General features: G+C 72.0%; 54 protein-coding genes, 1 tRNA gene, 1 pseudogene and 1 riboswitch (2 of these 57 only partly in view). Of the genes and pseudogenes, 21 read left to right on the top strand and 35 right to left on the bottom strand.

What is annotated here, in order from left to right; translation table 11 throughout:
* The 3 genes in view from ACFXGN_RS05730 to ACFXGN_RS05740 are tightly spaced (at most 14 nt apart) and all read right to left on the bottom strand, a layout consistent with a single transcriptional unit that may run on beyond the window.
* A protein-coding gene (locus ACFXGN_RS05730) for a precorrin-2 C(20)-methyltransferase (RefSeq protein WP_384853896.1) crosses the window boundary here: on the bottom strand, nt 1–638 show its start. Its footprint begins 865 nt before the window's first position; 638 of the gene's 1,503 nt are visible here — the first part of the coding sequence; it begins with the start codon at nt 636–638; its stop codon lies off the left edge, out of view.
* The gene (locus ACFXGN_RS05735) at nt 635–1,270 is read right to left on the bottom strand and encodes a precorrin-8X methylmutase (protein ID WP_384854527.1); all 636 of its coding nucleotides are present in this window, start codon (nt 1,268–1,270) and stop codon (nt 635–637) included. Before ACFXGN_RS05735 ends, ACFXGN_RS05730 begins: the two co-directional genes overlap by 4 nt.
* 14 nt (nt 1,271–1,284) lie before the next feature.
* Entirely contained in the window at nt 1,285–2,523 is a 1,239-nt protein-coding gene (locus ACFXGN_RS05740) for a cobalamin biosynthesis protein CobG (RefSeq protein ID WP_384853899.1), read from the bottom strand.
* A 72-nt stretch (nt 2,524–2,595) separates the two neighbouring features.
* Nucleotides 2,596–2,740, top strand: a riboswitch (cobalamin riboswitch).
* 34 nt (nt 2,741–2,774) lie between these two features.
* Between ACFXGN_RS05740 and cobN the strand changes: the two genes are divergently transcribed.
* The gene (gene cobN / locus ACFXGN_RS05745) at nt 2,775–6,383 is read left to right on the top strand and encodes a cobaltochelatase subunit CobN (protein ID WP_384853901.1); all 3,609 of its coding nucleotides are present in this window, start codon (nt 2,775–2,777) and stop codon (nt 6,381–6,383) included.
* Here the strand turns inward: cobN and ACFXGN_RS05750 are convergent.
* From ACFXGN_RS05750 to ACFXGN_RS05760, 3 genes are all read right to left on the bottom strand, one after another.
* Nucleotides 6,380–8,005, bottom strand: coding sequence for an ABC-F family ATP-binding cassette domain-containing protein (locus tag ACFXGN_RS05750; RefSeq protein WP_384854530.1), 1,626 nt, complete (start codon nt 8,003–8,005; stop codon nt 6,380–6,382). The genes cobN and ACFXGN_RS05750 overlap by 4 nt on opposite strands.
* 165 nt (nt 8,006–8,170) lie before the next feature.
* Nucleotides 8,171–8,377 (bottom strand): hypothetical protein, encoded by a 207-nt coding sequence (locus ACFXGN_RS05755; protein WP_384853904.1) that lies wholly within the window; start codon nt 8,375–8,377, stop codon nt 8,171–8,173.
* A complete protein-coding gene (locus ACFXGN_RS05760; protein ID WP_384853906.1) occupies nt 8,374–8,544 on the bottom strand; it encodes a hypothetical protein in 171 nt (56 codons plus the stop codon). Before ACFXGN_RS05760 ends, ACFXGN_RS05755 begins: the two co-directional genes overlap by 4 nt.
* Nucleotides 8,545–8,748: 204 nt before the next feature.
* Between ACFXGN_RS05760 and ACFXGN_RS05765 the strand changes: the two genes are divergently transcribed.
* On the top strand, nt 8,749–9,996 hold the full coding sequence (locus ACFXGN_RS05765; RefSeq protein WP_384853909.1) for an XRE family transcriptional regulator: 1,248 nt from the start codon (nt 8,749–8,751) through the stop codon (nt 9,994–9,996).
* A complete protein-coding gene (locus tag ACFXGN_RS05770; RefSeq protein WP_384854532.1) occupies nt 9,996–10,508 on the top strand; it encodes an NUDIX domain-containing protein in 513 nt (170 codons plus the stop codon). The genes ACFXGN_RS05765 and ACFXGN_RS05770 overlap by 1 nt, the downstream gene beginning before the upstream one ends.
* A 24-nt stretch (nt 10,509–10,532) precedes the next feature.
* Here ACFXGN_RS05770 and ACFXGN_RS05775 read toward each other — a convergent pair whose 3' ends face one another.
* Entirely contained in the window at nt 10,533–10,835 is a 303-nt protein-coding gene (locus ACFXGN_RS05775; RefSeq protein WP_384853912.1) for a hypothetical protein, read from the bottom strand.
* An 885-nt stretch (nt 10,836–11,720) separates the two neighbouring features.
* Between ACFXGN_RS05775 and ACFXGN_RS05780 the strand changes: the two genes are divergently transcribed.
* From ACFXGN_RS05780 to ACFXGN_RS05795, 4 genes are all read left to right on the top strand, one after another.
* Nucleotides 11,721–12,590 (top strand): alpha/beta fold hydrolase, encoded by an 870-nt coding sequence (locus tag ACFXGN_RS05780; RefSeq protein ID WP_384853915.1) that lies wholly within the window; start codon nt 11,721–11,723, stop codon nt 12,588–12,590.
* 299 nt (nt 12,591–12,889) lie between these two features.
* Complete coding sequence (locus ACFXGN_RS05785; protein WP_384853916.1) at nt 12,890–13,045, top strand: hypothetical protein; 156 nt, start codon at nt 12,890–12,892, stop codon at nt 13,043–13,045.
* Nucleotides 13,046–13,093: 48 nt separating this feature from the next.
* Nucleotides 13,094–14,053 (top strand): DUF1648 domain-containing protein, encoded by a 960-nt coding sequence (locus tag ACFXGN_RS05790; RefSeq protein WP_384853919.1) that lies wholly within the window; start codon nt 13,094–13,096, stop codon nt 14,051–14,053.
* A 2-nt stretch (nt 14,054–14,055) separates the two neighbouring features.
* Nucleotides 14,056–14,412 (top strand): GntR family transcriptional regulator, encoded by a 357-nt coding sequence (locus tag ACFXGN_RS05795; protein WP_351783554.1) that lies wholly within the window; start codon nt 14,056–14,058, stop codon nt 14,410–14,412.
* A gap of 289 nt (nt 14,413–14,701) precedes the next feature.
* Here the strand turns inward: ACFXGN_RS05795 and ACFXGN_RS05800 are convergent, their stop codons facing one another.
* Nucleotides 14,702–15,661, bottom strand: coding sequence for a D-2-hydroxyacid dehydrogenase family protein (locus ACFXGN_RS05800; RefSeq protein WP_384853922.1), 960 nt, complete (start codon nt 15,659–15,661; stop codon nt 14,702–14,704).
* 142 nt (nt 15,662–15,803) lie between these two features.
* Here ACFXGN_RS05800 and ACFXGN_RS05805 point away from each other — a divergent pair, with 142 nt between their 5' ends.
* Nucleotides 15,804–17,159, top strand: coding sequence for a hypothetical protein (locus ACFXGN_RS05805; protein ID WP_384853924.1), 1,356 nt, complete (start codon nt 15,804–15,806; stop codon nt 17,157–17,159).
* Between the two features lie 318 nt (nt 17,160–17,477).
* Here ACFXGN_RS05805 and ACFXGN_RS05810 read toward each other — a convergent pair whose 3' ends face one another.
* The 4 genes from ACFXGN_RS05810 to ACFXGN_RS05825 form a co-directional block, all read right to left on the bottom strand.
* The gene (locus ACFXGN_RS05810) at nt 17,478–18,662 is read right to left on the bottom strand and encodes a methyltransferase domain-containing protein (RefSeq protein ID WP_384853927.1); all 1,185 of its coding nucleotides are present in this window, start codon (nt 18,660–18,662) and stop codon (nt 17,478–17,480) included.
* A 996-nt stretch (nt 18,663–19,658) separates the two neighbouring features.
* Entirely contained in the window at nt 19,659–20,072 is a 414-nt protein-coding gene (locus tag ACFXGN_RS05815) for a hypothetical protein (RefSeq protein ID WP_384853929.1), read from the bottom strand.
* 214 nt (nt 20,073–20,286) lie between these two features.
* Nucleotides 20,287–20,475 (bottom strand): hypothetical protein, encoded by a 189-nt coding sequence (locus tag ACFXGN_RS05820; RefSeq protein WP_384853932.1) that lies wholly within the window; start codon nt 20,473–20,475, stop codon nt 20,287–20,289.
* A gap of 279 nt (nt 20,476–20,754) precedes the next feature.
* Nucleotides 20,755–21,927 carry a helix-turn-helix domain-containing protein gene (locus ACFXGN_RS05825; protein WP_384853934.1) on the bottom strand — a complete coding sequence of 391 codons (1,173 nt, stop codon included), beginning with the start codon at nt 21,925–21,927 and terminating at the stop codon, nt 20,755–20,757.
* Nucleotides 21,928–22,553: 626 nt separating this feature from the next.
* On the opposite strand from ACFXGN_RS05825, the gene ACFXGN_RS05830 reads away from it, so the two are divergent.
* On the top strand, nt 22,554–22,913 hold the full coding sequence (locus tag ACFXGN_RS05830) for a hypothetical protein (protein ID WP_384853936.1): 360 nt from the start codon (nt 22,554–22,556) through the stop codon (nt 22,911–22,913).
* A 457-nt stretch (nt 22,914–23,370) separates the two neighbouring features.
* Here the strand turns inward: ACFXGN_RS05830 and ACFXGN_RS05835 are convergent, their stop codons facing one another.
* Nucleotides 23,371–23,976 carry a TetR/AcrR family transcriptional regulator gene (locus ACFXGN_RS05835; protein ID WP_384853939.1) on the bottom strand — a complete coding sequence of 202 codons (606 nt, stop codon included), beginning with the start codon at nt 23,974–23,976 and terminating at the stop codon, nt 23,371–23,373.
* Between the two features lie 155 nt (nt 23,977–24,131).
* On the opposite strand from ACFXGN_RS05835, the gene ACFXGN_RS05840 reads away from it, so the two are divergent.
* From ACFXGN_RS05840 to ACFXGN_RS05855, 4 genes are all read left to right on the top strand, one after another.
* The gene (locus tag ACFXGN_RS05840) at nt 24,132–24,896 is read left to right on the top strand and encodes a hypothetical protein (RefSeq protein ID WP_384853942.1); all 765 of its coding nucleotides are present in this window, start codon (nt 24,132–24,134) and stop codon (nt 24,894–24,896) included.
* 268 nt (nt 24,897–25,164) lie between these two features.
* A complete protein-coding gene (locus tag ACFXGN_RS05845) occupies nt 25,165–26,091 on the top strand; it encodes a zinc-binding dehydrogenase (protein ID WP_384853944.1) in 927 nt (308 codons plus the stop codon).
* Nucleotides 26,092–26,308: 217 nt separating this feature from the next.
* Entirely contained in the window at nt 26,309–27,355 is a 1,047-nt protein-coding gene (locus ACFXGN_RS05850; RefSeq protein WP_384853946.1) for an LLM class flavin-dependent oxidoreductase, read from the top strand.
* Between the two features lies 1 nt (nt 27,356).
* Entirely contained in the window at nt 27,357–28,475 is a 1,119-nt protein-coding gene (locus tag ACFXGN_RS05855) for an alkene reductase (protein WP_384853948.1), read from the top strand.
* A gap of 143 nt (nt 28,476–28,618) precedes the next feature.
* Here ACFXGN_RS05855 and ACFXGN_RS05860 read toward each other — a convergent pair.
* The 10 genes and pseudogenes from ACFXGN_RS05860 to ACFXGN_RS05905 all read right to left on the bottom strand — a co-directional run.
* Nucleotides 28,619–28,942: pseudogene (locus ACFXGN_RS05860) on the bottom strand (MerR family transcriptional regulator); the annotation flags it as partial.
* Between the two features lie 290 nt (nt 28,943–29,232).
* On the bottom strand, nt 29,233–29,544 hold the full coding sequence (locus ACFXGN_RS05865; RefSeq protein ID WP_384853951.1) for an SCO5918 family protein: 312 nt from the start codon (nt 29,542–29,544) through the stop codon (nt 29,233–29,235).
* Nucleotides 29,545–29,593: 49 nt separating this feature from the next.
* Entirely contained in the window at nt 29,594–29,893 is a 300-nt protein-coding gene (locus ACFXGN_RS05870) for a hypothetical protein (RefSeq protein WP_384853952.1), read from the bottom strand.
* A gap of 151 nt (nt 29,894–30,044) precedes the next feature.
* Nucleotides 30,045–31,505, bottom strand: a complete 1,461-nt coding sequence (locus ACFXGN_RS05875; protein WP_384853955.1) for a DEAD/DEAH box helicase — start codon at nt 31,503–31,505, stop codon at nt 30,045–30,047.
* A 266-nt stretch (nt 31,506–31,771) separates the two neighbouring features.
* Nucleotides 31,772–31,975, bottom strand: coding sequence for a cold-shock protein (locus ACFXGN_RS05880; RefSeq protein ID WP_030939356.1), 204 nt, complete (start codon nt 31,973–31,975; stop codon nt 31,772–31,774).
* Between the two features lie 513 nt (nt 31,976–32,488).
* Nucleotides 32,489–33,868: an erythromycin esterase family protein gene (locus tag ACFXGN_RS05885; protein ID WP_384853958.1), complete on the bottom strand. Its 1,380-nt coding sequence runs from the start codon at nt 33,866–33,868 to the stop codon at nt 32,489–32,491.
* A 352-nt stretch (nt 33,869–34,220) separates the two neighbouring features.
* Nucleotides 34,221–34,757, bottom strand: a complete 537-nt coding sequence (locus ACFXGN_RS05890) for a hypothetical protein (RefSeq protein WP_384853960.1) — start codon at nt 34,755–34,757, stop codon at nt 34,221–34,223.
* Nucleotides 34,754–35,194: a hypothetical protein gene (locus ACFXGN_RS05895; protein WP_384853962.1), complete on the bottom strand. Its 441-nt coding sequence runs from the start codon at nt 35,192–35,194 to the stop codon at nt 34,754–34,756. Before ACFXGN_RS05895 ends, ACFXGN_RS05890 begins: the two co-directional genes overlap by 4 nt.
* Nucleotides 35,195–35,267: 73 nt before the next feature.
* Entirely contained in the window at nt 35,268–36,551 is a 1,284-nt protein-coding gene (locus ACFXGN_RS05900; protein WP_384853965.1) for a sensor histidine kinase, read from the bottom strand.
* Complete coding sequence (locus ACFXGN_RS05905) at nt 36,548–37,204, bottom strand: response regulator transcription factor (protein ID WP_384853968.1); 657 nt, start codon at nt 37,202–37,204, stop codon at nt 36,548–36,550. Before ACFXGN_RS05905 ends, ACFXGN_RS05900 begins: the two co-directional genes overlap by 4 nt.
* A gap of 183 nt (nt 37,205–37,387) precedes the next feature.
* Here ACFXGN_RS05905 and ACFXGN_RS05910 point away from each other — a divergent pair, with 183 nt between their 5' ends.
* The 6 genes from ACFXGN_RS05910 (at nt 37,388) to ACFXGN_RS05935 (ending at nt 41,938) form a co-directional block, all read left to right on the top strand.
* Complete coding sequence (locus ACFXGN_RS05910; protein ID WP_384853971.1) at nt 37,388–37,513, top strand: hypothetical protein; 126 nt, start codon at nt 37,388–37,390, stop codon at nt 37,511–37,513.
* 10 nt (nt 37,514–37,523) lie between these two features.
* Nucleotides 37,524–38,051 carry a hypothetical protein gene (locus ACFXGN_RS05915; protein WP_384853974.1) on the top strand — a complete coding sequence of 176 codons (528 nt, stop codon included), beginning with the start codon at nt 37,524–37,526 and terminating at the stop codon, nt 38,049–38,051.
* Between the two features lie 2 nt (nt 38,052–38,053).
* The gene (locus ACFXGN_RS05920) at nt 38,054–39,214 is read left to right on the top strand and encodes a peptidoglycan-binding protein (protein WP_384854534.1); all 1,161 of its coding nucleotides are present in this window, start codon (nt 38,054–38,056) and stop codon (nt 39,212–39,214) included.
* A complete protein-coding gene (locus tag ACFXGN_RS05925; RefSeq protein WP_384853977.1) occupies nt 39,211–39,915 on the top strand; it encodes an ABC transporter ATP-binding protein in 705 nt (234 codons plus the stop codon). The genes ACFXGN_RS05920 and ACFXGN_RS05925 overlap by 4 nt, the downstream gene beginning before the upstream one ends.
* Nucleotides 39,912–41,105: an ABC transporter permease gene (locus ACFXGN_RS05930; RefSeq protein ID WP_384853980.1), complete on the top strand. Its 1,194-nt coding sequence runs from the start codon at nt 39,912–39,914 to the stop codon at nt 41,103–41,105. The genes ACFXGN_RS05925 and ACFXGN_RS05930 overlap by 4 nt, the downstream gene beginning before the upstream one ends.
* 413 nt (nt 41,106–41,518) lie before the next feature.
* Nucleotides 41,519–41,938 carry a transposase gene (locus ACFXGN_RS05935; protein ID WP_384854537.1) on the top strand — a complete coding sequence of 140 codons (420 nt, stop codon included), beginning with the start codon at nt 41,519–41,521 and terminating at the stop codon, nt 41,936–41,938.
* A 437-nt stretch (nt 41,939–42,375) separates the two neighbouring features.
* Here the strand turns inward: ACFXGN_RS05935 and ACFXGN_RS05940 are convergent, their stop codons facing one another.
* The 9 genes from ACFXGN_RS05940 to ACFXGN_RS05980 form a co-directional block, all read right to left on the bottom strand.
* Complete coding sequence (locus ACFXGN_RS05940; protein WP_384853983.1) at nt 42,376–43,236, bottom strand: hypothetical protein; 861 nt, start codon at nt 43,234–43,236, stop codon at nt 42,376–42,378.
* Nucleotides 43,237–44,488: 1,252 nt separating this feature from the next.
* Nucleotides 44,489–45,277 carry a polymorphic toxin-type HINT domain-containing protein gene (locus ACFXGN_RS05945; protein ID WP_384853984.1) on the bottom strand — a complete coding sequence of 263 codons (789 nt, stop codon included), beginning with the start codon at nt 45,275–45,277 and terminating at the stop codon, nt 44,489–44,491.
* A 644-nt stretch (nt 45,278–45,921) separates the two neighbouring features.
* Nucleotides 45,922–46,578 carry a contact-dependent growth inhibition system immunity protein gene (locus ACFXGN_RS05950; RefSeq protein WP_384853986.1) on the bottom strand — a complete coding sequence of 219 codons (657 nt, stop codon included), beginning with the start codon at nt 46,576–46,578 and terminating at the stop codon, nt 45,922–45,924.
* Nucleotides 46,579–46,591: 13 nt separating this feature from the next.
* On the bottom strand, nt 46,592–46,891 hold the full coding sequence (locus tag ACFXGN_RS05955; RefSeq protein WP_384853988.1) for an RNase A-like domain-containing protein: 300 nt from the start codon (nt 46,889–46,891) through the stop codon (nt 46,592–46,594).
* 46 nt (nt 46,892–46,937) lie between these two features.
* Nucleotides 46,938–47,498: a hypothetical protein gene (locus ACFXGN_RS05960; protein ID WP_384853990.1), complete on the bottom strand. Its 561-nt coding sequence runs from the start codon at nt 47,496–47,498 to the stop codon at nt 46,938–46,940.
* 27 nt (nt 47,499–47,525) lie between these two features.
* A complete protein-coding gene (locus tag ACFXGN_RS05965; RefSeq protein WP_384853992.1) occupies nt 47,526–49,295 on the bottom strand; it encodes an RNase A-like domain-containing protein in 1,770 nt (589 codons plus the stop codon).
* Complete coding sequence (locus ACFXGN_RS05970) at nt 49,295–49,600, bottom strand: WXG100 family type VII secretion target (protein WP_384853995.1); 306 nt, start codon at nt 49,598–49,600, stop codon at nt 49,295–49,297. The genes ACFXGN_RS05965 and ACFXGN_RS05970 overlap by 1 nt, the downstream gene beginning before the upstream one ends.
* Before the next feature lie 23 nt (nt 49,601–49,623).
* Nucleotides 49,624–50,037 (bottom strand): WXG100 family type VII secretion target, encoded by a 414-nt coding sequence (locus ACFXGN_RS05975; protein ID WP_384853997.1) that lies wholly within the window; start codon nt 50,035–50,037, stop codon nt 49,624–49,626.
* A gap of 150 nt (nt 50,038–50,187) precedes the next feature.
* Nucleotides 50,188–50,258, bottom strand: a tRNA-Gly gene (locus ACFXGN_RS05980).
* A 402-nt stretch (nt 50,259–50,660) separates the two neighbouring features.
* Between ACFXGN_RS05980 and dcd the strand changes: the two genes are divergently transcribed.
* Nucleotides 50,661–51,236, top strand: a complete 576-nt coding sequence (gene dcd / locus ACFXGN_RS05985) for a dCTP deaminase (RefSeq protein ID WP_384854000.1) — start codon at nt 50,661–50,663, stop codon at nt 51,234–51,236.
* Nucleotides 51,237–51,249: 13 nt separating this feature from the next.
* On the top strand, nt 51,250–51,747 hold the full coding sequence (locus tag ACFXGN_RS05990) for a phosphoribosyltransferase (RefSeq protein ID WP_366441932.1): 498 nt from the start codon (nt 51,250–51,252) through the stop codon (nt 51,745–51,747).
* A gap of 82 nt (nt 51,748–51,829) precedes the next feature.
* Here ACFXGN_RS05990 and ACFXGN_RS05995 read toward each other — a convergent pair whose 3' ends face one another.
* The 3 genes from ACFXGN_RS05995 to ACFXGN_RS06005 all read right to left on the bottom strand — a co-directional run.
* Nucleotides 51,830–52,891, bottom strand: a complete 1,062-nt coding sequence (locus ACFXGN_RS05995; RefSeq protein ID WP_384854003.1) for a Yip1 family protein — start codon at nt 52,889–52,891, stop codon at nt 51,830–51,832.
* A gap of 263 nt (nt 52,892–53,154) precedes the next feature.
* Nucleotides 53,155–55,431: a (Fe-S)-binding protein gene (locus ACFXGN_RS06000; protein ID WP_384854005.1), complete on the bottom strand. Its 2,277-nt coding sequence runs from the start codon at nt 55,429–55,431 to the stop codon at nt 53,155–53,157.
* A 107-nt stretch (nt 55,432–55,538) separates the two neighbouring features.
* Nucleotides 55,539–55,998, bottom strand: partial view of a sugar transferase gene (locus tag ACFXGN_RS06005; RefSeq protein WP_384854008.1) — the 3' portion only. The gene runs 29 nt beyond the window's last position; only the last 460 of its 489 coding nucleotides appear in the window; its start codon lies beyond the right edge, outside the window; the stop codon is at nt 55,539–55,541.

Below are 55,998 nucleotides of genomic sequence, written 5' to 3' on the forward strand. Positions count from 1 at the left end.
CGCTCCACGTACCGGGCGTCGTCGAGCCGTCCGGCCCGCTCCAGGGCCCGCCGGACGGTGGGGAAGGTGCGGCCGAGCTTCATCACGACCGCCGAGTCGGTGCCCGCGAGCCGGGCCGTCAGCTCGTCCTCGGGGAGGGTGCCGGGGATGATCGTGAGGACTTCCTCGGCCTCGCACAGCGGCTCGCCGAGCCGGGCGGCGGCGGCGCTGACGGAGGTGACGCCGGGGATGACGGTGGTGTCGTAGCGGTCCGCGAGCCGCTTGTGCATGTGCTGGTAGGAGCCGTAGAAGAGGGGGTCGCCCTCGGCGAGCACGGCGACGGTGCGGCCCGCGTCGAGGTGGGCGGCGAGCCGGGCGGCGGCCTCCTCGTAGAAGTCGTCCAGGGCGCCCCGGTAGCCGCCGGGGTGGTCGGTGGTCTCCACGGTGAGCGGGTACATCAGCCGCTCCTCGACGTGGTCCTCGCGCAGGTGCGCGGCGGCGATGGAGCGGGCGATGGACCGGCCGTGGCGGGCCGAGTGGTAGGCGACGACGTCGGCCTCCCCGATGGCCCGCACGGCGGCCAGCGTCATCAGCTCCGGGTCGCCGGGCCCGAGCCCGACCCCGTACAGCCTGCCCGGGGTGCGCGGTGCGGTGCTCATGCCTGGATCTCCGCTTCGTGGGCGAGGGCGTTGAGGGCGGCGGCCGTCATGGCGCTGCCGCCGCGCCTGCCCCGGACGACGAGGTAGTCGAGGCCCAGGTCCTGGGCGGCGAGGGCGTCCTTGGACTCGGCGGCGCCGATGAACCCGACGGGTATGCCGAGGACGGCGGCCGGGCGGGGCCCGCCCTTCGCGACCATCTCCAGGAGGTGGAAGAGGGCGGTGGGCGCGTTGCCGATGGCGACGACGGAGCCTTCGAGGCGGTCCCGCCACAGTTCGAGGGCGGCGGCGGAGCGGGTGGTGCCAAGTTCGGCGGCGAGGCCCGGCACGGCCGGGTCGGAGAGCGCGCAGATCACCTCGTTGTCGGCGGGCAGCCGCTTGCGGGTGACGCCGCTGGCGACCATCTGGGCGTCGCAGAGGATCGGCGCCCCGGCGCGCAGCGCGGCGCGGGCGCGGGTGACGACGTCCGGGGAGTACGCGATGTCCTGGACGAGGTCGGTCATCCCGCAGGCGTGGATCATGCGCACCGCGACCTGGGCGATGTCGGCGGGCAGGCCCGAGAGGTCCGCCTCGGCGCGGATCGTGGCAAAGGACCGGCGGTAGATCTCCGCCCCGTCCTTCTCGTAGTCGAACATCGTGGTGCTCTCGCTCATCTCGTGTGGGTCGCCGGGTGGCGGGCCGCCGCGACGGCCTCGGACAGGGCGGCGCGGGGGGTGGGGACGCCGTCCACCAGGTAGGTGTCGTCACCGGTGGCGACGGCTTCGGTACGGGCGCCGTGCGGGTGCCCGCAGCGCCGGGCGCAGCCGGAGTAGTGCACCGGCAGCGGGCCCGGGGGCGCGGCGAGCGCGTCGGCCCGCACATCGGCGAGGGACTTGGCGCAGCCGGGCCGTCCGGTGCAGACGGTGACCCCGGCGCCGGGCGCGCCGGGCCGGGTGATCAGGCCGTGCGCGGCGAGCGCGGGCAGCCGCCCGGGGCCCGCGCCGACGACGACCGCGCCGCGCCAGGGCGTGAGCCGGACCTCGTCGGCGGGCAGCAGGGCCCGCAGTTGGGCGGCGGTGAGCCTGCCCAGCGGGGCGAGGACGTGCGGAGTGCCGCCGGGCAGCTCGCCCGGCGGGGGCGGCGGTGACACCGGCGGCGGGGGTACGGAGACGGGCCCGGCGGCGATCCCGGCGCGGGCCAGTGCTCCGGCCCAGTCCGGTGCGTGCGCCTCGGGCAGTTCCCGGGGGCGCCAGGCCCCGGTCCCGGCGGCGTCGGCGGCGTCGAGGAAGGCGAGGGCGGCGGCCAGGGCCGCCGGGACGGCGTCGGCGGCGCCGGTCCTGAAGGTCCGGGGGCCCAGCCGCAGCAGGGCGGTGCCGCCGGGCGCTGCGACCAAGGTCACATCGCCGCCGAGTCCGGCGACGTCTCCGCGCCCGTCGTCCAGGACGAACAGGAAGCGGCCGGAGAGCGCCACCGCGCGGGGCTCGGCGCACAGGGCGCGGTCCAGCGCGCGGGCCCACAACTGCACGTCGCCGTGGCCGAGTCCGTCGAGTCCCGCGGTGGGCGAGGCGACGATGTTGCGGACGCGTTCGTGCCGGGGGGAGGGCAGCAGGCCCGCCGGGGCGAGCCGGTCGGCGAGCGCGGACCCGCAGTCGTCCGGGAGGCCGCGCAGCTCCGCGTTGCCGCGCGAGGTGACGCTGATCCGGCCGTCGCCCAGGTCCTCCGCCGCCGCCGCCAGGACCTCCACCTGAGGGGCGGTCAGACGGCCCCCGGGGAGCCGGAGTCGGGCGAGACCGCCGTCGTCGGCGGAGTGCAGGCGCAGCGCTCCCGGGCACGCGTCGCCGCGGTCCCGGGTGCGGGGCGCGCCCGGCGCGGGCGGCGGGAGCGGGGTGGGCGGCATGGCGGCGAGCATACCGACGGGGGACCGGGCGGCCCCCGGGTGTGATCCGGGCGACTGCGACGCCGGGCCCGGCCCGCCGACGGCACGTTCTACTATGCAGACGGCATGGGGTCCCAGGACCCCGGGGAGGAAGCCCGGTGCGATTCCGGCGCGGTCCCGCCACTGTGAGCCCGCCCGGCACGATCGGGAGGGCGAGCCAGGAACTCCCGCCGTCCACACGACCACCCGGGGCGCGGACCACCCCGAGGAAGGCCTGCGTAGCCATGCTCCTGCTGCTGTCGCACTCCGACACCGACCTGCTCAGTGCCCGCGCGGCCGGCGGACCGGTGGAGTACCGCTTCGCCAACCCCGCCCGGCTCCCGCTGGCCGATCTGCCCGGTCTCCTGGAGGGCGCCGACCTCGTCGTCGTCCGCCTCCTGGGCGGGCTCCGCTCCTGGCAGGAGGGCCTGGACGCGGTCCGCGCCGCCGGACTGCCGGTGGTCGTCCTCAGCGGCGAACAGGCCCCCGACGCCCAGCTGATGGAGGCGTCCACCGTCCCCGTCGGCGTCGCCACCGAGGCCCACGCCTATCTCGCGCACGGCGGCCCGGCGAACCTGGAGCAGCTCGCCCGCTTCCTCTCCGACACCGTCCTGCTCACCGGCCACGGCTTCGAGGCCCCGGCCGGGGCCCCCACCTGGGGCCCGCTGGAGCGGACCGCCCGTACGACGGACGGCCCGACCGTCGCGGTGCTCTACTACCGCGCCCACCACATGAGCGGGAACACCGGCTTCGTCGACGCCCTGTGCGCGGCGGTCGAGGACGCGGGCGCACAGGCCCTCCCGCTGTACGTGGCGTCCCTGCGGGCCCCCGAGCCGGAGCTGCTCGACCGGCTGCGCACCGCCGACGCGATCGTCACCACGGTCCTCGCGGCGGGCGGCACCAAGCCGGCCGAGGCGCAGGCGGGCGGCGACGAGGAGGCCTGGGACGCGGGCGCGCTGGCCGGGCTCGACGTGCCGATCCTCCAGGCGCTCTGCCTGACCTCCTCGCGCGCCGCGTGGGAGGAGAGCGACGAGGGCCTGTCGCCGCTGGACGCGGCGAGCCAGGTCGCCGTCCCCGAGTTCGACGGGCGGCTCATCACCGTCCCGTTCTCCTTCAAGGAGATCGACGAGGACGGACTGCCCTCGTACGTCGCCGACCCCGAGCGGGCGGCCCGGGTCGCCGGGACCGCCGTACGGCACGCCCGGCTGCGGCACATCCCGAACGCCGACAAGAGGCTGGCGCTCGTCCTCTCCGCGTACCCGACGAAGCACTCCCGCATCGGCAACGCGGTCGGCCTCGACACCCCCGCCTCCGCCGTCTCCCTGCTGCGCCGTCTGATCGCCGAGGGGTACGACTTCGGGCCCGCCGACGAGCTGCCCGGTCTGGTCTCCGGCGACGGCGACGAGCTGATCTACGCGCTCATCGAGGCGGGCGGCCACGACCAGGACTGGCTGACCGAGGAGCAGTTGGCGAAGAACCCGGTCCGCATCCCGGCCGCCGACTACCGGCGGTGGTACGCGGAGCTCCCCGCCGGGCTGCGCGAGAGCGTCGAGGAGCACTGGGGGCCCGCCCCCGGCGAGATGTTCGTCGACCGCTCCCGCAACCCGGAGGGCGACATCGTCCTCGCCGCGCTGCGGCGCGGGAACCTCCTCGTCCTGATCCAGCCGCCGCGCGGCTTCGGCGAGAACCCGATCGCGATCTACCACGACCCTGACCTGCCGCCCTCGCACCACTACCTGGCGGCGTACCGGTGGATCGCGGCCCGCGCGGACGACGGCGGCTTCGGCGCCGACGCCATGGTCCACCTGGGCAAGCACGGCAACCTGGAGTGGCTGCCCGGCAAGAACGCGGGCCTGTCGGCCGCCTGCGGCCCCGACGCGGCCCTCGGCGACCTGCCGCTGGTCTACCCGTTCCTCGTCAACGACCCCGGCGAGGGCACCCAGGCCAAGCGGCGGGCGCACGCCACGCTCGTCGACCACCTGGTGCCGCCGATGGCCCGCGCCGACTCCTACGGCGACATCGCGCGCCTGGAGCAGCTCCTCGACGAGTACGCGCAGATCTCCTCCATGGACCCGGCGAAGCTGCCCGCGATCCGCGCCCAGATCTGGACGCTGATCCAGGCGGCCCGGCTCGACCACGACCTCGGTCTGGAGGAGCGTCCCGGGGACGACGGCTTCGACGACTTCCTGCTGCACGTCGACGGCTGGCTGTGCGAGGTCAAGGACGCCCAGATCCGTGACGGTCTGCACGTCCTGGGCGGCGCCCCGGCCGGTGAGGCCCGGGTCAACCTGGTCCTGTCCATCCTGCGGGCCCGGCAGATCTGGGGCGGCACGCAGGCGCTGCCCGGTCTGCGGGAGGCGCTGGGCCTGGACGAGTCGGCCGCGACCCGGACGACCGCCGACGAGGCGGAGGCGAAGGCCCGCGAGCTGGTCGAGGCGATGGAGGCGGCGGACTGGTCCGTGGACGCGGTCGCCCCGGTGGCCGCCGCGTACGGCCCCGACGTCCACGCGGTGCTGCGGTTCGCCTGCGAGCAGGTCGTGCCGCGCCTGGCCGCCACCACCGACGAACTCACCCACGCCGTGCACGCCCTGGACGGCGGCTTCGTCCCGGCCGGTCCCTCCGGTTCGCCGCTGCGCGGTCTGGTCAACGTCCTGCCGACCGGCCGCAACTTCTACTCGGTCGACCCGAAGGCGGTGCCGTCCCGGCTGGCCTGGGAGACCGGGCAGGCGCTCGCGGACTCGCTCCTGGAGCGCTACCGGACCGACAACGGCTCCTGGCCGACCTCGGTGGGCCTCTCCCTGTGGGGCACGAGCGCGATGCGCACTTCGGGCGACGACGTGGCCGAGGCGCTGGCCCTGCTGGGCGTCCGGCCGCTGTGGGACGAGGCGTCCCGCCGGGTGAACGGTCTCGAACCGATCCCGCTCGCCGAGCTGGGCCGCCCGCGCGTCGATGTCACCCTGCGCATCTCCGGCTTCTTCCGGGACGCGTTCCCGCACGTCATCGGGCTCCTCGACGACGCCGTACGGCTGGTCGCGGGGCTGGAGGACGAGTCCGCCGAGGACAACCACGTGCGGGCGCACACCCAGGCCGACCTCGCGGAGCACGGCGACGAGCGGCGCGCCACCACCCGTATCTTCGGCTCCCGGCCGGGCACGTACGGCGCGGGCATCCTCCAGCTGATCGACTCCCGCGACTGGCGCACGGACGCCGACCTCGCCGAGGTGTACACGGTGTGGGGCGGGTACGCGTACGGGCGCGGGCTCGAAGGGCGCCCGGCGCGGGCCGAGATGGAGACCGCGTACAAGCGGATCGCGGTGGCCGCGAAGAACACGGACACCCGTGAGCACGACATCGCGGACTCCGACGACTACTTCCAGTACCACGGCGGCATGGTGGCGACCGTCCGCGCGCTCAAGGGCACCGCCCCGGAGGCGTACATCGGGGACTCGACCCGCCCGGAGACGGTCCGCACCCGCACGCTCGTCGAGGAGACGTCCCGGGTGTTCCGGGCGCGGGTGGTCAACCCGCGCTGGATCGAGGCGATGCGCCGCCACGGCTACAAGGGCGCGTTCGAGCTGGCGGCGACCGTCGACTACCTCTTCGGGTACGACGCCACGACGGGCGTGGTCGCGGACTGGATGTACGACAAGCTCGCCCAGGAGTACGTCCTCGACCCGGCGAACCAGGCCTTCCTGAAGGAGGCCAACCCGTGGGCCCTGCACGGCATCGCGGAGCGCCTCCTCGAAGCCGAGTCGCGCGGCATGTGGGAGAAGCCGGACGCGGAGACCCTGGCCGCCCTGCGCCAGGTCTTCCTGGAGACGGAGGGCGACCTGGAGGGGGCGTCCGACGACTAGACGGCCGGGGCCGTCGCCGGGGCCGGGGCCAGTTCGAGGACACGGCCCCGGAAGCCCGCCCGCAGCCGCCGGTCGTGGCTGACGACGACCAGCGTGCCCCGGTACGGGACGAGCGCGGCCTCCAGTTCCTCCACGAGCGCCGGGGCCAGATGGTTGGTCGGCTCGTCGAGGAGGAGCAGATCGGCGGGCCGGGTGACGAGCCGGGCCAGTTCCAGCTTGCGGCGCTGTCCGGTGGACAGGTGCCGGACCGGGGTCGTCAGGTCGCGGGCGGAGAACAGGCCGAGGGCGAGCAGTTCGTCCGTACGGTCCTCCCCGAAGGACTCGTCCACCGTACGGGGGTCGGTGGGCGGGTCCGTCTCCTGCCGGAGCAGCCCGGTCCGCGCGGGCCCGTGCTCCGTGCGCGTGGTCACCGTGCCCCCGTCCGGGGCGAGTTCGCCCGCGAGGAGCTTCAGCAGGGTGCTCTTCCCGGCGCCGTTCGGCCCGGTCACCAGGAGCCGTTCGCCCGGCTCCAGACGGAGGGCGTCCAGCCGCAGCCGCCCCTCGATCCGTACTCCGGCGAGGTCCACGGACGCGCCCCCGCCCAGGAGTTCGGCGCGGAACGCCAGCGGTGGCGGCGGCGCGGGCACGGGCGCTCCGGTGAGCCGGGCGAGCCGTTCCCTGGCGGCCCGGATGCGGCTCATGGCGCCGTGCGCCCGTGACCGGGCCCGGAAGGCGCCCGCCCCGCTGAACGAGGCCGGGGCCTTGCGGGGGATCGCGGAGAAACGGTCGATGTGGGTGTCGGCGAGGGCCCGGTGGCGGGCCAGCTCCCGCTTCCACTCCTCGTGCTCCCGCTGTCTGCGGGCCCGTTCGGCGGCGCGCCCGGCGAGATAGCCGGGGTAGCCGTCGCCGTACCGGCGCACGGTCCTGCGGTCCTCGTCCACCTCCAGGACACCGGTGGTGACCCGGTCGAGGAAGGCCCGGTCGTGGGAGACGGCGACGACCGTGCCCCGGTGGGCGCGCAGCCGCTCCTCCAGCCAGGCCACGGCCCGGTCGTCGAGGTCGTTGGTGGGTTCGTCGAGCAGCAGCAGCTCGGGTCCGGCGGCCAGGACGGCGGCGAGCGCGAGCCGGGAGCGCTGTCCGCCGGAGAGCGCGGCGAGCGGCCGGGCGCGGTCGAGCGGGCCGTCCCCGCCGAGGCGGCGCAGCACGGTCTCGACCTGCCGGTCGGCCCCGGCGCCGCCCCTGGCCTCGTACGCGGCGAGCAGCCCGGCGTATCCGGCGAGGTCCCCGGTCCGGGCGAGCGCCGCCTCGGCGGCGCGGATCGCCCGCTCCAGCTCCCGCACCTCCGCGAGGGCGTGGTCGACGGCGTCACCGACGGTGGCGTCCGGGGGCAGGTCCCGGGTCTGGGCGAGATGGCCGACTCCCCCGGGGACCTCGACGGTCACGGCCCCCGCGTCGGGGGCTTCGAGCCCGGCGAGCAGCCGGAGCAGGGTGGACTTCCCGGCCCCGTTGTCCCCGACGACCCCGAGCCGCTCACCGGCCCGGAGCACGAGGGAGACCCGGTCGAACACGGTCCGGTACCCGCCACCGGGACGGTCGTGGTGCCTGCTGACGTCGGTGAGTCGGACATGGAACAAGGGCGGGATCCCTTCAGTCGATGAAGCAAGACGAGACGGGTCGTCTCGCTTCACTGAGAGTACGAGACGGGAGCGCGTTTGGCAAGACGCTACGTCTCGTCAAGTCCAGGGCTCCCCGTCGGCAGCGGGATCAGCCGAGCGGCGGGCGTCGGCGCCACCCGAGTGAGAACGGGCTCACCGGGCCGGGCGGAGGTTGTCGAGGGCGGTGGACCACTCGACGCCATTGGCCGGGCGGACGTGGGCGACGCGGACGACGCGACCGTCGCTGTGCAGCTCGTGCGTGACCGCCATCAACTCGCCCTCACCCCGGCTCGCGGTGTCGCGGACCCTCTGGTTCAGCAGCGGGTGCCGCTCGTACCCGGAGTGGTCGGCGGCGTTCACGTCCCACTCTCCTCGTCGGGCCGTTCGTCGGCGAAGCGCCGCATGAATCTCTCCCAGCCCCCGGCCGCCCGCTTGCGCAGCTCACGGCTCGGCGTGCCGAACCGTGGTTCCGGGTCCGCGTGCCTGTGCCCGGTGGCGCCGGGCGTGCGGCGGGGGAGGGTGGTCATCGCCTTGCTCCTGCCATCGATGGACTCGACAGCCGTCCGGGCCGGTGGGGGAACCCGGTGCAGCGGCCCGCACCCGGACGGTGTGCGGCCAGTCAACGGCGCGGGCGGCCACCGAGGTGACCCCGGAAGGTGACCCCGAGACGGAGTCACGCCACGGTTGCGGCCCGTAGCATCCGAGCAGCGCCCGGCAGGGAGGACGGATCGATGAACCGCCACACGCAGGACCCGCGCGAGGTCGTCGCGGGGCTTCTCGACGACCCCCGGTTACTCGCGGCCTGCGCCGAGCGCGACATGGGGACCCTCTTCCGGTTGCTCAACCACCGGGGGGTCAGCACCCGGCGCATCGCGGCGGTCGTCGACATCACCCAGGGGCGGCTCTACGACTACATGAACGGCAAGAGCCGGGTCGAGAGACTGAGCCTCTTCGAGCAGATCGCCGACGCCTTCCGTCTTCCCGGCCATCTGCTCGGGCTGGCCCGACGCTCCTGGGAACCCGCCGTCGCCGAGTTCCGCCCGCAGCGGGCGCCGCACGGGGACGACCTCGCGGCCATGGACGCCTTCCGAAGTGCTGACCGGCAGACCGGCGGCGGGCGCCTGTACGGGGCTGTCGTACGTCACCTCAGTGAACATGTGGCCGCACGCCTCGTCGAGGACGGTCGGCCCCAGGTGTTCGCCGCCGCCGGGGCCCTGACCGAAATGGCCGGGTGGATGGCGCACGACTCGGGCCACGACACCCTCGCCGAACAGCACTTCACCCGCGCCCTGCCCCTGGCCCGCACCTCCGGTGACCTCCCGTTGGCCGCGCACATCACCGCGTCGAGAAGCCACCTCGCGCTCCAGACCGGTGACGTGCCGGGTGCGGTGCTCTGGGCGCGTACGGGTCTCGACCTCGTCGGCCGGGGGCCGGGAATTCCCTCTCTCACGGCTCGGCTGCACACCATGCGGGCCCGTGCCCTGGCCGCCGGACGTCAGCGTGCCGCCGCTGCCCACGCCCTCGGACTGGCGCGCCGCGCTCTCGACGCCTCCGCCGACTCCGTCCACCCGTGGCTCAGTCCGTTCGACGCCGGTCGTATGGCCGGCGAGGCGGCCATGGCCCTGCGCGACCTCGGCGAGTACACGGAAGCCCTCGCCAGCGCCGAGGAAGCCGTGAGGCTGCGGGGCGCGGACCGTACGCGGTCGCTCGCGCTCAGCCGGATCACACTCGTGGACATCCTTCTCCGCAGAGGCGACCTCGACGCCGCCCTCAGCGTGGGCCACGACCTGCTCGGCACCAGCTCCACCCTCGGGTCCGTCCGCTTCATCCGTCAACTCGACGGATTGCGCCGACTTTTGGAGCCGCACAAGGGTTACGCGCCCGTTCAGGACTACCTGGTGAGATTCGACGACGCTCGGCGGGTGAGAACGCTGCTGCTGGCGGACATCCTCTCCCCCGGGGAAGGCGCACGCGCATGATGAGCCCCACGCCCACGCCCGACGACCCCGACGTCTGGGACGCCCACCTCGCCGAGGGCAACGCCAACCAGGCCCGCAAGCGGGTCGCGGCCGACGTGCTGCTGAGGGATTCGGCCGGGCGGGTGCTGGTCGTGAACCCCACCTACAAGCAGGGGTGGGACCTCCCGGGCGGGATGGTCGAGGCGAACGAGCCGCCGGAGGAGGCGGTGGGCCGCGAACTGCGCGAGGAACTGGGCCTGGAGGTCACCTTGCACGGGCTTCTGGTCGTCGACTGGGTCGCTTCGCACGGACCGTGGGACGACCAGATCGCGTTCATCTTCGACGGCGGCACCGTGGATCTCCCGCACGGGCTGAGCCCGCGGGACGAGGAACTCTCGGAGGCCCGGTTCGTGCCCGTGGAGACGGCGCTGACGCTGGTGCGGGAGCGGATGCGCCGCAGGCTGACGGCGGCGATGGACGCGCTCCGCCACGGGCGCCCGAAGTACCTGCGCGACGGCAGGGAGATCTGGTGACGCCGAGGCGGGCAGCCAGGGGGATCAGGCGGAGCCGTCGCCGCCTCTGATGATGGTGAGATCCGTGGACCGGTCGGCCGCGTACGGGTCGGGGACGTCTTCGGGGATGTTCCGCACGGCTTGTGTCTGCGCGGCGCCGTTGCCGTTGAACAAGAAGTCGGCACGGATACGCCAGTCGCGCCCGTCGGGGTAGATGAAGCCGTTCTCCGCGAGCTGCCTGAGACCGCGCGAGACGGATGGCTGGGACATGCCGCACTGCTCGGCGAACTTGGCCTGACTCTCGACGCGGACGAGACCGTGGTCCTTGCGGTTCTGCAGGGCGCTCATCTTATGGAACAGCTTGTATGCCGAGACACTGAGGGGGGCATCGGCAAGGGCCTGGTGTGCGTCGTATCCCATGGTGGTGAACCCTCCTCCTCGGAAGAACAGACCAGCGGCGGCCTGGACCGACGAGTGCACGGTGAGGTCCTGGACCTCGCCGGTGCTGCGGTTGACAGTTTCGAGTCGTGTGACTCGCCGGGCCGCGTGCACAGGCTACCTCCAGGGGTGAATGAGACGCTCGCGCTGACATGGGGTTTCATTCAGCGGTGCCATGTTATGCAGTCATGCATTCTCGATCAATGACTTGGGTTTTCTTTTATTCAGTTCTGCATGAGTGGATTGCAGGACTGCAAGGTGATCTTGAGGTCTCTGCAGGTGAGGGTGGTGTCGGGGTTCCGCTGTCTTTATAGGCAAAGTGCCCCGCCTCACCTCCCGCCCGCCGGGCAGCCGGTGAACGGGGCACCGTGGTCGGCCGACGGCCGTCTCGGGGTGCTCGCCGCTACAGGGAAGCGTGGCTGATGCCGGGTGTGGCTGATGGAGGCATACGTGGCGGATGGCCGTCCGGCTCTCCCGCCGCCGTGGCGCGCTTTCCGTGGCTGAGGTCCTCGGGCGTGGCTGGGTGCTCGGCGGTTTCGGACGACGCCGTGAATGCCGACGGCGGGAGGGGCGTTGTAGCCGACGGCGTGTCTGCCGGTGTCGAGTGGCCCACTGGTGCGGGTGCTCGGAGGCGGAACAGTGGGAGTGCGACCGCCTGCGTGCTGACCAGGTGTCGGTGGCCGCGCACGAAGACGTCGTCGACCTGATGAGAGTTTTTTGCCCGGCGCGTGACCGATGAGTTCTGGTGGGCCCGGCCGTCTACCCCATGACTGGCTCACCACGGAGGAGAACATCATGGCCGAGACCGACACCCGCACCCTGGACACCGTCGGTGCGACCCTTCGCTACGACGTCCGCCCCGGCACCGGGACGGACCCCCGTCCCCTGCTGATGATCGGCTCCCCCATGGACGCGTCCGGCTTCGTCTCGCTGGCCTCGCACTTCACGGACCGCACGGTGGTGACGTACGACCCGCGCGGGGCGGGCCGCAGCGAGCGCACCGACGGCGCCGCCGAGAACCTCCCCGACGAGCACGCCGACGACCTGGTCCGGCTGATCGAGGCACTCGGCGCCGGACCCGTCGACATCTTCGCGAGCAGCGGCGGCGCCATCAACTCCCTCGCCCTCGTCGCCGGGCGCGGCGACCTCGTCCACACCCTCGTCGCGCACGAGCCGCCGAGCGCCCAGGTCGTCCCGGACCGGGTGGAGGCCCTCGCGAGCTGCGCGGACGTCCACGCCACCTATCTGCGGGAGGGCTGGGGCGCCGCGATGGCCAAGTTCATCGCGCTGACCAGCCGTACGGGCCCGATCCCGGCGAACTGGGCCGAGGAGCCCGCGCCCTCCCCGGACGCCTTCGGCCTGCCCACCGAGGACGACGGCTCGCGCGACGACCCGCTGCTCGGCCAGAACATGCGGGGCTGCACCTCCTACCTCCCCGACTTCCCCGCCCTGCTGGCCACGCCGACCCGGATCGTCGTCGCCGCGGGCAAGGAGTCCGAGAACACCCTGGCCGCGCGGGCGGCGGTCGCCATCGCCGAGGGCATCGGCGTCCCCCTCGCCGTCTACCCCAGCCACCACGGCGGCTTCCTGGGCGGCGAGTTCGGGCAGCAGGGCGCCCCGGCGGAGTTCGCGGAGGCCCTGCGCGCGTCGCTCGCGGACGCCTGAGGAACGGGCCCGCCCGCCTGGCGGCCCTGCCTGACCGGTGGCCCTGCCCGGCCGGTGGCTCCGCCCGATGGGTGGGTGCCGGGTGCCGGGTGCCGGTTCCTTCCCGTCCGGTCCGGACAGCTCCCCCTCTTCGCGGCGATCGCCTTCACGGCGGTCGCCGCGTCGGCGTTTCCGGGGCCCCGCTCAGGGAGCCCGGGGCCCGGGAGCCGTCCGCCGGTGCGGGTACGGGTGCCGGGGCCGCTGCGGGTGTCGGTGCGGGCGGCGACACCTGGCGGGCGGGCGGCGGCGGTCCCGGCGGCATGGGTCCTGCGGCTGCTGAGGTCGGCGGGTTCGCCGTCGCCGTCTACGAAGTCACCGCCGTCACCCTCGCCGTCCCCGTCCCCGTCGCCGCCCCCGTCCTCCCCCTCGCCGTCGACGAAGTCGCCCCGTCTCGACAACCGATCGACTTGTTCTAGCGAAGTACGAACAAGTTGTTCTATCCTGGTGCGAACAAAGGAGGTCTCATGCACCGCGCCGCACCTCGTCTCCGTGCCCTCACCGCACTGCCCTTCGTCCTCGCCGTGACCGGCTACCTGCTGCTCCTCGCCCTCCGGTGGGACCAGCTCCCCGACCCCCTCGCCACCCACTTCGGCCTGGACGGCGGGCGCCCCGACGGCTTCACCGGCCGTACCGCCTTCGCCCTCGTCAGCACGGCCCTGCTCCTCGTGCTCGGCGCGGGCTGGACCGCCCTCGTCCAGCGCGGTTCGCTCTGGGGCGCCTGGGCCACCGCGGGCTTCACCGGCGCGCTCCTCGTCCTGCTCGTCCGGGACAACCTGGACGCCACCGACCCCGCCCTCGTCGAGTCCTCCCTCGCCGACCCGCTGCTCGCCCTGGCCGCCGCCGTCCTTTTCGGGCTCGTCGGCCTGGCGCTGACCCGGACCGTCCCCCGGGCCGCCCCGACCGGGGCCGCCGCAGGCCCGGACGCGCTCCGGCTGCCGCTCGGCGCGAGCGAGATCGCGGGCTGGTCCCGCGCCACCGCCTCCCGCACCCTGACCGTCCTCGCGGCGCTCGCCCTGGCCGCGACCCCCTTCGTCCTGCTCCTCGCCCCCTGGCCCGGCGCCCTCCTCGGACTGCTCGGCCTCCTCGTCGGACTGCCGGGCCTGGCCCTCGCCCGGGTCAGGGTCAGCGTCGACCGGCGCGGTCTCACCGTGCGGTCCGCGCTGTTCGCCCGGCCGCGCGTCCGCATCCCGCTCGACGAGGTCGCCGGGGCGGCCGTCCGCACGCTCGACACGGCCGCCGTCCTGAGCGAGTTCGGCGGCTGGGGCTACCGCGTCCGGGCCCACCGCACGGGCGTCATCGTCCGTACCGGCGAAGCCCTGGTCGTACGGCGGGACAGCGGCCGGGAGTTCGCGGTCACCGTCCCCGACGCGGCCACCGCCGCCGCCCTCCTCAACACGCTCGCCGAGCGCCATGGGAAGGTCTGACCGTGCTCTTCCGTGTCGACCCGGCCTCCGCCGCGCCCCTCGGCGACCAGATCGCCGCCTGTGTCCGGGGCGCCCTCGCCGACGGCTCCGCCGCGCCCGGCGAGCGCCTCCCGGCCGCCCGGGAACTCGCCGACTCCCTCGGCGTCAACGTCCACACCGTCCTGCGCGGGTACCAGCGGCTGCGCGAGGAGGGCCTGATCGAACTGCGCCGGGGCCGGGGGGCCGTCATCGTCCCCGGCGCCACCGCCCCCGACCGCGCCCGGCTCGTCTCCCGCCTCCGCGAGGCGGCGGCCGACGCCCGGGGGCTCGGTCTGACGGCCGAGGAGTTCCTGGAACTGGCCCGTACGAGCCTGGACTGACGGGGGGCGTCCCGCCGGGGGGCACCGGAGGCCGTACGGGCACCCCGCCCCTGGTCTTCAGAGCCGTACGGGCAGGGGCGCCGCGCCCCCGGTGTCCACACCCGTACGGGCCCGGGCCCTGGGGTCGCGCCCCTACGGGTGCCCGTACGGGTACGGGCGCCCCGCCCCGGTTCTCGGGGTCGTACCCCTACGGGCATCCCGCCCCCGGCACTCCCGCCCGTACCCGTACGGGCAATCCCGCCCCGGGCGCTCCCGCTCCTACCCGTACGGGCAATCCCGCCCCCCGTCCTCAGGCCAGTTCCCGTACCGGCGTCCCCGCCAGGAACGCCTCGATGTCCTCCACCGCCTGGCCGAAGTACCGTCCGTAGTTCCCCTCCGTCACATAGCCCAGGTGCGGCAGCGCGAGCACGTTCGGCAGGGAGCGCAGGGGGTCGTCCAGCGGCAGCGGCTCCGTCTCGAAGACGTCGAGGCCCGCCCCCGCGATCCACCCCTCCCGCAGCGCCCGCAGCAGCGCCCCGCCGTCCACGAGCCCCGCCCGCGAGGTGTTGACGAGATACGCGTGCGGGCGCATCGCCCGCAGCTCCGGCTCCCCGACCAGCCCGCGCGTCCGCTCCGAGAGCACCAGGTGCAGCGAGACGAAGTCGGCGCCCGCGAACAGCTCCCGCCGGTCCCCCACGTACCCCACGCCGTGCTCGGCGGCCCGCTCCTCCGTCAGGTTCGGGCTCCACGCCCGCACCTCCATGCCGAAGGCGAGGCCGACCCTCGCCACCCGGGCGCCGATCTTGCCGAGCCCCACGAGCCCCAGGGTCCGGCCCGCCAGATCGGCGCCGACGGTCGACTGCCAGGGCCCGCCCCCGCGCAGCGACCGGGCCTCCGCCGGAACGTGCCGGGCCAGACCGAGGAGCAGCGCCCAGGTCAGTTCGGCGGGCGGCTCCGAACCGCTGGCGGTGCCGCAGACGGTGATCCCGCGCGCGCGGGCGGCGGTCACGTCCACGGAGGCGTTCCGCATCCCGGAGGTGACGACGAGCCGGAGCCGGGGGAGCCGCTCCAGGAGCGCGGCGTCGAGCGGGGTCCGCTCCCGCATGACGACGAGGACCTCGCAGTCCGCGACGGCGGCGACCAGCGCGTCCCGGTCGGCCAGGTGCTCCCGCAGCACCCGCACCTCGACCCGGTCCGCGAGCGGCCCCCAGTCGGCGGAGGTCAGGGCGGCGCCCTGGTAGTCGTCGAGTACGGCGCAGCGCAGCTTCATGCCCGCATGATCGCGCACTGGGCGCCGGGCGGGTAGGGCCCGCCCGCCGGTCGTCCGATCGCTCCGCCCGGAGCGACAGGAGGACACCAGGCCCGGAGAATTGCCCCGACCTGTCATATTTCGGGTGCGAGGAGTGGATGCCATGGCCGCCGTGGACGACGGTGCCGACGCCGGTGACGAACTGGCCGCCCTCCGCGCCAGGGTGGCCGCCCTGGAAGGGGGCGGCGGGACCGCGCCGCCGTCCCACCACCGCGTCCGGTCGTTCTTCGCCGCCCTGCTCGTCGTCCTCGGCTGCGTCCTCGTCCCCCTCGGGCTCGTCGCCTCCTGGACCTCCGACATCGTCGGCGACACCGACCGGTACGTGAGGACGGTCGCCCCGCTCGCCTCCGACCCCGCCGTCCAGGCGGCCGTCGCCGACCGGGTGACCGGCGCCGTCATGGACCACATCGACCTGGCCTCCCTGCTGGAGGGCGTCGCCCCCGACCAGCGGCCCCTGGTCGAGAAGGCGCTCGGCAAGCTCGGCGGCTCGCTGGAGAGCGCCGTCCGCAGCTTCGTCCACGACCGGGCGCAGGACGTCGTCGCGTCCCCGGCCTTCGAGACCATCTGGACCGACGCCAACCGGGCCGTCCACACCTCCCTCGACCGGGCCCTGACCGGCGACGACAACGGCGCCGTGAAGATCGGCACGGACAAGGTCACCATCGATCTGGCGCCGGTGATCGACCAGGTCAAGGCCCGTCTCGTCGACTCCGGTCTCACCGTCGCCGGGAAGATCCCCGAGATCCACACCGACTTCACGGTCCTCCAGGCCGACGACATCGGGAAGGTCAAGACCCTCTTCGCCCTGCTCCAGGCGATGGGCGTCTGGCTGCCGGTGGTCGCGGTGCTGCTGGTCGCCGGAGGCGTGCTCCTCGCGGTCCGCAGGCGCCGCACCCTGGTCGTGGCCGCCCTCGGCGTCGCCCTCGCGGCCCTCGTCCTCGGCGCGGCGCTCACCGTCTTCCGTACGGTCTATCTCAACGCCCTTCCGAACGGGGTCTCCCCGGCGGCGGCGGGCGCCGTCTACGACACCCTGGTCCGCTACCTCCGCACCTCGGTGCGGGTGTTCGCGTCCCTGGGCGTCCTGATCGCCCTCGCGGCCTGGCTCTCCGGCCCGAGCCGCCCCGCCGTCCTCCTCCGGGGGCTGGGGGGCGCGGGCGCCTCCGCCGCCCGCTCCTTCGCCGACCGCGCGGGCCTGCGCACCGGCCCGGTGGGGCCCTTCGTCCGCCGCCACCGCGCCTGGATCACCTGGCTGCTGGTCGCGGCGGCGGCCGTGGCCTGCGTCTTCTGGCCCCACCCCACCGGCTGGGTCGTCCTGGGCCTCGCCCTCGCCCTCCTCTTCGCCCTCGCGGTGACCGCGTTCCTGGCGGAGCCGGAGCCGGAACCGGAGCGGGAGCCGGGGCCGGGTGCGGACCAGGGACCCGGACCCGCGCCGGACGACCCGGGAACACCGCCGCGCTAGCGGGGTGACCGGGCGCCACCGCATCGACGTGGGCCGGGTACTCCGTCTCTGCCGCCCCGGCGGCCTTGAGGGCGGTCAGAAGCTTGATGTACGGCATTCTGCGGTGGGCGGTACAGCGGGGGAACATGGGCGGTCCTCGGATCGGCCCACGGACGCGCGTCCGTGCCTCATGCGGAAAGGCCCCGCCCGCGCACCAGGGGGTAGCACGCGGACGGGGCAGGGGGGCGGCACCCTCGCCGCTTGCGGGGTCGGGCGGGGCACCACGGCCGGTACGGCGGAAGCGGGGGGGCGTGTCGTACCGGGGTGGGGTGGGTGTCGCTACTCGGGTCCGCCCGCTGGGACGGGTTGTTCCGGTGAGTCGAGCCACGGCGTCTCTCCCGTGGCGGTCAGGGTGAGCCCGAACCGCTCGGGACCGGGTCGGTCGTGCAGCAGCCACCAGGCGTACGCGGCTTCCACTTCGTTCCACAGGCGGCGGGGGCCGTGCTGCCAGACGGTGAACCGGTTCTCGTTCTTTCCGTCGAAGTCCACGGCGGCCCATGACGTGGCGTCGGTGGTGGCGACCCACAGCCGGGTTTCCACCCCGTCCACGCCGGGGTTCTCGTGCCACGTGTGCCACACGTCCCGGAGTTGCAGGCCGAGGGCGAATTGCGCGTTGAGATCGTCACGGGCCACGTCCCAGGGGGCCTGTGTCGTCTCGGACTCGTCGGGCTGGTGCTCGTCGCGCACGACGTCCCGGAACAGCCGCAGGTGCGCGCGCTGGTTCCGCATGAGCATGAACGCCGAGTGGGGGGAGAACGGCCCCGACGCCGACGTGCCCGTGTCGTCCACGGTGAGGCGGAGCAGCCCGTAGCAGGTCCACGGCGTGTCCCACGGGGTGAGGATGACGCCCCCGGGTCTCACCTGCGTGAGCCACGGACGGGGGACGGTCCGCACGGCGCAGGTGGCGATGAGCCGGTCGTACGGGGCGTCGGCCGCGTACCCCTCGGCCCCGTCCCCGGCGACGACGGCCGCGCCGAGCCCTTCCGCGCGCAGCCGGTCACGGGCCTCCGCCGCGAGTGCGGCATCGACTTCCACGCTCGTGACCTTGCCCGCTCCGGCGATGTGGGCCAGCAGCCCGGCATTCCACCCGGTCCCCGTGCCGATCTCCAGGACCCTGTGCCCGGGCCGCACGTCCAGCATGTTCAACATCCGGAACACGATCTCCGGGGCGCTCGCGGAGCTGGACGGCCACCGGTCCCCGTCCCCGGGGTCCTCGCCGTCGTTGACCTGGGTCACGGCGGGCGCGTCGGCGTACGCGGCACGCAGCCACGCTTCCGGGGACTCCGCCCGGTCGCACACCTCGTACCCGTCGCCGACCCAGATCCGGGGAGGGAGGAACCGATGTCGCCGGACCGCCCATGCGGCCCCGGCCGTCTGCGGGTCCAGCGCGCCGAGTTCCCCGCTCACCTCATCGAGAAGCGCGCGCAGCAGGATTCCGCTCGAATCACTCGAATCAGAGGTCACTGCTTCTCTTCCTTCCGGTGCTTCGGCGGGTCCTGCGGCTTGTTCGTGTCCGGACTCGGCTTCGCCGTACTCGGATCCCTGTCCCCGCTGTGCTTCCCGTCGCCACCGCTCGCGCCGCTGCCAGTTCCCCAACCCATGAGGGTGTCCCTTCGTCGGTTCGGACTTTCTGAGAACCCGCCCGGCGGTCTCACGTCCCCACGTGGGGACCGCCGGGCGGGCGTGATGTACCGAGCCCCGGCAGAGTGCCGGTCCCGGAAGATTTCGGTGCGTGACTACGCGGCGAGGATCAGTTCCGCCGAGCGGTCCGCGTCGGCCTGGTCGTCGTCCTGGCGCTCACCGTCGCCCGCCGGTTCGCCCGTCGGCTCGATGGTCGTCGGCCCCGCCGTGGTGGGCTCGTCGGTGGTGGGCTCTGTCGTTGCGGGTATGGTCCCTCTCCGTTCTCTCGTCGGCCCCGGACCCGATTGGGTACGGGGAAGTGCGCTCGGCCCGTCGCTCCGTCAGGCCGAAGACCGCGCCCGTCAGACTGCCGACCGTGATGTTCACCGGCGGTCTCGGGGATCCCTGGGCGCGGAAGTGGTGCCCGCCCCTACCGCAGAGCGGATCGCGGCCCCGTACTGTCCACGGAAACGGGGCCTATGCGGCGGGGCGGGGGTCTAGTGGCGCCCCACTCAGCGGGACGTCGTGTCATCCAAGGGGTGCTGACGCCGTACTCCCGTGCCAGACGCGCTACGTCATCCCCCACCACGACATACCGGCGAACGATGACCGCCCTGGCCAGGAGAGCCCGCATTTGGTCGGGGGTGGGTGGCGGAGCGTTCCGCCGGGGCACCCCCCAAAAAAAAGTCGAAGCGGCCTGTCAGTCAATGGGAGGTGATGCCGTGCTCCCGTGCCGGCCTCGCTATGAACTCGCCCTCGGTGTGCCGCCGGGTGATCTCGTCCCTGTCGGCGTGAACGCGAGCGCGCGCATGTGCTCGGTGGGACATCCTGTCTTCCTTCTCATTCCGGGTACAGCGCTGCCGGGGACGGAGGGGCCCGGACATCCTTGGTTCGCGCGGTGCTGTGCCAGACACTCAGAACGTACGTGCAGTCCTGGTCGGCGAACTCCGCACGGAACGGACTACGGGCCCGCAGGGTCTCGCGTGCGTACGTCTCCGCGCTGTCGCTCACTGCCCAACTCCGCAGTTCTTCAGAGCAGTTGGGGCCAGGTGGCGCCAGGCGGTATGTGAGGGGCGGGAGCCGGTCGGCGAGCCGCAGGGCCTCGCCCCGGAGCCAGCGCAGTACGAGCTTCGGCGAGATCGTCTCGAACCGCCCGAGGCTGTACGTCGTGGGCAGCCAGGTCCCGGCGACCGGCCCCACCGCGTACACCTCGGCGACGTACGCGGGCAGTATCACCGCCCACGGGCCCGTCACGGCCCCTCCTGCCGGGCCCGGCGAACGTACACCCGCATGTCGGGACCAAGGTGGCTCCGCGACTCGACCGCACCCACCCAGGACACCAGGGTGTAGGCGCCGCCCAACGGTCCCCGTACGGTCCGCAGGTCACGGACCGTACGCCACCGCCCCCCGACGCGCACCCGGTCTCCCACACCGATTCCGGGGGCCGTGCGGCGCACGGAAGGGGCCGTCACGGCCTGTCCGTCGGGACGGGCGTGGTCAGGGTGCGGATGTCCGATGCCTCGTCGAGCGTCGGTTCCCGCAGGGAATGCTCGGATGCGGCCCACTCGGCACCGCCCCCGGGGGGACGTAGGACGTACAGCCCGTGGTCCAGCCGAACGATCTTGCCGTACCGGCCGGTGCCCGCACTGGTGTCCACCGCATACCTCCCGGTGGCGGGAATCCATGTGGTCCGTGCCCGTGTCACTGCCCGCCCCCGGGGTTGGATTCGGGCCTCTCCGCAGGTGCGGAAGGCGGCGGGGCGGTGGTCGGGGGAGAGTAAGGGCGGACGGGCCATAATCCCGTGGCGGCATCGGCAAGTGCGCGCCGACGGGCACGATCGGCGGGGCTTCGTCGGGTCATGCCGACGAAGGTAGGACCGCCACGACATCGCTGTCTGTGGCACTTCCACTACTCAAGGTGGGAAAGTGTCATGCGCCTACAGGGGAAGGTTTAGCGTCTCGGCCATGTGCCGCATCTCGGGAGTGAGGGTGCGCCGTCCGTCAACGATTGCGCGTAGGGCGTCCTGTGCGGCCGTCTGGTAAGGGAACCATTCGGGCGCCCGTGTTTGGACTTTGGTGAGCTGCCCGAACGCCTCGGCGAACCCGCCGAGCTTCGCGTGGGCGTAGGCCACATCGATTCCGTGGCGATTCTGAACACTGGAGCACGGGCGCACGCCGAGAAGGGGAACCTTCCGCGCCAGGGTTAGCGCGGTGTCCGGGTGATCACGGACAACTGCATCTTCAACTGCCAGCAGGCGCACAGTTGTTGGCCCGAATGTGCGGATGAGTTCGTGGTCGACCGCAACCTCTTGCCCAATAGCGGTTGCGGCAGTTTTCGCCCACCGCTTCATGTCCACTGCGGCCCCGATCTGGTTGTTGCGCACGGCTGCCCCGGCCGCCCGCAGCAGCAGCAAACCCCATGCGGCGAGTTCGGCGGGTGAGGCACGGGTGAGGCGGGGCGGCTCTAGGTCGTCTGCCCATTTGGTGGCCAGCGACAGAGCTTCGTCTAGACGCCCCTGCCGGATCAGCAGCCACGCAGCAGTGTTGACGCTTGCGGACGCTGCCAAACGGTCCTGCGCATCCGCAAGCGACCGGCGGACCGCCAGCTCTGCTAGATCGAACTGGCGCGTGTGGGTCAGTGCGCTCGCAGCGAGTTGCAGAACTTGCACGCGGACCCTTCGCCCTTCCTCGCCGAGGGTATCCGCGTCACGCAGCAGCGCGGGCAACACGGCCGAGAGCTTGGCGAACTGGTCCCCTCGGGACAGGGCCGCCGCCTGTTCGAGAACCCTTCGGACTCCGGCAGGGGTGGCAGGGGTGTCCCCTTCCTGTTCCTGCGTGGGGGGCCGCAGCAGTTCGGCACGCATGGGGGCCCACAGGTCCCGTGTTTCGGCAGGCGCCCCATCTTCCCTCGGAGCGTCCACCAGGCTCATGGTTTCCACACGGAGAGCACGCGCGAGAGCGTGCAGCGTTTCCATGCGCGCCGTCGACCGCTCGCCCTGCTCCAGCTTCCGGATGGTCGACAGAGATACGCCCGAGTGCGCGGCCAGTTCTCGTTGGGTGAGCCCGCTTAGTTTGCGGGCGGCCTTGACTTTCTTCCCCGCGTCAGTCATAGGGTCAGAGTACGACTGCCGGAAGTGTCCCGTCACGGGCCCGAAAACGCAGGAAGCCCTGCCCCACCCCGGAGTTGGGGACAGGGCGGGGCCGTTTCATGCTGCTGCGCGGTGGGGCACGGAGGGGGACTACGGACCGCAGTGGCGCAAGTGGCGCCTGGTGGGGGCCCTGTCGGTGAGGTACCCCCATCCGCCAGCGGTGCTCCTCGTCGTCCACCGCCCGGCACCCGGCGGCTCGTTTCAGCGCTCCGCACCCATGTCCACTGACCCACCGTGGTACCCGTGGGGAGGCATCGGGTTGACGATCCGCCACGTGGTGTCAGCGAGGGTCCGGCCAGGGCGGCGACGCGGGCCCCCGTACAGGGCGAGGGCAGCGGCGAGCGCGCTTTCAGTGCCGACCACTGCCGAGTAGGGCGGGACGACACCCGCAGACGACCCGGTCCACCCCCTCGGCCGGGTCGCGCCCCGGCCCGGAGTCGCTCATACGGCCTCCCGGCGCTCGCCCGGTCCCCCCACGCTGGGCCGACCGGAGCCGCCCGGCGAGCGGGGACGCCCGACCGGGGGAGCGGTGGCACCGGGGGGCGCCCGCTGGGGGAACCCGGGGAGCGCGCCTAGAATCGGCTTCCATGTCGAAGCCTGACGAACTGCTCGTTGAGATCGCCGCCACGGTGGAGTCGGGGCGGAGCAATCAGATGTCCCTGACGGTGGTCGCGGGAGGCGTGGTCCTGACCGGCCGGCTGGCCCCGGAAGCCCTGTGGAGACAGCGCGTGTCGGAGGTCCTGACGGACTCGGACAGCCTCGGGGAGTTCTCCTGCGTCTTCAGCCCCTCCGAACGGAAGCCCGGGGCACCCACCCATCTGCACTTCCACCTCGCCCGCATCCTCCAGGGCACGGTGGGCATCCCGGAGACCGGCGGAATGTACCGGGTGGCCCTGGAAGACATCAGCGCCTGGACGGTGGGGGACTTCCGCTACTCCGACCACTGACGGCCGGTCGCCCCCGACCCCCGAACCCCGACCACTGACGGCCGGTCGCCCCTGACGGTGCGGCCCCCCGGCCACGGTCGGCCGATCGCCCCGTCCCCGTACCGCGCGAGGACCGGTCGTCGGGGGAGCACGGGCAGCAGGTTCCCGGCGCCGTCCCCGTCGATCGCGCGTGGAGCCGCGCGCCGACGCACTCCGAGGGCGAAGGGGTACGTGGGAAAGGCCGCGCGCTCCGGATGAGCCGCGCGCTCCGGATGCTCCGAGGCGTCGTCGGGCCCGGGCCCAGCCCCAGGGGCCGAGGACACAGCCCTGGTGGCCGAGGACACAGCCTCAGCGGCGGGTCCCCCAGCCCCGGGGCCGGTGACCCCGGGACGTCACCGCGAGGACGCCGAGGCCCCGTCAGCCATGGCGGCCCACCCCGGTCGCGACGGCCCCCGGGCCACGGCGGCCGGGTGTCGTGCTATCCCGTGAACTCCCCCAGCGTCGGGGCCGGGACGGGCAGGGGGTGGGCGCCCTCGGGGCGCAGGCCGTCGACGATCAGGGCGAGGTAGCGCTGCCACAGGGGGCCCCGGGGGTTCTCGCCGATGCTCAGCACGGCCTGCGCGGCGCCGCTGAGGAGCAGGACGACGTCCAGGCCGGTGACGTCCTCGCGTACGCTCCCGGCCTCCCGGGCACGGGCGACGAGCGCGTCAGTGACCTCGGCGAGGCGCTCGCGGGAGGCGCGGACGCTGGCCTCGCTGGGCGAGAGCTCGGCGGCGGCCTGGCAGAACGAGCGGTCCCGGACGTGGATCTCGACGCCCACCCGCATGAACTCGAACAGCGCGGCCCCGGCGTCGTCCGCCCCGGTGAGCCCGCGCCCGACGGCGACCAGTTCCTCCAGACGGTCGCTGAAGACCTCGGCGAGCAGTTGTTCCTTGGTGTCGAAGTGCCGGAACACCGTGCCCTTGCCCACCCCGGCGCGGGTGGCGATACGGGTGATCGACACGTCCGTGCCGTTCTCGGCGAACTCCGCGGCGGCGGCGTCCACCAGCAGGCGTCTGTTGCGTACGGCGTCGGCTCTGGTCATGTCCCCACTCTACCTAACCGGACCATTCGGTCATGTTGTGACGCAGGTAACCGGACCGTGCGGTCCGGTTGTGCTACGGTTCAAAACATGACCGCCCGGTCCGCTTATGGTTCCGGGCCCGTACGCATCGTGAAACGAGAGAGGAACACCCAGCCATGGACGTCCGCGGCTACCAGACCGGCCCGATCCAGGCGGAGGCTGCCTTCACCTCCGACTTCCCCCTGGACAACCGTTACTCCACGCAGGACCTCGTCGACATGCTGGAGCGCGAGCGCCCGAACATGGACATCCGTCCGGGGATGCGGCACAAGTACACGCCGCTGCGCTTCGACCCGGCGACCGGCGTGAAGTACATCGGCGGTCGCTACCTCTTCGACACCTGGGAGAACGTGCTCGACTACGACCACTTCACCAACGAGGAGCTCTTCCCGGAGCCCGGCGTGAAGTTCTGGTCCCGCTTCCCCGGCGTCGACAAGCACTACTGGAAGGTCACCGGGGCGCACGACTTCAAGCCCATGGCCACCGCCCACCACGTCAACCGCTTCGAGCGCTACGCGTACACCGACGCGGGCGTCGAAGCAGTTCTCGGGCAGGTGTGGCCGACGATCCGCGACGAGGCCGAGCGGCAGGGCCTGTCCAGTGTCTGGCTGATGTTCCAGCCGCAGGAGAAGCAGATCGGCATCCTCACCGTCGCCGAGAAGACCGACGACACCGACCCGGCCGTCGCCGTCTCCCGGGGTCTGGAGCGCCTGGAGGGCCTCGCGCCCTTCGGCCGCCTCCTCCCCGAGCGGCTCGGCACGGAGCGGCTGATGGACCGGACGAGCCTGATCGTCTCCTCCTGGCTGCCCGAGTCCCGGGCGCTCGGCGGCGCCCACTCGTCCTTCGACGTCTCCCCGCCGCACCCGAAGCCGCAGATCTGACGGCCGTACGACGGTGAAAGCCGCCCGGCCGGAACGCGCGTTCCGGCCGGGCGGCCACCGGGGGAGCGCCCGAGGCGCTGCCCGGGACCGCGTACGTGGCGCTGCCCGGGACCACGTACGAGTCGCTGCTCAGGGCCACGCCGAGAAGCGGCGCCGAGACCTGTGCCCGGGACCCCCACCCCAGCCCCCACCCCGCTCCACCTCACCTCCCCCACCTCACCTCACCTCACCCCCACCTCTCACCCCACCCACCCCAGAAAGGCCCCTCATGCGTGCCCTCATCGTCGACCGTTCCGTCCCCGGCGGGCTGCGCCCGGCCGACGTGCCCGATCCCGTACCGGCGCCCCACCAGGCCCTGGTCCGCGTCCGGTCGGTCTCCCTGAACCCGGCCGAGTTCCGTTACGTGCTCCCCGGCGCGCCCGAGGGCGCGGTGATCGGCTGGGACGCGGCCGGCGTGGTCGAGCGGGCCGCCGCCGACGGCTCGGGACCGGCCGCGGGCACCCCCGTGATCACCCTGGGAATGAGCGGGGCCTGGGGAGAGCTGCGGGCCGTCGACACCGCGCTGATCGGCACCGTGCCCGAAGGCGCCGACCCGGGGCCGATGAGCACCCTGCCCGTCGCGGCCACGACCGCGCTGCGCGCCCTGCGCAAGCTCGGCCCGATCCTGGGCCGACGCGTCCTGATCACCGGTTCCGCCGGGGCGGTCGGCCGCTTCGCCGTACAGCTCGCGGCCCGTGGCGACGCCCATGTGGTGGCCGCCGCCCGCAACCCGGACCACGCGGCCGAGCTGCGGGAACTCGGCGCGCACGAGGTCGTCACCGACCCCGCCGAGGTCGCGGCACCCGTCCACGGCGTGCTCGACCTCGTCGGCGGGGCGACCCTCGTCGCCGCTCACCGGGCGCTCGGCGAGGGAGGCGTCCTGGTCACCGCCGGGGCCGCCTCCTCCGGGGCCGCCGTCTTCGAGCCGGGCTCCCTGCTGTCCGACCCGCTGCGCCACGACCGGTCGATCGTCACCTTCTTCCTGATGAGCGGCGACGGCATCGACACGGACCTGACCTGGCTCGCCGCCGAGCTGGCGTCCGGTGCGCTGCGTCCGCACCTCGCCTGGCGCGGCGACTGGACCGACGCGGCCGGAACCATCGAGTCCGTACGGGAGAGCCGTCTGCCCGGCAAGGCCGTCCTGGACCTTCCCTGACCGGCCCGCCCGCCCCCTCGCCCGGGGGGCGGGACCACCACCCGGAACCCCGCCCCCGCAGGGCGGGGCCACGGCCCGGGACCTCACCGCCGGGAACTCCGCCTCCACAGGACGACGGGGTCCCCGCCCGGGGCCTCATCCCCCACGGGCCGCGACCGCGGCCCAGAGCCCCCCCCGTCCCCCACTCCCACCCCCACCCCGAAACAGGAAGCCCCCCATGCCCCGCTCCCCGAGCGTCCCGCTCTCCGTTCTCGACCTCGCCCCGATCCGTACGGGCCACGGCCCCGCCGAAGCCCTGCGCCACACGGTCGAACTGGCCCGCGCGGCCGAGGCGTCCGGCTACCGCCGCTTCTGGATCTCCGAGCACCACAACACCCGGGCGATGGCCAGCTCCGCGACCGCGATCATCATCGGCCAGGTCGCCGCCGCCACCGAGCGCATCAGCGTCGGCGCGGGCGGCATCATGCTCCCCAACCACGCCCCGTACGTCGTCGCGGAGCAGTTCGGCACCCTCGCCACGTACCACCCCGGCCGGATCGACCTCGGTCTCGGGCGTGCGCCCGGCACCGACCCGTGGACCACCCGGGCCCTGCGCCGCCAGCACCAGAGCGGCGCGGACTTCCCCGAGCAGGTCGCGGAGCTGCGCGGATACCTCGCCGCCGACGCCACGGACGCCGCAGACGGCTCCGGCGGCGCGTACGGTTCCGGCGGCGCCGACCGCAAGGTCCGCGCGATCCCGGGCGAAGGCGTCGACGTGCCCGTGTACGTCCTCGGCTCCAGCACCTTCGGCGCGGCGCTCGCCGCCCGCGAGGGCCTGCCGTTCGTCTTCGCCTCGCACTTCGCGCCGCAGCAGCTCGACGAGGCCCTGGACCTGTACCGGTCCGCCTTCCGGCCCTCCGCCGCGCTGGCCGAGCCGTACGCGGTCGTCGCGGCCAACGCGGTCGTCGCCGACACCGCCACCGAGGCCGTACGGATCTTCAGCTCGCTCCAGCAGAAGTTCCTCACCCATCTGCGCGGCGAGATGCGGTTCCTGCCGCCCGTCGACGACATCGACGCGCTCTGGAACCGCGAGGAGGCGGGGGTCGTGGACGCCATGCTCGCCGAGTCGTACGTCGGCACCCCCGGCACCGTCCGCCACGGCCTCGAATCCCTCGTGGCCCGCACCGGCGCCGACGAACTGATGATCCTCAGCGAGGCATGGGACTTCGACGCCCGCCTGCGCTCCTACGAACTCCTCGCCACCACCTGGAACGAAAGGCCCTGACGTGACCGCCCCCCGTGCCCTCTTCGAGCCCGTCCGGCTCGGGGACCTCACCCTCGCCAACCGCATGGTGATGGCGCCGATGGGCCGCGCCCGCGCGCACCCGGACGGCACCCCGTCCGCGCTCATGGCCGAGTACTACGGCCAGCGGGCCACGGCCGGGCTCATCGTCGCCGAGGGCACCCACCCCGTCCCCGGCGGCGCCATCGGCCCGGACGCCCCGGGCCTGTTCACCGACGCGCACCAGGACGGCTGGGCGGCGGTCGCGGACGCCGTGCACGCGCGCGGCGGCCGGATCTTCCTCCAGCTCATGCACGCGGGCAGGCTCGCCCACCCGGACTTCCTGCCGCCGGGCACCCACCCGGTCGCCCCGGGCGCGCTCGCGGCCCGCGCCCTCGTCCACACCCGGGCGGGCCGGGTGCCCGCCGTCGTTCCCCACGCGCTCACCGACGGCGGGATCGAGGACCTGGTCGCGGCCTTCGTCCGGGCGGCGGGCCGGGCCACGGCCGCCGGGATGGACGGCGTGGAGATCCACGCGGCCAACGGGTACCTGCTCCACCAGTTCCTCGCCGAAGGCGCCAACCCGCGCACCGACCGCTGGGGCGGCGACGCGGAGGGCCGTACCCGGCTCACCGCCGTGATCACCCGAGCCGTCGCCGAGGCGGTCGGACCCCACAGGACCGGCCTGCGCGTCTCACCCGGCAACACCTTCGGCGACCTGACGGAGACCGACCCCCACACCACGTACACCGCGCTCGTCGACCGGACCGCCCCGCTCGGTCTCGCGTATCTGCACCTCACCGAGACGGGCACCCGGCTGGACGGGGTGGTACGGGAGTCCTGGCCGACGGCCCTCATGGTCACTCCGGCGCCCGGCGACGGAGACAGAGGGGCCGCCTCCGCCCGGACGCTCGGCGCGGGCGCGGACCTGGTCTCCTTCGGCCGTGACTTCCTCGCCAACCCGGACCTGGTCACCCGCTGCCGCAGGGGCGCCCCCCTGAACGAACCGAGGGCACCCCACTTCTACGAAGGCGGCGCCCGGGGCTACACGGACTACGCCGCGCTCGCTCCCGACGACGGGGCCGCGGGCGAACCCGCGGTGACCGCTGCCCACCGCCCCTGAGGCAGGGCAGGACAGGCAGGGCAGGGCACGGCCGGTTTCCGCCGCGCGGACCCACCTCAGGCGAGGTCGGACGATCCGGACGGTCCAGACGACCCGGACGATCCGGACGGTCCAGACGATCCGGACGGCCCGGACGATCCGGACGGCTCGGACGATCCGGTGGCGCGGCGGTACTCGGCGTTGATGCGCTGGGCCTCTTCGAGCTGGTCCTCGAGGATGATGATGCGGCAGGCGGCCTCGATGGGAGTGCCCTGGTCGACGAGTTCGCGGGCGCGGGCGGCGATGCGCAGCTGGTAGCGGGAGTAGCGGCGGTGGCCGCCCTCCGAGCGCAGCGGAGTGATGAGGCGGGCCTCACCGATGGCGCGGAGGAAGCTCTGGGTGGTGCCGACCATTTCGGCGGCCCGGCCCATCGTGTAGGCGGGGTAGTCGTCGTCGTCGAGACGCCCGTACGAGTCCTCTGCTGTCATTTGCACCTCTCTGTGACGCGGCGTCGAGGCGCCCTGGTGCCGTCTGGCGCCAGGGTCCCGAAGGCACTACTACATCACTTGCCGGTTCCGGCGGTGCGTCGGCGTTCGGTGCGGGGCCCCGGCGACCCGCTGCCACGAGCACGGGTACGGGTACACGTACGGGTACGAGTACGGGGATCGCGGTCGTCGGGCCGTGGACACGCAGAAGGGCCCGACCGGGGTGAACCGGGTCGGGCCCTTCTGGCTGTTCGGGCGTCAGCTCGCTCTTCCGTGGCGCACGGCCGGACGGATCAGACCTCGGCCGGGCCGCCGAGCAGGTTCGAGGCGTGCTGGAGCGGGGCCACCGGCTGGGTGGGCTCGGCGGCACCGGGAAGGCCGCGGCAGGTGAACCCGAGCTTGGTCATCGCCCTGATGACCTCGGCGGCGCTGAAGTCGCGGCGGTCCTGACGGGTGATGACCTCACCGACCTGCTTGGCGGGGTAGGTGCGGCGCCCGATGATCACGGACTCCCCGGTCACTTCTTCGGGCTTCACGTCCTTCATGGCGTCCAGGACGCTGTTCTTGGTGAGATCGAAGGGGAAGCGGGCGATGACACAACGCATGATGCCTCACAAGGTCTGGAGGGTGACGGTTCCGCGGTGCTGAGCCGGTTCAGCGGGCGAGGACAAGGGTGCCTTGGGCGCCGCTCTGTCCGTCCACGGCGGACGGGGGTGCGGTGGGCCGGTGGTGGAGCGTGGCGTGCGCGGCCGTCCTGTCGGCGGGTGGGGCGAACGGTTGGTGGTCACCAAGGATGTCACGCAGCCGGACCCGGTCGGTGTACGAGGGGCTGTCGCGGACGGCGGTGAGCCGGGCCAGGGTGACGGAACCGGTGCTCAGGCCGTCGTCGTCGCAGAGCCGCAGGACTTCGGTACGGGCCCCGGCCATGACGGCCAGGGCCACTTCGACAGTCATGTCGTCCCCGGCCTGAGGTCCTGTGGCGTCCATGGCGTCGGCCGCCGTTCCTCCGTGCACGGGAGCGGCGGGCGCCGGGCGGGGTCGGGTCCGGGACGGTGTCACGACGTGCCTCCTGCGGAGAGGGATCGGCTTCGGGTCACGTACGGGCTCAGGCCGCCGCGGCGGAGGCGGACCGGCGCCCGCTCGCGCGCCGGGCGGCCGGAGAGGCTCCGCGTCGGCCCCGGACGGGCGCCCCGCGCCTGCGCCGCTCGGTCACCGGTGCGGTGATCTTCACGGGGACGCCCGAGGGGGCCTGGGCGCCGGTGATCCGGCTGAGCGCCTCCTCGCCGGGGTGGACCCGGGTGGTCCGGGGCACGATTCCGGCGGCGGCCAGGAGGCGGGTCACGGCACGGCGCTGGTTGGGGGTGACGAGGGTGACGACGCTGCCGGACTCCCCGGCCCGCGCGGTCCGGCCGCCGCGGTGGAGGTAGTCCTTGTGGTCGGTCGGCGGGTCCACGTTGACGACGAGGTCGAGGTGGTCGACGTGGATGCCGCGCGCCGCGACGTTCGTCGCGACGAGGGCGGTGACGTGCCCGGACTTGAACTGGGCGAGGGTGCTGGTGCGTTGGGGCTGCGACTTCCCGCCGTGCAGGGCGGCGGCCCGGACCCCGCAGTCGAGGAGGTCCTGGGTGAGGCGGTCCACGGCGTGCTTGGTGTCCAGGAACAGGATCAACCGGCCCTCGCGCGCCGCGATCTCCGTCGTCAGCCGGTGCTTGTCGGCGCCCTGTACGTGCAGGACGTGGTGTTCCATCGTGGTGACCGCGCCCTGGGAGGGGTCCACGGAGTGCACCACCGGGTCGGCGAGGTAGCGGCGGACCAGGAGGTCGACGTTGCGGTCGAGGGTCGCGGAGAACAGCATGTGCTGCCCTTCGGGGCGGACCTGGTCCAGGAGCGCGGTGACCTGGGGCATGAAGCCCATGTCGGCCATCTGGTCGGCTTCGTCGAGGACGGTGACGGCGACCCGGTCCAGTCGGCAGTCACCACGGTCGATCAGGTCCTTGAGGCGTCCGGGGGTGGCCACGACGACTTCGGCGCCGCCGCGCAGTGCCGAGGCCTGCCGGCCGATCGGCATCCCGCCGACGACGGTGGCCAGGCGCAGGCGCACGGCTCGGGCGTAGGGGGTGAGGGCGTCGGTGACCTGCTGGGCGAGTTCCCGGGTGGGGACCAGGACCAGGGCCAGCGGCTGACGGGGCTCGGCCCGCTGTCCGGCGGTACGGGCCAGCAGGGCCAGGCCGAAGGCGAGGGTCTTGCCGGAGCCGGTCCGGCCCCGGCCCAGGACGTCCCGGCCCACGAGGGAGTTCGGCAGGGTCGCGCCCTGGATGGGGAACGGCACGGTGAGGCCCTGCGTGCCGAGCGCGGCCAGGAGTTCGGCGGGCATGTCGAGTTCGTCGAACCTCTCGACGGCGGGCAGGGCCGCGGTGACCGTCTCCGGCGGGGCGAACTCGCCCTGCGGCGCGTTCGGCCGTCGGCCGTGGCCGCCTGACCGCTTCGGGCCTCCCGAGCGCTTCGGGGCGGGGCCGCCGCTGCGGCGGGTGCCGGACGAGCGGCCGTTCGTGCGTGTGGGGTTCATTTCAGAACCTTCCTCGACGGGGCACGCGTCAAGGAATTCCCCCGGTGGAAGAGCGGTGCGGGGAATCGCAGGCACGCACCGAATAAGGATGCGAAAAGATGAATCGCGGGAAACTCTGGGAAAGAGTGGAATCGGGGGTTCTCGGCAGGAGACCCGGCACGCCACCGCTCCGCATGATCGATTTTTCGCGGGGGGTGTGGAAAAACATACAGCTGGGACCCGCACCCCGAGGGATGCGGGTCCCAGCTGCGAAATGTGCGTCAGCGTCAGGCGGGAACGATGTTCTCCGCCGTCGGGCCCTTCTGGCCCTGCGCGATGTCGAAGGAGACCTTCTGGCCTTCCTGCAGCTCGCGGAAGCCCTGGGCGGCGATGTTCGAGTAGTGGGCGAACACGTCCGGGCCGCCACCGTCCTGCTCGATGAAGCCGAAGCCCTTTTCCGCGTTGAACCACTTCACGGTGCCAGTAGCCATGTCATATCTCCCTTGTGGGCAGTACATCGGAATCCGCACTTCACGGACCCCGCGTCGCCGCGATGATGCCCTGACCGGAAAATAATGACCGGAAATACGAAGCACTCCCGTGCGGCACGAGGCCGCCCGGAGGAGCTTGAAGTCTTTGGGTACCAAAACTGCAACCTGCTTCGACAGTACCATGCCCCTGCGATATTTGTGCGTCGAATACCTGCCCCTACCCGGTGCCGGTATGAACTTTCCAGGCGGGGACCACGAAATTCTCTGTCCGCGGGTACAGGTATTCGTACGACGCGAGTACGACCACCGGGGAGACGGGCCCGCCCCCGCCCGACGGAGGCGGCGCGGAGGATCCGTACGGCGCCGAGGAAGCCGTACGACGTCTTCGGTCTCCGTACGGCGCGGAGAGATCCGTACGACGCCTTCGGTGTCCGTACGACGTCTTCGGTGTCCGTACGACGTCTTCGGTGTCCGTACGGCCCGGCGGGGCGGCACCGGCCCGGGGCTCACGGCTCACGGCTTGCGGGGCACGGCCACCCGTACCTCGTGGAGGTGGATCAGGACGTCGAAGGAGCGGCCGAGCGCCTGATCGAAGAGGGGGTAGCCGTCGTGGAACTCCGTACCGATGCTGCGGGTGGGGCGGGCGGTCTCCAGCCAAGCGCGGGCGACGGGCGCGGCGGCGCGCAGATCGGCGTAGAAGTCGCGGTGGCGGATCTTGTCGAGGGTGTTCTCGTTGCTGCCCGGGACGGCGGCGCCGACGGCGAACTTCTTCCACTCGCCGCCGAGGGCGGTGTCCTTGGAGAGGAAGGAGCCCCGGTCGAAGGTCATGCCGATCGGGAGGTAGCCGTGGCCCAGCGCGTCGCGGAGGAAGGATCCCTGGGTCTTGGGGTAGAGCGCGGCTTCCGCGGCGATGAGGCCGAGGTGGTCGTTGTGCGCGGAGACCAGCATCTTGTGGCCGGTGCGCTTCTGCCACCACAGGATGTTCTGGGCCATGACCCGGTCGCGCAGGCGCATGAACTCGGGCAGGGTGGCGGAGTCGGTGGGATCGGCGGTCAGGAACTCGGTGGTGTCCGCGACGGAGCGGGCGTTCTGCACGGCCCACTCGTGGGCTTCCCGGTCCCGGCCGCCCGCCGCGCTGATCAGGTCGAGGACCTGCCGGGCCTGTCCGGCGAGGCGCTGCCGCTCGGCGAGCGGCTTGCCCAGGTAGGCGAAGACGTCGTCGAGGGGGCGCAGCCCGGTGTAGAGCCCGTCCACCCGGGACGCCAGCGCGGGGTGGTGCCGCTGGACGTAGCCGGTGATCCGGCCGAAGAATTCGTCGGTGATGGCGGGGGCGGAGAGGTCGTTGCCGACGAAGTGGACGGTACGGGTGGGATTGCGCCGGTTGTGGTCGCGCATCCACTGGATGAGGTGGACGAACTCCTCGCGGTCCCAGGGGGAGTTGGCCAGGTTCTCGGCGACGATCTGCCGGGCGTCGCCCTTGCCGGTCTGGAGGTACTCGTCGATCCGCAGCCCGGCGGCCCAGCTGGACTCCAGGGAGAAGGCGCGGAACCCCTTCTTCTCGACGAGATGGCGGAAGACCCGCTCCTTCATGGCGAAGAACTCGTGGGAGCCGTGATTGGCCTCGCCCAGTCCGACGACCCCGGCGCCGCCGACCATCGCGCCCAGGGCCCGCAGATCGGTGGTCCTCCCGCCGGGTTCGGTGGAGCGCAGCGGGTGGGCGATCCGGTCCAGCGCGCGGACGACGGGATCCTCGGCCGGGGCGGCGGTCGGCGCCTGCCGGCCCGCCGGGCTCGCCTGCGCCACCACGGGCGTGAGGGCGGCCCCCGCAGCGATCACCACGGTGGCGAGCAGGGCGGTCCTGCGGCTGAGCTGCTGTCGACGATGCCTGGTCATGCCCCTTGACTCCTTCGAGTGCGCTTCCGGTGACACGACAGATCCTGTCCCGCGCCACCCCGGCGACGCGCGGGGCCTGACCTCCGTGTTTCAGGGGGGATATCCCCCGACGAACAGCCCCCGGCAGCCCGTCGACGGAACCCCCGGCCCAAGCGGACACCGCTGCCGCCCCTCCACACGACGGAGTCCGACGACCGGAGCCGTACTTCTCGCGAGAGCGGATGACGGGCGAGGGTCAGCCGGCCCGTAGAGCGGAGCCCCTGGGCGACGGCAGGTGCAGCCCGGATGGCGCTCTGTCCTCCTCCACCCCGCGCGTCGGGTCACTGGCTGCGGGTGACAGGGCCCCCTCTCGTCAGTCGGTGGCCCGCAGGTAGATCCGGCTGGTCCGTCCGTCCACGCCCACCACGGCGATGTTCAACGAGTCCACATCGCCCTGGCACGGCGCGCACGCCTGTCCCTCGCGAACGTCCGCGATCGATTCGGGCTCCGGGAGCCCCAGACGAGTGAATGGCGTCATCGGCTTGACGGCCCCGGCCACGGGTCGGCTCCGGGCGCGCAGTGGTCGTTCCGGGGCCAGTCGGGCGACGAAGCCGTCCACTTCGATGGCGGGCAGTACGAACGAGAGCAGGAGCCCGTCGTCCTGAAAACCCTTCTGGTGTGCTGCCCTGGCATCGGTCGCCGAGGCCGGGAGCCGGACGTTCAACTGCCGCGCAACAGCCTCTGGCGTCACGTCGTCCAGCCAGTAGGGCACCTGGCGCCCCGGCGAGCGGGACACGTCACGGCTGCCGTCGCCCGCTGCCCCGGCGGAGCACCCGACGAGGAGCCCGGCCAGCACCGCCACGCCGCCGCGCCCCACGGCCCGCCGCGCCCAGCGCCACGCGCCGCTCACCGGGCGTCTCCCTCGCGCCCGATGTCCGTACGCGTACCGTCCCGGCCGGGTTCCTCAGGGGAGGGCCAGGCACCGGCCGATCCGAGGTCGTGATGCCGCACGGAACCGCTGCTCCTCATGTCGAACTCCCTCGCCAGCCCCGTGGTGTGCGGTCGGGCCATGTCGGCGTCCGTCACCGTCGTCGGGCCGATGGGTGTGGCCTTGCCGGGGTCCCAGTTGTAGCGGTCCCAGACGTTCACCTGATAGTCGATGCCGAGCCGCGGCTCGCCGTCGGGTCCGGGCACGGCCGTCACGACACCGGTGGTGTTCGACATGTTGTTGGCCCGCAACTGGATCCAGAAGTCCCTGGTGTTCGGCGACTCCCCGCCGTACGGACCCGCGCCCCTGACCTGTCCGAGGTGGTCGCGAGCGAGCGAGCGAGCGGGACGGTACGGCACGGCCAGGCACGGCCAGGCATGTCTGCACCGCGCATCGCCGCCCCGTGCCGCCCGTCATGGCGTTGCTCAGGGATCAGGGCCGCACGGGGGCGGATCCGGTGGGCTCGGGCCGACGCGGCAGGTCGATGCGGACGGTGATGCCGCCGCCGGGGCGTGGGGTGGCTTCGATCGTGCCGTCGTGGGAGAGCGTGATGGCGCGGACCACGGCGAGCCCGAGCCCGAGGCCGTTGCCGGGGCGGTCTCGGCCACGCCGGAAGGGTTCGAACAGAGCGGGGATCTCCCGCTGTTCGAGAAGAGGGCCGCTGTTGGTGACTTCGATGAAGGCGCGCCCGCTCAGGGTGCCGGTGGTGAGGGTCACCGTACCGTCCGGGTGGTTGTGCCGGACCGCGTTGGCGAGCAGGTTCAGGGCCACTTGGGCGAGCAGCGCGGGGTCGCCCGACACCGGGGCCGGGGCGAGTGCGGTGGCGATGTGGACACCCGCGGCCCGTGCTTCTCCGGCCAGGTCCGCTACGGCGTTCCGGACGGTTTCCGCCAGGTCGACGGGTCGGGGCGCCCGGGTGCGGCTCTCGCCACGGGCCAGGGTCAACAGGGAATCGATCAGACGTTCGGTACGGGTGTTGGCGTCCAGGGCGCGGCGCAGCGCGGGCTTCAGGTCCTCGGGAACGCGCCCCTGGGCGAGGGGGATCTCCAGCGCGGTTCGCTGGAGGGTGAGCGGGGTGCGCAGTTCGTGCGAGGCGTGGGCGGTGAACTGCCTCTGGGCGTCGAAGCTGCGGTCCAGCCGGTCGAGCATGGCGTCGAACGTGTCGCCGAGTTCGCGGACCTCGTCGTGAGGGCCGGTGAGGCCGAGCCTCTCGTCCAGACTGCTGCCCGTGCTGATGCGGCGGGCCGCCGCGGTCACCTGGGTGAGGCGGTGCAGCGAGCGGCGGCTCGCCCGCCAGGCGAGCAGCGCGGCGAGCGCGGTGAAGACGAGCAGCAGAAGCAGTGACCGGGTCAGGAGCTCCGTCAGGACCCGGTCCTGGAAGTCCTCGAAGCCCTCGGCCGGGGTGAGCGGCACCGTTTCCACGCCCCCGTCCGGCAGGACGGGAACGACCGGGGCGGCGGAGCCGGGGGGCTCGGTGACCGGCGGTGCGGAGGGACCGGAAGGGCCGGAGGGCTCCGCGGGCACGGTCGACACGGCGGGGACGACGAGGTAGCGGTTGTCCTCGATGAGCTGCCGGGTGCTGAGCCAGTCGAGGAGGATCAGCCCGCCGCCGAGGACCAGGAACACCAGGGTGGTCATCAGGGTCAGGCGCCCGCGCAGGGGCAGCCGGTGCGGAAGGAGACGGCCGGTGGTGTCCCGGTGCTCCGGTCCCGTCACAGCCGGTACCCGTAACCCGGGGTGTGGCTGATCAGCCGGGGCTCGCCGAGTTTGCGGCGCAGGGCGTGGACCGTGACCCGGATCGCGGTGGTGGCCGGGTCCAGTGCCGCGTCCCACAGCCGGTCCCTGAGTTCCTCGGTACTGACGGGGGCGCCGTCCGCGGCCAGGAGGATCTCCAGGACGCCGAGTTCCCTGGGCGTCAGTTTCAGCGGGCGTCCGTCGCGCTCCGCGACACGGCGGACGGTGTCCAGGCGCACACCGTCGTGGCTGAGCACCGTGACGGAGGCCCCCGCGCCGCTCCGGCGGCCCAGCGCGCGGAGCCGGGCGACCAGTTCCAGGTACGAGAAGGGCTTGGACATGTAGTCGTCGGCGCCCTGGCCGAGGCCGTCGACCAGATCGGTCAGGGCGCCGGCGGCGGTGAGCATCAGGATGCGTGCCGGGTATCCGGCTGTGCTCAGCGCCCGGCACACGGCGTCCCCGCTCAGCTGGGGCAGGTCCCGGTCGAGGACCAGCACGTCGTATGCGGCGGCGGCCGTCATCTCCAGCGCCCGGAAGCCGTCATGGGCGATGTCGCAGGACATGCCCTCGCCGCGCAGGCCCTCCGCGAGCATCGCGGCCAGCTCTTCCTCGTCCTCGACGATGAGCACGCGCATGTCGCCCCTCCTCCGCCTCTCCGGTGACCTGGACGGCCGGGCCCGGGCCCCGGTCCGCTCCGTCCAGGATGCCGCCGGGCGCGTTATCCGGGCGTTAGGCAGACGATCACGCGTGTCTCACCGGGGGCTCCGTAGAACGGTTCCGACGTCAAGGACGAGAGCGGCGTCACGGACGCGAACGACGTGACGGACGCGAACGACGTGACGGACGAGAGCGACGTCACGGACGAGAACGACATGACGGACGAGAGCGACGTGACGGACGCGAACGAGAGCGACGTCATCGTCGGGACCAGTGAGGACCAGTGAGGAGCAAGACATGCGCGAGCACATCGGGCGGACGCTCATAGCGGCGGGCGCCGTGGCCGTGGCCCTGGCGGTGAGCGGTTGTTCCGCCTCCCAGGACGAGGCCCCCGAGGTCGCGGGGGCCTCCGGGCCGGGCGGTGGCAAGCCGCAGGACGACACCGCGGTCAAACAGTCCTGGGTGAGCTGTATGCACGCCCAGGGACAGACCCAGGTCCTGATCGACAAGGAGGGGAACATCGCCGTCCCCGCGTCCGGCACCGGCTCCGCCCCCGTCGGAGGCTATGACGCGGCGGCCAGGACCTGCGACGAGAAGAATCCCGGCATCCACCAGGTGCAGGAGAAGAACAACAAGAAGTTCGTCGACATGGCCCGCGCCTTCGTCGCATGTGGCAGGAAGAACGGCTACCCGGACATGCCCGACCCCGATCCGAAGGACGGCATCCTCGTCTTCACGGGGCAGTCGTTCGACGGGGCCAAGTGGGACGCCGTCCAGCCCGCCTGCGGCAAGCTGCCCATGCCCGGCTACCGGATCGGCCCGTGACCATGTCCCGTACCGAGAAGACGCCCGCCGAGGCGCCCGCCGATCCGTCACCCGCCCCGCAGGGCAGGCCTCGCAAGCGACGGAGGACGGTCCTGCCGATCGTGCTGACCGCGGCGATCACCGGTGCGGCGGTCCTGGGCGTGACCCGCCCGTGGGAGCGCCCGGGACCCGCCGACGGGAGGCCGCCGGTCGAGCACGGCACCGTCGCCGTACAGAAGGGGTCGCTGTCCAGCGGCATCCAGATCGCCGGGACGCTCGGATACGACGAACCCACGTCCGTCGTCGCGGCCGGCCGCGGCACCGTCACCGCGCTCCCCGCCGTGGGCGCCGTCATCAGGCCCGGCGGGAAGCTGTACGAGGCCGACGGCCGCGCCGTCGTCCTGATGCGGGGCAGCCGCCCCCTGTGGCGCGACCTCGGACCGGGCGTCGACGACGGCCCCGACGTAGAGCAGCTCAAGCGGAATCTCGTCGACCTCGGGTACGCACGCGGGCTCGGTCTCGCCGTCGACGGGAAGTTCACCAGGGGCACCGGGACCGCCGTCAAGCGGTGGCAGAAGTCCCTCGGGGCGAAGCAGACCGGAACGGTGACGCTCGGCAGCGTGGTCATGCTGCCGCAGACGGGCGTGCGGGTGCAGCAGCTCGGTGTGCAGCTCGGCGCGCCGCTGGGGGCGACCGCCGTCATGACCGTGAGCGGCACCGGCCTCGTCGTCACCGTGCGCCCCGCCGACAACCAGCTGTCCCGGTTCAGGCCCGACGGCAGGGTCGAGGTCAGGCTGTCCGACGGCAGTACGGTCACCGGACGCGTCCGTTCCCTCGTCCGGGGCGGCTCCGGTGGCCCCGGCGGAGGGGAGGGCGACAACGGCGGAGGGGGCGGCGGTGACCAGCAGAAGACCACCGTCACGGTCAGGCTGGACGACCAGCGGCGGGCACGCGGGACCGGGCCGTCCTCCGCGACGGTCACCGTCGTGGGCGACAGCGTCAGCGACGCCCTGATCGTGCCCGTCACCGCACTGCTCGCGCTGGACGGGGGCGGCTACGGCGTCAGGGTCGTCGACGGCGCGGGCACCCGTCTGGTCAGGGTACGGCTGGGGCTGACCGCCGACGCCCAGGCCCAGATCTCCGGGGACGTCAAGCCCGGCACCCGGGTGGTGATCCCCAAGTGACGTCCGTACTGGAACTGACCGCCGTCACCAAGGAGTACCCGGGTTCCCCGCCCCTGCGCGTCCTGCACGGCATCGACCTGACCGTCGAGGCCGGTGAACTCCTCGCCGTGGTCGGCCCGTCCGGCTCCGGCAAGTCGACGCTGCTCGCCCTCCTCGGCTCACTGGACCGGCCGAGCACCGGGCGGCTGCGCTTCGAAGGGCGCGATCTGTCGGGGCTGCCGGACGCCGAACTCGCCTCGGTCCGCGCCCACCGGATCGGCTTCGTCTTCCAGCAGTTCTTCCTGCTGCCGGGACTCACGACGGTGGAGAACGTCGCGACCGGCCTCCTCTACAGCGGTGCCCCGGCGGCGAGGCGGCACGCCGCGGCCGTCGAGGCGCTCCACCAGGTCGGCCTCGGACACCGGCTGGAGCATCGCCCCGACCAGCTCTCCGGCGGCGAGAAGCAGCGCGTCGCCATCGCCCGCGCCCTCGTCGGCCGCCCCGCGCTGCTCCTCGCCGACGAACCCACCGGCGCGCTGGACAGCGTCTCCGGCATGGCCGTCGTCGACCTGCTGAGCGCCCTCAACGACGACGGCACCACCGTCGTCGTCATCACCCACGACCGCGATCTGGCCGCCTCCTTCCCCCGCCGCATCGGCATCCGGGACGGCCGGATCGACTTCGACGAACGCATCCCCCACCCGGCGGGAGCCGACCGGTGACCGCCCGCACCCGCCGCACCCGGCTGCGCCCGATGGACCTGCTGCGCCTGGGCATGGTCGGTCCGCGCACGCGGAAGACACGTTCCGCCCTTTCCGCCCTGGGCATCTCGCTCGGCATCGCGGCCGTCGTCGCCGTAACCGGGATCTCGGCGTCGAACCAGGCGCATCTGCTGGCCCGGCTGGACCGGCTCGGCTCGAACCTGATCACCGTCGCCGCCGGGAAGGACGCCGCACAGCGGCTCGTACCACTGCCCTCCACGGCGGAGAAGATGCTCGGCGACATCGCCCCCGTGCAACGGGTCACCGCGGTCGGGGCCACCGAGGCGGAGGTCTACCGCAACGATCTGGTGCCCGAGCAGCAGACCGGCAGCATCACCGTGCTGGCGGCCCGGCCGAACCTGCTCGACGTGCTGCACGGCTCCCTGCGGAGCGGGAAGTGGCTGGACCGGGCGAGCGAACGGCTCCCCGTCACGGTGCTCGGGGACCAGGCCGCCCAGCGCCTCGGGGTCACCGCGCCCGGCGAACGGGTCTGGCTGGGCGGCCAGTCGTACGCCGTCGCGGGCATCCTCGCGCCGAACGAACTGGCCCCCGAACTGGACACCGCCGCACTCGTCGGCTGGCCCCAGGCCACGGCCCACCTGGGCGCCGACGGCTCCGCGGCCACGGTCTACCTGCGGACCCATCCGGAGCGGGTCCCCGACGTGCAGAGGGTCGCGGCGGCCACGGCGGACCCGGGGAGCCCGAGCACCGTCGCCGTCAGCCGCCCCTCGGACCTGCTGCTCGCACGCGACGAGGCCGAGGGCGCTCTGACCGGGCTGGTGCTCTCCCTGGCCGGGGTCGCCCTGCTCGTCGGCGGTGTCGGCATCGCCAACACCATGGTCGTGGGCGTGATGGAACGCCGTGGCGAGATCGGACTGAGGCGCGCGCTGGGCGCCAGGGGAGGACAGATCGCCGCCCAGTTCCTGCTGGAGGCCGTCCTCATGGGCTTCATAGGCGGCCTGGCCGGCCTGATCCTGGGCAGCCTCACCGTCTACGGCTACGCCCTGGCCCAGGGCTGGCCGGCCACGATTCCGTACGACACGGTCGGCGGCGGCCCGGTGGTCTCCGTACTGGTCGCGGCCGTGGCGGGGATCTACCCGGCCATGCGCGCGGCGAAGGCATCCCCCACGGACGCCCTACGGTCGGCCTGACACCGGACAGGGCAGAGGACGGCCGACAGGCGCGGACCGCAACACGGGATGCCCCCGACCGGCCGACGGCCGACCACGACCGACGGCCCGGACACGGCCGATGAGGCCCGCCACGGACTCCACACGCGATCACGACCCCCAGCCGACGAAGGCCCCGCTCCCCGACCGGGGCCTTCGTCCCCGAACGGACGAGGGGAACCGAACCGGGACGGTCGTACGGACGACGAAACGATGCGGGCTCGTCGGCTCGCGGCGCAGCACCACGCGCGCCGCGCGGACGTCGACGGGCCCGCGCCTGGCCAGGAGGTCCCCATGACGGCGCGGGCCCGTGGCGATGTAGGCGAACGCGTCCCGGTAGACCGGTAGAGGTGGCGTACCGCGGAGTCCCGGGCGTTCTGGTCGACGGGCATGTGGTGTCGGCCTTTCCAGGAGCGCCAGGCGGTGTCGTCGAGGGGGCGGAACGGCTGGACGACCGCAGGGTGCTGAACGGGATCGTGGGGAAGTTCCGGACCGGGACGTCCTGGGGGGATGTGCCGGACCGTTACGGGCCGTGGGCCACGCCGCACACGTGTTTTCGCAGGTGGGCGGCGGACGGGATGTTCGACCGGATGCTGCGGGCCGCGCAGGCGAAGGCGGACGCGGCGGGAGACGTCGAGTGGCTGGTGTCGGTCGATTCCACGGTCGTCCGGGCGCACCAGCATGTGGCCGGTGCCGGAAAAGAGGGCTCCGTGGCCCGGGGCGGTACGACCAGCAAGAACCATCGAGTCCTACGAGGCCGCCGTCACCCTCGCGTCACTCCTGATGCGGGCGGGACATTTGACGACAGAACCTAACGGGCCCGGCCATCCACGGCCCTCGGCTCAGCCTCCGGGGGCCAGCCGGACGGGGGCCACGATGACGGACGGGGCTGCCGACGATGTGCCCCGTCGTGTCGAACTGTCGAACAACGACTGCGACACCGGCTGCTGCGGGGGAGTGTTCGCCACCAACCAGCGGCACGGCGATCTCGTCGAGTGGGCGGACTGGCCGAACACCCACGACAACCATGTCCCTGCACCGCCCGACATCCACTTCGATGCCACGCGGTACGACGCCGAACTGGCCGGATCCGTGACGGACCACGGCTGGGAGGAACCCGTAAATACCGCCGCCCGCCTGCCCGCACAGCGGACAGCCGGCTCCGACTGGTACGAGCGATGGGACTGCGAACCGTTCGACCACGGCATCCACGTCCAGGACCGGGGCAGCTCACCGAAGAACTTGTCCCCGGTCAAGTCCGTAGAAGTCTCCCCCGCGAGCCCTCTCCGCCCCGGGGCAACCGCACGGGTCCGATGGCGTGGGTCACTCCACGGATCCCGTCGGCGCCCATGGTGATGAAGGCCAGCTCGCCACCGTCATACGGTGCGCCGAGCATGACGGCTTCGCGAAGCTTCCCCTCGACGACCGGGAGTTCCTCGATGACATGGACGACATGGACGACATCGATCTCCGTGCAGGGCTCCTCGCGCTCATCCGCGTCCAGGAGCACCGGTATGCCGGTACAGGAGAACAGAGGTGTACTCCCGTCGGTGTCATCGGCTGCGTAGACCCAGGTCCAGGCATGGTGGTCCAGCCGTGCCAGCACGCGCAGGGCGGGCACGGATCCACGCCGCAGCGCTGCGCCACGCCGACGCGCCAGAAGCCCCGTCGTCAGCAGCGAGAGCCCGGGAAGTCCAACGACCAGGGCCAGCAACTGCCAGCCGAATGCGTCGTACGGCTCGGCGGCCAGGCGCCGCCATCTCTCGTCCTCCAACACCGTCACGGTGTCCCCGAGTCCGTAGTCCTCGGGGAGGAAGGCATCAACGGTGATGCGACGCCCGTCATGGGTGCGGATACGCAGCGACATGTCTGTATGGCCGGTCACTTCGGCCTCGGTACGCGTAGCCCGGGCGGCCTGCTGTTCGTCCACGTCCACAGCGCGCAGGCCCAGGACGATGGCGCCAACGGCCACGACGCACAGCACCAGCCCGGCGGCGATCGGGACAATCCCTCGTCTCAGCGGACCGACCAGCCGCAGTTGCCGGTGCTCCGCGCCGACGGCCTGGTCGACGAGCCGCCTCTGCCGCTGTCGGGCGGCCAGCCGGGTCCACACCCGCTGCCCAGCCGAAACCGAGGGCCACGATGACCGCCAGATTCGCTGCGCGGGATGCCCAGGAGCCGGAGGGAAACTCCTCCGACGCCACGATGACCGCCAGAACCGGTGCGGCGACAAGGGTGAGCTCCGGAAGCCGGGCATACCAGCACATCAAGCCGATGGCCAGACCCGTCTGCACCATGCCGATCCAGTCCGGACCGCACGGTGTCACGTCGCTGCACACCGGCACCGGTTCCGTGGCGATCGCGGCGATCACTGCCACCAACAGCACCAGGACGGAACGCGACGGCCTTGTCCACGTGGTCGGCCGGGCGCCCGCCCAAGCCGCCGCGTCGGCGGACAGCCAAGCGGGAACGCCTTCGAAGACGCAGCCTGACGGTATCGGCACGGCAGTCTGGGGCACCCGAGGATTATGCGGCAGCCCGTGCCGAGGATCCGCGGTCGGGGCAAGTACGACATCGATATGCCCTGGCAGGGATGGGGACGCTGCCGAGCCAGGCGGGGTTGGGACGAAGCAGGCGACGCCGAATACCAGGCAGCGAAGGACGCCCCATTCGGCCGGACGGCTGCGGACTGGACCTGGGAGCGCGAGGTGGCAGCGGCAATCTACGTCCGCGTCCAGGCGCTCCGCTCCAAGCCATCTGGCACGGGTCCGGCATGTGAGCTGTTCGCGGGGTGAGGGGCGGCCAGGTCTAGCTCGATCGCGGCAACCCGCAGGTTACGTGAGAGTCCCAGATCCACTTCGCCGCCGGATTCGCCACTACTTACTCGCTTCCCATTCTTCCCGCGTCATCTCGGGCGGATCAATGCTCCAAGCAGCCCCTTTCGCCTCCCGCCTTGCGAAATGTCCGAGAGGAATTTTGGGCACGCTCTTCAGGGTTCGTCGACCTTGCGCAGATTACTTCGATGGACCACGGAGACGTCTTAGGAAGGGACGTCCGTGGGAGAATAGCAAACCCAGTCGCCGTCATAATCCATCATGATCGCAATAATGCTCTCCCTGCCCTCGAGTGCCGTGCGAGGGGTAAAATCGATCTTCCTGCCGAACCTGAATATCATCCCGGATCTCTCCTCGTTTCTAGCCCCGAGTCATGCTAGTAGTGGGCTCGGGGCGCCCCTCTGCGGAGGGGCGCACCCGAATATTCCTACCTCCGGCCTCTAAGTCATGTCTTTATCTTGTCGGACCAGCTCCTGTTGCAGCCTCGGAGAGTCATTCCGTTGCAGACGGGGCAGTTTGTGCCGCCTTGGGTCATCGGGCGTCGGTGATCCGCCTGGTACTCGTTGCGCGCGGGGGCATCACTCCTGACATGGACTTCCTGGAGGATTTGAGCGGGACGCCACAGTATTCACACCTTGCGATGCCGTACTTCATGGCGTTCGCCTTGAGGATGATTCGCTCACTCCTCTTCGTGAACTTCTTTCCCACTCCGTAGTGGCGTCCGTGTCCACGCGAGGAAGCGCTGTGCGTAACGGCGTCGTGTGTGCCGACCTTCACTGTGAAGGTATGTACATTGCCGACGTTGAGATTGAATACGAGCTGGTCAGGAAGCTCGCCCAGGTTGCGTACATCGGCAACCTGGAACGTCCCCTCGACAGTCGAGGTCGGTATGTCTCCGGCCTTGACGTCGGATGCCTTGGTCCATCCCTTGTCGACGACCCAGAAGGGGTGTCCGGCAGTGGCTTTCACCGCAGGAGTCAGAGGATCGAGGTCTGCATCGATCTCGACCGTCTGTTTGGTGTCGAATCCACTGATGAGTTCGAGCACTGGCTGAGACGTTGTTACGTCGGTCTCCGGGGCGGTGGCGGCCACGTAGTCGCCGACCTGGATTGTTCCGATCGGTAGATAGCTACCGTCAGCCATGAGGACAAGGGTTTCCGGGATGAAAGAGTTCCTCGTCCTGCACCCTGTTCTACGAAACACCCGCTTGGCGGGCGAGTAGTAACGCTTGACCCGGCTTGCCTTGCGGAGTCCACGGGCTGCTGTGAAGCCCCTGACTGCGAGGCGGCCGACGGAGCCGAAGACGATGCCGACGCTCATCTCCGCAGCCTTGCGCCAGTTGCCGGTGGCGGCGTAGGAGATGGCTCCGACGGCGGAGGCGATGTTGCCGATGGGGCCGGGATGTACGAGGCGATCTCCGCGATGCGGGCGACACGCTTGAACATCTTCTTGAAGCTGAAGCCCCAGTTGCCGTCGATGTCGGTGCAGTTGACGGGTCGCCCGCACAGTAGTCGTACGGGTTGGCGTTGCCTCCGGACCGTGGAAGGGCTCGACGGCACCGATCTCAAGCCCGAGGAGATCGCCCCCGTCCTGCGGGAAGCCATCAGTGGTGGCACTCTGAGGCCCCGATCGTGGCGTAGCCCCGCAAATCTGCCGGGACAACGGCGAAGGCCCCGCTCCCCGACCGGGGCCTTCGCCCACGAGCTGATGACGGGAATCGAACCCGCGCCATAAGCTTGGGAATCACCGTCGCCCAGTCGGATATCCCGCCTCTGACCTGCGGGAACAATCCCTGGCGGCACTCGTCCCGCAGGCTCGTGGATATCCGTATCGGCCGCTGTTGTCCGCTCTGAAGGGCACGGGCGGGGCACGAGTGGGGCGGTTGCCCGCGACCCGCGAAGGGCCCGCCGGGCGGCCGTAACCCCGTCTGGAACGAGGGAGGACGCCCAGCCATCGAGTTCGGATCAGACGTCGGACAGTGTCGTCGCCACCGACTGGAACCAGGCGCCGTAGGAGAACGGCTCCGGCGGTCCGACCTCCATGCCGAGTTCGGCGGCGGCCAGGGCGTAGTCGCCCTCGTCCAGGGGGAGGGCGAGCAGTTCGTGGAGTTCGCCCACGAGGCGGGCGACGAGTTGGGGGTGGGTGGTGGCGGCGTGGTCGGCGACGGCGGCGTGGTGGTCGGGGAACTCGTCGACGATGTCCTGCGAGAACCAGCCGCCGAGCAGCTGAGCGGTCTCGGGGAAGCGCGCGTGCCACTCCCAGTGCGTCTGTGGGGACGCCGGCTCCGGGACGTCGCCCTCCTCGATGCTCGTCTTCAGGTGGTCGGCCAACACCGTCAGCCAGCCGCCGATCTCCGACTGGGGCATCCCGGTGTCCGGGATCGCGTAGAACTCGCCCAACTCCCGCCGGATGCGGCCTGGGGGATTACGGCTGTACTCGCGCAGCTGGCGCTCCGCCTCGGCGATGGCCGAGGGGCGGGTGTGCCAGGTGTGACGGAGGTACGCGTCGAGGGCGCGGCTGCGGCGCTCCGGGGTGTCGTCGGCCGGTTGTCCCAGGTATGCGCGCATCACCTGGTCCAGCTCGCCGTACCGGCGGTCGTGTTCGAGGGGCTTCATGGGCATGTGCGTGCGGCCCCTACAGGTAGAACGGGATGGTCGTGTGGACGACGAAGCCGTGCGGACTCGACGCCTCGCGGCGCAGCACCACGCGTGCCGCGCGGACGTCGACGGGCCCGTGGCCGGCCAAGAGGTCGCCTTCGAGGTGGACCCGTCCCACGGGTTTCTCGTGGGAGGGCCAGGCGGCCTCGATGGTGAGGCGGGCCCGGGTGTTCTGGGCGAGCCAGCGGTGGATGACCTGTTCGTTGGCGTTCACCACCTGCTGGGTGGCCCAGTGGGTGGTCTCCCGGTCGGAATAGGAAGCGGAACGGGTCAGCACGGGGGCATCCTCTCAAAGCGCCTGGTCAGGGCTGCGTTTGTACGTCTCAGTAGTCGGAGAAGTTCCAGAACATGCCGACCTCGGTGCCTGAGACGACGATCAGGCCGCAGTCCTCCGAGTAGACGCTGAGCGGGCTGCACCCCCAGTTCGGGGTCGTGAAGTCGAGTGTGCCGGGCGCGGCGCCGGGCCGGTCAACGTTGGTGTGGTAGGTGGCCGTGTCTCCGTATCGCGCGAGGACTGTGCAGGCCATGACCCGCAGTTCTTCCTCGCTCTCCGTGAAGCGCCGCAGGTTGGACAGCGTGCAGCCGTCGTCCGTGAGGGCCAGGAGCAGGTTCTCGGCACTGCCCCGGTCGATCTCACGGAGGCGTGTCCTGATGTAGTCCGGGGAGTGGGAGACGAAGGGGTACGTGGGGGACGCCGCGCGCTCCGGGGCCTGCGCCGCGTCGTCGAGGCCGGTCCAGCCCCGCGGGTCCCCGACCCGCGCCATCAGCGCGGGGACGTCGAGGATCCAGTCCTCGTGACGACGTGGGCCGGTGGCGTCGTACGGGTACGCGTCCTCGTACAGGTGACGTACCGCGGCTTCCCAGGACGCCTGGTCGACGGGCATGCGGTAGGGGCCTTTCTTGGTGGAGCGCTAGGACTTGGAGGGCATCGACGTCATGACGGTGAACGGCGGGGTGCGGCTGCTGTCGTACCGGATCCGCGTGTCGATGCCCGTGACGTCGTACGCCTTGGCGTTGATGCCGCCCTGCTTGTATCCGGACAGCGGGTCGTTCGGGTCCACCGGCTGCTTGCTTACGCTGCGGCCGCTGGGTTCGCCGTTGGGTGCCGTCGAGTAGAACGACTTGACATCGCCGTCGGACGCCGGCGGCGGGCCCTTGATCCACGCCTCGATATCGGCTTTGTTCTTGTCGAGGTTGTACTCGGTCAGGTCCTCCGCCCGCTGATAGTTCGGAAAGGCCGAAGAGCCGCTGGGCATCGGCTTGCCGTGCGGCCACGCCTGCGTCGGGCCGTTCGACTGCTGGTCGCGCAGGCGCTGCGCGAGCTGCTCGTCGGTCTTGCCGACGTGCTTGTCCAGGGTATGGCCGTCCCCCATGTACTCGTTGGCGGCGAGGTTCAGGTCGTAGTTGCCGTTCGAGTCGACCTTCAACCAGACCTGAGAGTCCTTGAACTCCTCCAGGGCTCGCGTGCCGAAGCCGTGGGCGCGGGCGACGCCGGCCTCGAATTTTGGGGCGCTCAGGTACGCCTCGTCCAGAGGCCCCTTCAGCGCCTCCGTGCGGGTGGTAAGAGTTGTCAGGATGCCGGTGTAGGTGCCGACGATCCGATTCAGTTTGGCCGTGTCGATGTTCAGGACGGTCTTGATGTCGAACGACAGGATCAGGCCTGCACCCTTGCCGATCAGAGATGTGACGTTGCCGAGCAGATCCTTGGGATTCTTGGGCTTGGCCAGGTCTTCGATGACCTCCTTGGCAGCCTGCAGCATGGCGCGGTGGAGTTCGTCCTCGACGTCGCGGTTGAGGTCGACGGCGGCTTCCGCGTATTCGCGCAGGATCGTGGCGATGTCGTCCGCCGTGTCCTTGAGCACGGCCAGGACAGGCTCGCTGCCGGTGGGGAGGCGAGGAGTGCCAGGGCCCGAGTTGGCGGTCTGTGCCCACTGGTAGCCGTGCCGCTGCCGTCCCCATGCCGTCCCTCCCCACAGGGCGCTGCAGAACGTCCGCATGGCGGCTTCCCAGTCGGCCTGCTGGTGGTTGGTGATGGTGCCGACGGCCTGGGTGAGCTGGTCCGCCCCCAGTGACGCCGTGATGGAGACGTTCATCCAGCTGTGGCACAGGGAGTTGAGGTAGTGCTGCTGCGGGAAGGGATGGACGTCCGCCACCCGTCCGACTCGGAACACGTGCTTGCACAGCGGCTGGAGGACGTCCCGGACGATCTCGGGGATGAGCTCCATCGCGCCGCGCAGGATGTCGTCGCCGCCGTCGTCGTCACCCCACTTGATGTCCGGTATCCCACCGAACTTCGGAGCCTGGTCGATGACGGCGGGGCGGGGGCGCTGCTCGGCCGTCGTTCCCTGCTTGGGATGGGCCGCCGCGTCCGCCTGGGTGTAGGCGTTGGCCGTCTCCGTGAACCCGACGGCGACGCCGCCGACGCTGAGCACGGACTTGCCCCAGACCTCCAGCCAGCGGTCGCCGGTCTTCTTGTACGCCTGGGCGAACTTCTGGGCCTCACTGCCCGCGCCTCCGGCGTCGGGGTACTCGCGCAGCTCCTCCAGGAGCTTGTTGGCACCGCGCACGAGGAAGTCCTGCTGCGCGGCGACCCGTCCGGAGACCGACCAGAGGTCGCTCGGCTTGACGTCGATGGCACCGCTGCCGCCCGGGGGCTGGGCGGGGGTGGACGGGCCGGCCATCAGGCGCCGCCTCCCCAGCCTTCGAGTACGGACCTGTTGGCCGCGGCGTAGTTGAGGTGTCCTTTGACCACGACCTCGTGGAGCCAGGCCTGGGCCGCCTTGAGGTCGTCCGCTGAGCGACTCCACTTGTCCAGCTCATCGATGAAGGCCTCCCGGGCCTCGCCGTCCCAGCTCAGGACGACCTTCGCGGCCCGACCGTACAGGGTGTCCAGCTTCTCGTTGAGGGTGCGGAGGATGTCCTCCAGGTCCCCCGAGAGGCGCTGGAGGGTGGCGAAGTCGACGGTGATCCGTTCTTCGTCCGTCATGGTGCTGATCCCCCCCCGTGGTTTCAGACGTCGAGAATGCGGCTCTGCGGCCGGCTGCCATCCGGGCCGGTGTTCGGCGCGGGCGCCGGGTCGGGCACGGTGAGTGCGCGCGCGGCGGCGGCCACGTCCTCGCCGTCCTGCGTCCGCCGGATCCGGGCCAGGGTGTCGAACTCCCGCTCGGTGAAGCCGTCGCGCGAGGCACGCATGGCCGCTTCGAGGAGGACCATCACCTGGCGGATGCGCACGGAGTCCTCGGCGACACCACGGTGCAGCGAGCGGTACGCGGTGGCAGTGGGCCCCTGCCAGCCCGCGGCGACCCTGTCGACGACCTCGTCCATGCGGCGGGTCTGCCGCTCCAGATAGCGCTGCATCTCGCCGAGGTCGTTTGCCAGCCTGGTGAGCCCGTCCTCCGAGACGTCCAGATCGGCGTTGCGCATCCTGAGCCCCCGCTCGTCGCGTTGTCCGTACGCATTCCTGGCGCGGCTGCTCACCCTAGCGGGCGGGTCCTGGCGATCGGGGACGGGAGCCGTGAGGAGCCTGGACAACGACGAAGCCCCGGGTCTCTGACCCGGGGCTTCGTCATCAAGAGCGGATGACGGGAATCGAACCCGCGCTATAAGCTTGGGAAGCTCATGTTCTACCATTAAACTACATCCGCGTAGCGGACGGGTGATCCGTGCCGCATCGTTGCATACTGTACCCCATGCGCCACTTGAGTCGAAGCTCGTGGTTTTCCGGGTGCGGAGTGCCGTGCTGGAGGGTGTCCCGTTGATCCCCTAATGTGGCTTCTCGTCCACCACATGTGTAGGGGAAGGGACTTGATGGTTCCGATGGAGCGCACCGTCGTCCGTTGTGCCGAGGGGCACGTGTTCAGTACCGCCTCGTTCCCGCTTCAGCAGCTCGGGGCCGGGCGGATCGGGCCGGGGCGGCTCGTCCGGTGTCCGAGGTGTGCGCGGCTGCGGAATGCCGTGCCCGTGGAGGCCGGGCGGCGCTGACGGTGGCCGGGGCGCGGGCGAATGCCGATTGGGGCAGGTCCGCGCCCTCTGCGTATCGTGGGGACGTGCTTCTCTCAGACAAGGACATCCGGGCCGAGATCGATGCCGGACGGGTGCGCATCGACCCGTACGACGAATCCATGGTGCAGCCCTCGAGCATCGACGTGAGGCTTGACCGCTTCTTCCGGGTGTTCGAGAACCACCGGTACCCCCACATCGACCCCGCCGTCGAGCAGGTCGACCTCACCCGTGAGGTCGAGCCGGAGGGCGACGAGGCGTTCATCCTGCATCCCGGCGAGTTCGTGCTCGCCTCCACCTACGAGGTCATCGGCCTCCCCGACGACATCGCCTCCCGGCTGGAGGGGAAGAGCTCCCTCGGGCGGCTCGGGCTCGTCACCCACTCCACCGCCGGGTTCATCGACCCCGGCTTCTCCGGTCACGTGACCCTGGAGCTGTCGAACCTCGCCACCCTGCCGATCAAGCTCTGGCCGGGGATGAAGATCGGGCAGCTGTGCATGTTCCGGCTCAGCTCGCCCGCCGAGTTCCCGTACGGCAGCGAGCGGTACGGCTCCCGGTACCAGGGCCAGCGGGGGCCGACGGCCTCCCGTTCCTTCCTGAACTTCCATCGGACCCAGGTGTGAGGCGGTCGCAGACATGAGTGACGTACGCGAGAACCTGACGTACGAGGGATTCGGGCGGGCGGTCCGCGAGCTGGCGCAGGCCATCGCCGACGACGGCTACGAGCCGGACATCGTGCTCTCCATCGCCCGTGGCGGCGTCTTCGTCGCCGGTGGTCTGGCCTACGCCCTGGACTGCAAGAACATCCACCTGGTCAACGTGGAGTTCTACACCGGGGTGGGCACCACCCTGGAGATGCCGGTCATGCTGGCGCCGGTGCCGAACGCGATCGACTTCAGCGACAAGAAGGTGCTGATCGCCGACGACGTCGCCGACACCGGCAAGACCCTCAAGCTCGTCCACGACTTCTGTGTCGACCACGTCGCCGAGGTCCGCTCGGCCGTCGTCTACGAGAAGTCCCACTCCCTCGTGAAGTGCGAGTACGTGTGGAAGAAGACCGACGAGTGGATCAACTTCCCCTGGTCGGTCGAGCCGCCCGTCGTCCGGCGCGAGGGCCAGATCCTCGACGCCTGAGCCGCTGAGCGGTACGGAGAAGGCCCCCGCCGGGCGTCGGCGGGGGCCTTCTCCGTACCGTCCGTACCGCGTGCTCCCGCTCCTACAGCGTGCCCAGCTTGATCAGGCTCAGCAGGGCCACGAGCTGGATCGCCGACGCGCCCAGGGCCTTCGGCCACGGCAGGTCGTGCGAGCGGCCGACCATCAGGGTGAAGAGCGCGCCCGCCGCCAGCCAGGTCAGCCAGCCGATCACCTGGACCAGGCCGTTCTCGCCGCCCAGGAAGAGCGCGAAGACCAGGCGCGGGGCGTCCGTGATCGACATGATCAGCATGGAGAGGCCCACGGTCGGCTGCCAGGCGCCGTCGCCGCCGAGCTGACGGGCGAGCGTGTGCGTGACCGCGCCCAGGATGAGCCCGCCGAGGACGAAGCCCGTGGCGGTCATCAGGACGTACGGGACGGCCGTCGACAGGGTCGCGTTGATCGCCTCTTCGCGCGCCTTGTCGAAGCCGAAGATCGCGAGGAGCCCGTAGAGGAAGGTGACGATCAGCGCCGGTCCCCAGACGGCGTGGTCCCTCATCTGGAGGAAGGTGTCCGCCGGGCGCAGCACGATGCCGCTCAGGAGGCCCTTCCAGGGGAGCCGGGGGCCCGTGGGGACGGGGGCGGCGGGGGGCCCGTCCTGCCCGTAGGGGTCGTCGACGCTGAACATCTGGGTGTGACCCGGATTGTTCGCGGCGGCGGCGCCGGGGTGCTGCCGCTGCCCGTAGGGGTCCCCGAAGTACTCGGGCTCGTCGTACGGCTGCCCGCCGTGCCCGCCCTGGGACGGGCCGCCGTACGGGGGCTGTCCGCCCCGGCCGCCCCGCCCGTCCTGATCGCGGTACGGGGGCTGTCCGCCGTACGGCTGCTGCCCGTGCCCGCCCTGGGGTCGGCCCCCGTACGGCTGGCCGCCCCGCTGCTGACCGCCGTACGGCCGGCCGCCGTCCTGCGGGTGCCCGTCCTGCGGGTGCCCGCCCTGCTGTCCGTACGGGGCCTGGCCCCGGCCCTGGCCCTGTTCGGGCCACTGCTGCTGCGGGTACGGCGGCGGGGCCGCCTGGTGCCCGTAGGGGGCCTGCTGCGGTTGTTGTGGGTTGCGGTTGTCCCGGCCGCGTCCGTTCCTGAATCCAGCCACGTCAAGGAACGTACCCGCTCCCGGCGCCCCGGCGCGCCTCCGCGTCCGGCTTGCCACGGAGCTGTGACATCCCCTAGGGGATCGTCAGGGGCCTCCCGGGGCCCTTCCCCGGGGCCTCCCTAGGACCTCTCTAGGACCTCCCTGGGGTGTTCCGGCCGGTCCAGGGGATCCCGGCCCGGTCCGACCCCGACCCGACGCCGAAGGGCCGCCCCGCGCGATGTGCGCGGGGCGGCCCTTCCGTGTTTTCAGCTCGGACCGTCGGCTCAGACCGCCGGTTCGGGCTCCGGCTCCGGGTCCTCGGCGGGCTCCGGGTCGGCCGGGGTCCTGACCGATTCGAGGAGCAGCTGGGCGACGTCCACGACCTGGACGGACTCCTTGGCCTTGCCCTCGTTCTTCTTGCCGTTGACCGAGTCGGTCAGCATGACCAGGCAGAACGGGCAGGCGGTGGAGACGATGTCCGGGTTGAGGGACAGGGCCTCGTCGACGCGCTCGTTGTTGATGCGCTTGCCGATCCGCTCCTCCATCCACATCCGGGCGCCACCGGCACCGCAGCAGAAGCCGCGCTCCTTGTGGCGGTGCATCTCCTGCTGGCGCAGCCCGGGGACGGCGGACATGATCTCGCGCGGCGGCGTGTAGACCTTGTTGTGACGGCCCAGGTAGCAGGGGTCGTGGTAGGTGATGAGGCCCTCGACCGGGGTCACCGGGACCAGCCTGCCCTCGTCGATGAGGTGCTGGAGCAGCTGGGTGTGGTGGATGACCTCGTACTCGCCGCCGAGCTGCGGGTACTCGTTGGCGATGGTGTTGAAGCAGTGCGGGCAGGTCGAGACGATCTTCTTCGCCGACTTCGGCTTCTTCGTCTCCGGGTCCACGCTCCCGTCCTCGTCGAGGGACTCGCCGAACGCCATGTTCAGCATCGCGACGTTCTCCTGGCCGAGCTGCTGGAACAGCGGCTCGTTGCCCAGGCGGCGCGGGGAGTCACCGGTGCACTTCTCGTCGCCGCCCATGATCGCGAACTTGACGCCCGCGATGTGGAGGAGTTCGGCGAAGGCCCTGGTGGTCTTCTTGGCGCGGTCTTCGAGGGCGCCCGCGCAGCCGACCCAGTACAGGTAGTCGACCTCGGTGAGGTCCTCGATGTCCTTGCCGACGATCGGGACCTCGAAGTCGACCTCCTTGGTCCACTCGACGCGCTGCTTCTTCGCCAGGCCCCAGGGGTTGCCCTTCTTCTCCAGGTTCTTGAGCATCGTGCCCGCCTCGGACGGGAACGCGGACTCGATCATCACCTGGTAGCGGCGCATGTCGACGATGTGGTCGATGTGCTCGATGTCCACCGGGCACTGCTCGACGCAGGCGCCGCAGGTGGTGCAGGACCACAGGACGTCGGGGTCGATGACGCCGTTCTCCTCGGCGGTGCCGATGAGGGGGCGCTCGGCCTCCGCGAGGGCGGCGGCGGGAACGTCCTTCAGCTGCTCCGGGGTGGCCTTCTCGTTGCCCCCCATGTCCTTGCCGCCGCCCGCGAGCAGGTACGGCGCCTTGGCGTGCGCGTGGTCGCGCAGCGACATGACGAGGAGCTTGGGGGAGAGGGGCTTGCCGGTGTTCCAGGCGGGGCACTGCGACTGGCAGCGCCCGCACTCGGTGCAGGTGGAGAAGTCGAGGAGGCCCTTCCAGGAGAACTGCTCGACCTGGGAGACGCCGAAGACGGCGTCCTCGGCCGGGTCCTCCCAGTCGATCTCCTGGCCGCCGGTGGTCATCGGCAGGAGCCCGCCGAGCGCGGTGGCGCCGTCCGCGTTCCGCTTGAACCAGATGTTCGGGAAGCCGAGGAAGCGGTGCCAGGCGACGCCCATGTTGGTGTTCAGCGAGACCACGATCATCCAGATGAACGAGGTGCTGATCTTCACCATGGCGGTGAAGTAGATCAGGGTCTGCAGGGTGCCGACGCTCAGGCCCTCGAAGGCCATGACCAGGGGGTACGAGGCGAAGTAGGCCGCCTCGTAGCCGTCGACGTGGTGGATCGCGCCCTCCAGGCCGCGCAGCACGTAGATGGCGAGGCCGATGGTGAGGATCACGTACTCGACGAAGTACGCCTGGCCCGCCTTGGAACCGGCGAAGCGCGACTTGCGGCCGGCCCTGCCCGGGAGGCTCAGCAGGCGGATGACCATCAGCACGGCGATGCCGAGGATCGTCATCACGCCGATGAACTCGATGTACAGCTCGAACGGGAGGAAGCCGCCGATGACCGGCAGCGTCCAGTCCGCCCGGAAGAGCTGGCCGAACGCCTGGGCCAGGGTGGGCGGCAGGGTCAGGAAGCCCACGGCGACGAACCAGTGGGCGAAGCCGACGATGCCCCAGCGGTTCATGCGCGTGTGGCCGAGGAACTCCCGGACGAGCGTCACGCTCCGCTGGTAGGGATTGTCGGTCCGGCTGCCCGCGGGGACGGGCTGTCCCAGCTTGAAGTACCGGACGAACTGGCCGACGGCGCGAGCGAGCAGAGCGACGCCGACCGCGGTCAGGGTCAGCGACACGATGATCGCGGCGAGTTGCATGAAGGGCTCCTCGGGCGGGCCTACTAAGCAGTAACTTATGGAGTCCGTGCAGAGATTACCCGTTCGGGGCTCCGTGCTGTAGCGGCGTTCGCGGTGATCTGTGTCGCTCAGGCAAACCTTGCCGCGCGCCGCCTGCGGACAGCTGGAAGCGTACGCGCCAGGATGGTCAGGTCCGTTCCGAGCCAGTGGTGGTCCACGTAGTGCAGGTCGAGCAGCTCGCGCTCCTCCCACGGCAGCTCCGAGCGCCCGCTGATCTGCCAGGGGCCGGTGAGCCCGGGGCGTACGGAGAGCCGGCGGCGGCCCTCGCCCGCGCACTCGCGGTGCGCCGGGGCCAGCGGACACGGCCCGACCAGCGACATCCGGCCGCCGACGACGTGCAGCAGCAGGGGCAGCGCGCCCAGCGGGCTCCTGGTGCGGAAGGTCAGCATGGTGAAGGGCCGCCCGTCCAGACCCGCCACCGTGCGGCGGCGCAGGACGCGCCCCTCGGGGGCCGCCCCGCCGAGCGCGAGCGACAGGGCGACGATCGCGAGGACCGGTGACAGCACGACCAGGAGGGCGAGCCCGCCC

The sequence above is a fragment of the Streptomyces sp. NPDC059247 genome, from assembly GCF_042754005.1.
Taxonomy (GTDB): domain Bacteria; phylum Actinomycetota; class Actinomycetes; order Streptomycetales; family Streptomycetaceae; genus Streptomyces.

Excerpts from the sequence above, each read along its gene's own strand:
- ACFXGN_RS05785 (WP_384853916.1), top strand. The coding sequence starts at position 12,890 with ATGGGTCCTGCGGCTGCTGAGGTCGGCGGGTTCGCCGTCGCCGTCTAC.
- ACFXGN_RS05825 (WP_384853934.1), bottom strand. The coding sequence starts at position 21,927 with ATGACTGACGCGGGGAAGAAAGTCAAGGCCGCCCGCAAACTAAGCGGG.
- ACFXGN_RS05965 (WP_384853992.1), bottom strand. The coding sequence starts at position 49,295 with ATGGCCGGCCCGTCCACCCCCGCCCAGCCCCCGGGCGGCAGCGGTGCC.
- ACFXGN_RS05905 (WP_384853968.1), bottom strand. The coding sequence starts at position 37,204 with ATGCGCGTGCTCATCGTCGAGGACGAGGAAGAGCTGGCCGCGATGCTC.
- ACFXGN_RS05975 (WP_384853997.1), bottom strand. The coding sequence starts at position 50,037 with ATGCGCAACGCCGATCTGGACGTCTCGGAGGACGGGCTCACCAGGCTG.
- ACFXGN_RS05960 (WP_384853990.1), bottom strand. The coding sequence starts at position 47,498 with ATGCCCGTCGACCAGGCGTCCTGGGAAGCCGCGGTACGTCACCTGTAC.
- ACFXGN_RS05880 (WP_030939356.1), bottom strand. The coding sequence starts at position 31,975 with ATGGCTACTGGCACCGTGAAGTGGTTCAACGCGGAAAAGGGCTTCGGC.
- ACFXGN_RS05800 (WP_384853922.1), bottom strand. The coding sequence starts at position 15,661 with ATGAAGCTGCGCTGCGCCGTACTCGACGACTACCAGGGCGCCGCCCTG.
- ACFXGN_RS05765 (WP_384853909.1), top strand. The coding sequence starts at position 8,749 with ATGAACCGCCACACGCAGGACCCGCGCGAGGTCGTCGCGGGGCTTCTC.
- ACFXGN_RS05835 (WP_384853939.1), bottom strand. The coding sequence starts at position 23,976 with ATGACCAGAGCCGACGCCGTACGCAACAGACGCCTGCTGGTGGACGCC.
- ACFXGN_RS05875 (WP_384853955.1), bottom strand. The coding sequence starts at position 31,505 with ATGAACCCCACACGCACGAACGGCCGCTCGTCCGGCACCCGCCGCAGC.
- ACFXGN_RS05970 (WP_384853995.1), bottom strand. The coding sequence starts at position 49,600 with ATGACGGACGAAGAACGGATCACCGTCGACTTCGCCACCCTCCAGCGC.
- ACFXGN_RS05885 (WP_384853958.1), bottom strand. The coding sequence starts at position 33,868 with ATGACCAGGCATCGTCGACAGCAGCTCAGCCGCAGGACCGCCCTGCTC.
- ACFXGN_RS05805 (WP_384853924.1), top strand. The coding sequence starts at position 15,804 with ATGGCCGCCGTGGACGACGGTGCCGACGCCGGTGACGAACTGGCCGCC.
- ACFXGN_RS05920 (WP_384854534.1), top strand. The coding sequence starts at position 38,054 with ATGTCCCGTACCGAGAAGACGCCCGCCGAGGCGCCCGCCGATCCGTCA.
- cobN (WP_384853901.1), top strand. The coding sequence starts at position 2,775 with ATGCTCCTGCTGCTGTCGCACTCCGACACCGACCTGCTCAGTGCCCGC.
- ACFXGN_RS05770 (WP_384854532.1), top strand. The coding sequence starts at position 9,996 with ATGAGCCCCACGCCCACGCCCGACGACCCCGACGTCTGGGACGCCCAC.
- ACFXGN_RS05865 (WP_384853951.1), bottom strand. The coding sequence starts at position 29,544 with ATGCGTTGTGTCATCGCCCGCTTCCCCTTCGATCTCACCAAGAACAGC.
- ACFXGN_RS05775 (WP_384853912.1), bottom strand. The coding sequence starts at position 10,835 with ATGAGCGCCCTGCAGAACCGCAAGGACCACGGTCTCGTCCGCGTCGAG.
- ACFXGN_RS05945 (WP_384853984.1), bottom strand. The coding sequence starts at position 45,277 with ATGAGCGTCGGCATCGTCTTCGGCTCCGTCGGCCGCCTCGCAGTCAGG.
- ACFXGN_RS05915 (WP_384853974.1), top strand. The coding sequence starts at position 37,524 with ATGCGCGAGCACATCGGGCGGACGCTCATAGCGGCGGGCGCCGTGGCC.
- ACFXGN_RS06000 (WP_384854005.1), bottom strand. The coding sequence starts at position 55,431 with ATGCAACTCGCCGCGATCATCGTGTCGCTGACCCTGACCGCGGTCGGC.
- ACFXGN_RS05840 (WP_384853942.1), top strand. The coding sequence starts at position 24,132 with ATGGACGTCCGCGGCTACCAGACCGGCCCGATCCAGGCGGAGGCTGCC.
- ACFXGN_RS05740 (WP_384853899.1), bottom strand. The coding sequence starts at position 2,523 with ATGCTCGCCGCCATGCCGCCCACCCCGCTCCCGCCGCCCGCGCCGGGC.
- ACFXGN_RS05780 (WP_384853915.1), top strand. The coding sequence starts at position 11,721 with ATGGCCGAGACCGACACCCGCACCCTGGACACCGTCGGTGCGACCCTT.
- ACFXGN_RS05790 (WP_384853919.1), top strand. The coding sequence starts at position 13,094 with ATGCACCGCGCCGCACCTCGTCTCCGTGCCCTCACCGCACTGCCCTTC.
- ACFXGN_RS05845 (WP_384853944.1), top strand. The coding sequence starts at position 25,165 with ATGCGTGCCCTCATCGTCGACCGTTCCGTCCCCGGCGGGCTGCGCCCG.
- ACFXGN_RS05735 (WP_384854527.1), bottom strand. The coding sequence starts at position 1,270 with ATGTTCGACTACGAGAAGGACGGGGCGGAGATCTACCGCCGGTCCTTT.
- ACFXGN_RS05760 (WP_384853906.1), bottom strand. The coding sequence starts at position 8,544 with ATGACCACCCTCCCCCGCCGCACGCCCGGCGCCACCGGGCACAGGCAC.
- ACFXGN_RS05850 (WP_384853946.1), top strand. The coding sequence starts at position 26,309 with ATGCCCCGCTCCCCGAGCGTCCCGCTCTCCGTTCTCGACCTCGCCCCG.
- ACFXGN_RS05830 (WP_384853936.1), top strand. The coding sequence starts at position 22,554 with ATGTCGAAGCCTGACGAACTGCTCGTTGAGATCGCCGCCACGGTGGAG.
- ACFXGN_RS05990 (WP_366441932.1), top strand. The coding sequence starts at position 51,250 with ATGAGTGACGTACGCGAGAACCTGACGTACGAGGGATTCGGGCGGGCG.
- ACFXGN_RS05950 (WP_384853986.1), bottom strand. The coding sequence starts at position 46,578 with ATGCCCATGAAGCCCCTCGAACACGACCGCCGGTACGGCGAGCTGGAC.
- ACFXGN_RS05870 (WP_384853952.1), bottom strand. The coding sequence starts at position 29,893 with ATGACTGTCGAAGTGGCCCTGGCCGTCATGGCCGGGGCCCGTACCGAA.